This is a genomic window from Paractinoplanes aksuensis (assembly GCF_024137025.1).
Lineage (GTDB): Bacteria > Actinomycetota > Actinomycetes > Mycobacteriales > Micromonosporaceae > Actinoplanes > Actinoplanes aksuensis.
Map to the genome: position 1 here is coordinate 115,344 of NZ_JAMYJR010000042.1, position 43,376 is coordinate 158,719.

At 70.6% G+C, this 43,376-nt stretch carries 43 protein-coding genes and 1 pseudogene (1 of these 44 only partly in view); 25 read left to right on the forward strand and 19 right to left on the reverse strand.

The window, feature by feature from the left end:
* Positions 1 to 170, reverse strand: the start of a protein-coding gene (locus tag M1L60_RS37195; protein ID WP_253242264.1) for a RidA family protein. The gene continues 238 nt to the left of window position 1, outside the view; 170 of the gene's 408 nt are visible here — the first part of the coding sequence; the start codon lies at positions 168 to 170; the stop codon falls past the left edge of the window.
* 267 nt (positions 171 to 437) lie between these two features.
* Here M1L60_RS37195 and M1L60_RS37200 point away from each other — a divergent pair, with 267 nt between their 5' ends.
* From M1L60_RS37200 to M1L60_RS37210, 3 genes are all read left to right on the forward strand, one after another.
* On the forward strand, positions 438 to 3,053 hold the full coding sequence (locus tag M1L60_RS37200) for a hypothetical protein (protein WP_253242265.1): 2,616 nt from the start codon (positions 438 to 440) through the stop codon (positions 3,051 to 3,053).
* Positions 3,054 to 3,130: 77 nt separating this feature from the next.
* Positions 3,131 to 4,435: a hypothetical protein gene (locus tag M1L60_RS37205; RefSeq protein WP_253242266.1), complete on the forward strand. Its 1,305-nt coding sequence runs from the start codon at positions 3,131 to 3,133 to the stop codon at positions 4,433 to 4,435.
* Between the two features lie 537 nt (positions 4,436 to 4,972).
* Positions 4,973 to 5,527 carry an NADPH-dependent F420 reductase gene (locus M1L60_RS37210; protein WP_253242267.1) on the forward strand — a complete coding sequence of 185 codons (555 nt, stop codon included), beginning with the start codon at positions 4,973 to 4,975 and terminating at the stop codon, positions 5,525 to 5,527.
* Here the strand turns inward: M1L60_RS37210 and M1L60_RS37215 are convergent.
* Positions 5,497 to 6,471: a LysR substrate-binding domain-containing protein gene (locus M1L60_RS37215; RefSeq protein WP_308208593.1), complete on the reverse strand. Its 975-nt coding sequence runs from the start codon at positions 6,469 to 6,471 to the stop codon at positions 5,497 to 5,499. The two genes, M1L60_RS37210 and M1L60_RS37215, sit on opposite strands and share 31 nt — an antisense overlap.
* Before the next feature lie 420 nt (positions 6,472 to 6,891).
* Here M1L60_RS37215 and M1L60_RS37220 point away from each other — a divergent pair, with 420 nt between their 5' ends.
* Together M1L60_RS37220 and M1L60_RS37225 are read left to right on the forward strand one after the other, a co-directional pair.
* On the forward strand, positions 6,892 to 9,393 hold the full coding sequence (locus M1L60_RS37220) for a hypothetical protein (protein ID WP_253242269.1): 2,502 nt from the start codon (positions 6,892 to 6,894) through the stop codon (positions 9,391 to 9,393).
* Between the two features lie 33 nt (positions 9,394 to 9,426).
* Complete coding sequence (locus tag M1L60_RS37225) at positions 9,427 to 9,879, forward strand: hypothetical protein (RefSeq protein WP_253242270.1); 453 nt, start codon at positions 9,427 to 9,429, stop codon at positions 9,877 to 9,879.
* Between the two features lie 195 nt (positions 9,880 to 10,074).
* Here M1L60_RS37225 and M1L60_RS37230 read toward each other — a convergent pair whose 3' ends face one another.
* From M1L60_RS37230 to M1L60_RS37245, 4 genes are all read right to left on the reverse strand, one after another.
* Positions 10,075 to 10,686 (reverse strand): TIM barrel protein, encoded by a 612-nt coding sequence (locus M1L60_RS37230; protein WP_256517966.1) that lies wholly within the window; start codon positions 10,684 to 10,686, stop codon positions 10,075 to 10,077.
* Positions 10,687 to 10,719: 33 nt separating this feature from the next.
* Positions 10,720 to 11,001, reverse strand: a complete 282-nt coding sequence (locus M1L60_RS37235; RefSeq protein ID WP_253242272.1) for a hypothetical protein — start codon at positions 10,999 to 11,001, stop codon at positions 10,720 to 10,722.
* A gap of 107 nt (positions 11,002 to 11,108) precedes the next feature.
* The gene (cspE, locus tag M1L60_RS37240; RefSeq protein WP_238453676.1) at positions 11,109 to 11,312 is read right to left on the reverse strand and encodes a transcription antiterminator/RNA stability regulator CspE; all 204 of its coding nucleotides are present in this window, start codon (positions 11,310 to 11,312) and stop codon (positions 11,109 to 11,111) included.
* A gap of 234 nt (positions 11,313 to 11,546) precedes the next feature.
* Positions 11,547 to 12,248: an ATP-binding protein gene (locus M1L60_RS37245; protein WP_253242273.1), complete on the reverse strand. Its 702-nt coding sequence runs from the start codon at positions 12,246 to 12,248 to the stop codon at positions 11,547 to 11,549.
* A gap of 274 nt (positions 12,249 to 12,522) precedes the next feature.
* Between M1L60_RS37245 and M1L60_RS37250 the strand changes: the two genes are divergently transcribed.
* Positions 12,523 to 13,500, forward strand: a complete 978-nt coding sequence (locus M1L60_RS37250) for an alpha/beta fold hydrolase (RefSeq protein WP_308208594.1) — start codon at positions 12,523 to 12,525, stop codon at positions 13,498 to 13,500.
* A 63-nt stretch (positions 13,501 to 13,563) separates the two neighbouring features.
* Entirely contained in the window at positions 13,564 to 13,785 is a 222-nt protein-coding gene (locus tag M1L60_RS37255) for a hypothetical protein (RefSeq protein ID WP_253242275.1), read from the forward strand.
* A gap of 470 nt (positions 13,786 to 14,255) precedes the next feature.
* On the opposite strand, the gene M1L60_RS37260 is transcribed toward M1L60_RS37255, so the two are convergent.
* Both M1L60_RS37260 and M1L60_RS37265 read right to left on the reverse strand, forming a co-directional pair.
* Positions 14,256 to 15,185, reverse strand: coding sequence for a fatty acid desaturase family protein (locus M1L60_RS37260; RefSeq protein WP_308208595.1), 930 nt, complete (start codon positions 15,183 to 15,185; stop codon positions 14,256 to 14,258).
* A 295-nt stretch (positions 15,186 to 15,480) separates the two neighbouring features.
* Positions 15,481 to 15,657: a hypothetical protein gene (locus tag M1L60_RS37265; RefSeq protein ID WP_253242276.1), complete on the reverse strand. Its 177-nt coding sequence runs from the start codon at positions 15,655 to 15,657 to the stop codon at positions 15,481 to 15,483.
* Between the two features lie 210 nt (positions 15,658 to 15,867).
* Between M1L60_RS37265 and M1L60_RS37270 the strand changes: the two genes are divergently transcribed.
* The gene (locus M1L60_RS37270; protein WP_253242277.1) at positions 15,868 to 17,331 is read left to right on the forward strand and encodes a protein adenylyltransferase SelO; all 1,464 of its coding nucleotides are present in this window, start codon (positions 15,868 to 15,870) and stop codon (positions 17,329 to 17,331) included.
* A 63-nt stretch (positions 17,332 to 17,394) separates the two neighbouring features.
* Complete coding sequence (locus M1L60_RS37275) at positions 17,395 to 19,674, forward strand: putative bifunctional diguanylate cyclase/phosphodiesterase (protein WP_253242278.1); 2,280 nt, start codon at positions 17,395 to 17,397, stop codon at positions 19,672 to 19,674.
* Positions 19,675 to 19,714: 40 nt separating this feature from the next.
* Here the strand turns inward: M1L60_RS37275 and M1L60_RS37280 are convergent, their stop codons facing one another.
* Positions 19,715 to 19,996 (reverse strand): hypothetical protein, encoded by a 282-nt coding sequence (locus M1L60_RS37280; protein WP_253242279.1) that lies wholly within the window; start codon positions 19,994 to 19,996, stop codon positions 19,715 to 19,717.
* A gap of 51 nt (positions 19,997 to 20,047) precedes the next feature.
* The gene (locus tag M1L60_RS37285) at positions 20,048 to 20,527 is read right to left on the reverse strand and encodes an Lrp/AsnC family transcriptional regulator (protein WP_253242280.1); all 480 of its coding nucleotides are present in this window, start codon (positions 20,525 to 20,527) and stop codon (positions 20,048 to 20,050) included.
* A gap of 109 nt (positions 20,528 to 20,636) precedes the next feature.
* On the opposite strand from M1L60_RS37285, the gene M1L60_RS37290 reads away from it, so the two are divergent.
* Positions 20,637 to 22,952, forward strand: a complete 2,316-nt coding sequence (locus M1L60_RS37290) for a thiamine pyrophosphate-binding protein (protein WP_253242281.1) — start codon at positions 20,637 to 20,639, stop codon at positions 22,950 to 22,952.
* A 140-nt stretch (positions 22,953 to 23,092) separates the two neighbouring features.
* The gene (locus M1L60_RS37295) at positions 23,093 to 23,923 is read left to right on the forward strand and encodes an aldo/keto reductase (protein ID WP_253242282.1); all 831 of its coding nucleotides are present in this window, start codon (positions 23,093 to 23,095) and stop codon (positions 23,921 to 23,923) included.
* A 6-nt stretch (positions 23,924 to 23,929) separates the two neighbouring features.
* Here M1L60_RS37295 and M1L60_RS37300 read toward each other — a convergent pair whose 3' ends face one another.
* Positions 23,930 to 24,589, reverse strand: coding sequence for a GOLPH3/VPS74 family protein (locus tag M1L60_RS37300; protein ID WP_253242283.1), 660 nt, complete (start codon positions 24,587 to 24,589; stop codon positions 23,930 to 23,932).
* A complete protein-coding gene (locus M1L60_RS37305) occupies positions 24,589 to 25,497 on the reverse strand; it encodes an alpha/beta hydrolase (RefSeq protein WP_253242284.1) in 909 nt (302 codons plus the stop codon). Before M1L60_RS37305 ends, M1L60_RS37300 begins: the two co-directional genes overlap by 1 nt.
* Before the next feature lie 158 nt (positions 25,498 to 25,655).
* Between M1L60_RS37305 and M1L60_RS47365 the strand changes: the two genes are divergently transcribed.
* The gene (locus M1L60_RS47365; RefSeq protein WP_256517971.1) at positions 25,656 to 25,787 is read left to right on the forward strand and encodes a hypothetical protein; all 132 of its coding nucleotides are present in this window, start codon (positions 25,656 to 25,658) and stop codon (positions 25,785 to 25,787) included.
* Positions 25,788 to 25,843: 56 nt separating this feature from the next.
* Here the strand turns inward: M1L60_RS47365 and M1L60_RS37310 are convergent, their stop codons facing one another.
* Positions 25,844 to 26,140 (reverse strand): GNAT family N-acetyltransferase, encoded by a 297-nt coding sequence (locus M1L60_RS37310; protein ID WP_253242285.1) that lies wholly within the window; start codon positions 26,138 to 26,140, stop codon positions 25,844 to 25,846.
* 73 nt (positions 26,141 to 26,213) lie between these two features.
* Here M1L60_RS37310 and M1L60_RS37315 point away from each other — a divergent pair, with 73 nt between their 5' ends.
* The 7 genes and pseudogenes from M1L60_RS37315 to M1L60_RS37340 all read left to right on the forward strand — a co-directional run bounded on the left by M1L60_RS37315 (position 26,214) and on the right by M1L60_RS37340 (position 33,745).
* A complete protein-coding gene (locus tag M1L60_RS37315) occupies positions 26,214 to 26,837 on the forward strand; it encodes a GDSL-type esterase/lipase family protein (RefSeq protein ID WP_253242286.1) in 624 nt (207 codons plus the stop codon).
* 79 nt (positions 26,838 to 26,916) lie between these two features.
* Positions 26,917 to 27,459 (forward strand): hypothetical protein, encoded by a 543-nt coding sequence (locus M1L60_RS37320; protein WP_253242287.1) that lies wholly within the window; start codon positions 26,917 to 26,919, stop codon positions 27,457 to 27,459.
* A 32-nt stretch (positions 27,460 to 27,491) separates the two neighbouring features.
* Entirely contained in the window at positions 27,492 to 27,875 is a 384-nt protein-coding gene (locus M1L60_RS37325) for a hypothetical protein (RefSeq protein ID WP_253242288.1), read from the forward strand.
* 85 nt (positions 27,876 to 27,960) lie between these two features.
* Positions 27,961 to 28,137 (forward strand): annotated as a pseudogene (locus tag M1L60_RS48400) (hypothetical protein); the annotation flags it as partial.
* Between the two features lie 16 nt (positions 28,138 to 28,153).
* Entirely contained in the window at positions 28,154 to 30,100 is a 1,947-nt protein-coding gene (gene secD, locus M1L60_RS37330; RefSeq protein WP_253242289.1) for a protein translocase subunit SecD, read from the forward strand.
* Positions 30,101 to 30,117: 17 nt separating this feature from the next.
* Entirely contained in the window at positions 30,118 to 32,226 is a 2,109-nt protein-coding gene (locus tag M1L60_RS37335) for an esterase-like activity of phytase family protein (RefSeq protein ID WP_253242290.1), read from the forward strand.
* Positions 32,227 to 32,296: 70 nt separating this feature from the next.
* Positions 32,297 to 33,745: an alpha/beta hydrolase gene (locus M1L60_RS37340; RefSeq protein WP_253242291.1), complete on the forward strand. Its 1,449-nt coding sequence runs from the start codon at positions 32,297 to 32,299 to the stop codon at positions 33,743 to 33,745.
* On the opposite strand, the gene M1L60_RS37345 is transcribed toward M1L60_RS37340, so the two are convergent.
* Entirely contained in the window at positions 33,740 to 35,284 is a 1,545-nt protein-coding gene (locus M1L60_RS37345) for an alpha/beta hydrolase (RefSeq protein WP_253242292.1), read from the reverse strand. The genes M1L60_RS37340 and M1L60_RS37345 overlap by 6 nt on opposite strands.
* Positions 35,285 to 35,399: 115 nt before the next feature.
* On the opposite strand from M1L60_RS37345, the gene M1L60_RS37350 reads away from it, so the two are divergent.
* Positions 35,400 to 36,104: a cellulose binding domain-containing protein gene (locus M1L60_RS37350; RefSeq protein WP_253242293.1), complete on the forward strand. Its 705-nt coding sequence runs from the start codon at positions 35,400 to 35,402 to the stop codon at positions 36,102 to 36,104.
* Here the strand turns inward: M1L60_RS37350 and M1L60_RS37355 are convergent.
* Positions 36,082 to 36,828, reverse strand: a complete 747-nt coding sequence (locus M1L60_RS37355) for an NIPSNAP family protein (protein ID WP_253242294.1) — start codon at positions 36,826 to 36,828, stop codon at positions 36,082 to 36,084. The two genes, M1L60_RS37350 and M1L60_RS37355, sit on opposite strands and share 23 nt — an antisense overlap.
* Positions 36,829 to 36,906: 78 nt before the next feature.
* Between M1L60_RS37355 and M1L60_RS37360 the strand changes: the two genes are divergently transcribed.
* Positions 36,907 to 37,380, forward strand: a complete 474-nt coding sequence (locus M1L60_RS37360; RefSeq protein WP_253242295.1) for an Rrf2 family transcriptional regulator — start codon at positions 36,907 to 36,909, stop codon at positions 37,378 to 37,380.
* Positions 37,381 to 37,444: 64 nt separating this feature from the next.
* Here the strand turns inward: M1L60_RS37360 and M1L60_RS37365 are convergent, their stop codons facing one another.
* Entirely contained in the window at positions 37,445 to 37,825 is a 381-nt protein-coding gene (locus tag M1L60_RS37365) for an STAS domain-containing protein (protein ID WP_253242296.1), read from the reverse strand.
* Between the two features lie 311 nt (positions 37,826 to 38,136).
* Here M1L60_RS37365 and M1L60_RS37370 point away from each other — a divergent pair, with 311 nt between their 5' ends.
* Positions 38,137 to 39,735 (forward strand): helix-turn-helix transcriptional regulator, encoded by a 1,599-nt coding sequence (locus M1L60_RS37370; RefSeq protein WP_253242297.1) that lies wholly within the window; start codon positions 38,137 to 38,139, stop codon positions 39,733 to 39,735.
* Here M1L60_RS37370 and M1L60_RS37375 read toward each other — a convergent pair.
* From M1L60_RS37375 to M1L60_RS37385, 3 genes are all read right to left on the reverse strand, one after another.
* Positions 39,710 to 40,333 (reverse strand): MerR family transcriptional regulator, encoded by a 624-nt coding sequence (locus tag M1L60_RS37375; protein WP_253242298.1) that lies wholly within the window; start codon positions 40,331 to 40,333, stop codon positions 39,710 to 39,712. The two genes, M1L60_RS37370 and M1L60_RS37375, sit on opposite strands and share 26 nt — an antisense overlap.
* Before the next feature lie 71 nt (positions 40,334 to 40,404).
* On the reverse strand, positions 40,405 to 41,052 hold the full coding sequence (locus M1L60_RS37380) for a GPP34 family phosphoprotein (RefSeq protein ID WP_253242299.1): 648 nt from the start codon (positions 41,050 to 41,052) through the stop codon (positions 40,405 to 40,407).
* A 56-nt stretch (positions 41,053 to 41,108) separates the two neighbouring features.
* On the reverse strand, positions 41,109 to 41,849 hold the full coding sequence (locus M1L60_RS37385; RefSeq protein WP_253242300.1) for a MerR family transcriptional regulator: 741 nt from the start codon (positions 41,847 to 41,849) through the stop codon (positions 41,109 to 41,111).
* A gap of 151 nt (positions 41,850 to 42,000) precedes the next feature.
* Here M1L60_RS37385 and M1L60_RS37390 point away from each other — a divergent pair, with 151 nt between their 5' ends.
* The 3 genes from M1L60_RS37390 to M1L60_RS37400 form a co-directional block, all read left to right on the forward strand.
* Positions 42,001 to 42,144: a hypothetical protein gene (locus tag M1L60_RS37390; protein ID WP_253242301.1), complete on the forward strand. Its 144-nt coding sequence runs from the start codon at positions 42,001 to 42,003 to the stop codon at positions 42,142 to 42,144.
* Between the two features lie 32 nt (positions 42,145 to 42,176).
* Positions 42,177 to 42,623, forward strand: a complete 447-nt coding sequence (locus M1L60_RS37395) for a PASTA domain-containing protein (protein WP_253242302.1) — start codon at positions 42,177 to 42,179, stop codon at positions 42,621 to 42,623.
* Positions 42,624 to 43,090: 467 nt separating this feature from the next.
* Positions 43,091 to 43,376 (forward strand): hypothetical protein (locus M1L60_RS37400; protein ID WP_253242303.1); only part of this gene is annotated, 286 nt, incomplete at its 3' end.

Below are 43,376 nucleotides of genomic sequence, written 5' to 3' on the forward strand. Positions count from 1 at the left end.
CGCAGCGCGGCCTCGACCTGACCGGCCAGATCGGGCGCGGCCGGCTTGAAGTCGGGGGTGACGCCGGCCTGCCCGGCCAGCAGGACCACCCGCGACCCGGTCCCCACGGCGACCGGTGAGTAGTCGGTCTGCTGGAGCATGCCGTCGGGGTGCAGGAACTCCACGCTCATCTCGATCTCCCTGTCGTCCGGGTGCCGGCCATGCCGTTCAGTTCAGCCCGTGTTCCAGGAACACAGTCAAGGCTCTCCGGCTCCGGCGTCGACCATCTCCAGCAATCGGAACGGGTCCGGCCCGGTCCCCCCGCTTCCGCCGCATCGTCCAGGCGAAATATGCGTTGGCGGTACGCATATTTCTCCACTGTGCTCGCTGCGGGGTAGAGGGACCGAAGTCGTTCGTGGTATTCCTTCGGCTCACCGACGAGAACCACGGGGGAACACTTGAAACGTTGGGGTGCCGCACTGGCGTGCGGCCTGATTCTGGCGTCCGGGCTCAGCAGCAGCGCGTACGCGGCCGAGCCGGCTGTCGCTGCGGCGGCCGAGCCCACCACCACCTGCGCGCCTCTGGTCGAGGGGCAGTTCGGCCCACTGTCGGACGAGCAGATCGGCTCGGGCACGATCGCCCGGGGTGAGACGCGCTGCCACGCGGTCGAGCTCAGCGCCGGCCGTCACTTCATCCAGTTCACCGGCTTCACCGCGTTGCGCTCGGCAACCCTGCAGAACGCGCAGGGCGCCGCGGTCTGCACGGCTCCGCCGGGCTACCAGTGGGAGTGCGACGTCCCGGCCGCGGGGGACTACACCGTCGTGGTGCAGAACCTGCGCGGTCCCACGCCGGTCGACTACAAGGTCGCGGTGACCGCCGAGGACCCCGCCCGCTGCACCACGCGCGTCGGCACGAAGTGGAACGCAGCCTCCGTGAGCTTCCCCGCGGCCGGCGTGGAAGTGCAGTGCGTGCGCTTCACCGGAAAGGCCGGCGAGCGGATCCTGGCCTACAGCAGTTCGGGCCGGATCGCCGTCCGCGATGCTGTTGGTGATCTGGTCTGCAGCGTGCCGACCGAGCGCAACGGGCCGTGCGAGCTAACCGCCGACGGCATCTACCGCGCGATCTCGGTGGCCGAGCCGAGCCGGACGACCAGCGAGATCCAGGTCCGGTCGCTGAGTCCGGTCAAGGGTTGCCCCACGGCCCGGCCGGGCCGGTTCGGCGCCGCGCCGCGTCCGGTCAGCGCCACCCGCTGCCGCACGCTTGAGGTCACCGAGCCGGGTACGTATTTCGTGGGCGCGGTCGACGCCGCCGGCGCGGCCCAGACCTTCGTGGTCATGGCCGCCGACGGCAGCCTGCCCTGCAGCACCAGCGGCTATCCCTACAACGACGGCGACACGTGCACGTTCACCACGGCGGGCACCTACACCCTGATCATCGACAGCCTGCGCTCCACGGTCTGGGACAAGCCGTTCGCGGCCACCTTCGTACCGGCCACGGCTTCCGGGTGCAAAACCCTTTCCGCGTACGGCTTGGACCAGCCGGGCCAGCGCGGCCGGTTCCGGACGGTCGGCCAGGTCGACTGCTACCAGTTCGAGATCCCGGACGGCATGGAGACGCACCTGGTGTACCCGGCCGGGGCCACCGGCGCGGCCAGCCCGCTGCCGCGGGTCTACGGTGACGACGGTTCGCTTCTCTGCTCGTCACTCGACTGCCCGCTGAGCGGCTCGACGACGTATCGGCTGTTGCTGACCGCCCCCGCCGGCGCGACCGGCGACTACGTGTTCGCCTTCCGGCGCAACGCGATCAGCGAGAGCTGCCGGCCGTGGACGGCGGACGTGGTCGCCCGCTTCGGCCCGGGCCGGTTCACGAACTGTTTCACCTTCACGGCCGACAAGACCGGCGAGATGGACATCGCGATCGAGCGGCTGTCCGGCTCCAACTCGGTCAACGCCGAGGTCCTCTATGGCGGCGGACCGTTCTGCGAGCCGGGTGCGGCGAGCACGTTCACCTGTCCGTTGGAGCTCAGCCACACGACCACGCTCGTGCTGAGCGGCCAGCCGTCGGCGGCCCGCTACCGCATCACCAAGACCGAACGCGGGGTGACGCCGCCCGACCCGACCGATCCACCGCCGCCGGCCACCTGCGGACCGGTGACACCGTTGACCGAGAGCCGCTTCGGGCCGCTGTCGGCCGACCAGATCGCCACGACCACCGTCCCGCCCGGCAAGCTCGGCTGCCACCCGATCCGGCTCACCGCCGGGTGGCACGCGCTGCGGATCGACGGGGCGGCGCCGCTGCCCAGCTTCGGCTTCGTCCGCGCCGCCGACGACCGTACGGTCTGCCTGTTGCAGCGGGGCCGGTTGTTCACCTGCAAGATCGACGAGACTGGTGATTACACGATCCAGCTCAGCAACGCGTCCGGTACGACTGATTTCACCTACCGTCTCGTGGCCACCCTGCGTGACGCGGCCGATTGCACCACCGAGATCAGTACGGCGTGGACCGCGCCCACGGTGCGGCTGCCGCAGAGCGACCCGCTCGAGTCACACTGCGTACGGTTCGAGGCCTCGCCCGGTGAGAAAGTGATCGGGTTCGCCGAGAACGGCAGCGTCGACATCGACCGCGCGGACGGCACACCGATCTGCGGCTTCCCGTGGCGCAGCACCAACCCGCCGTGTGAGCTGACCGCCGGCGGCACCTATCTGGCGTTGAGTCACGGGGCTGCGGGCAAGGACTCCGACGAGATCCAGATCCGGTCGGTCACCGCGCCGGTGGGCTGCCCGGTCGTCGCGCTCGGCACACCGTCGACCGACCCGCTCAGCGATGTCCGCTGCCGGCGGGTGACGATCCCGGCCGCCGGACCGTACGAGGTGCGGGCGGTCGGCGAGTCCGGGGAGCTGCGGTCGATCGTGGCGCTGACCGAGCAGGGCACCCCGACCTGCGGCACGGGCGGGCCGATCGCCGGTACCCAGTGCACGTTCCCGGCCGCGGGCACGTACACGTTGGTGGCCGACGGGCACACCGCCGCCATCCGGGGCGGCGCCTTCTCGGTGACGGTGTCCGCCGTCGAGTAAGCCGGTGAGACGGAGGCCGGCTCGCGGGTGCGAGCCGGCCTCTCTTTTTGTCGGTGGGTCTCACTACCATCCGCCGCATGAGTTCAGCTGTCGTCGATTCCGCCCTCGAGATTCTCGATCGTTTCGCCGTCGAGGATGCTTCGACCGCGTCGCCCGACGAGCACACCGCCTGGGCCGAGGCGCTGATCGACAGCGGGGACGAGGCCGCTGCGGCCGAGCAGCTGATCGCCCTGCTGCGGGCCGGCTCGGTGCCTAATACGCTGCCCGGGGTGGCCGCCCGCCTGTCCGATGAGCGGGCGCGGTCCGTGCTGGCCGCCGCGATCGACAACGGCCGGGTCACGACGGCGCTCACCGCTCGGGCCCACCTGGCCGGTGGGTTCGCCCGTCTCGCCTCGGGATCGGACGACGCCGAGGCCGCTCTGCTGCGGGCGGTGCTCGCGGTCGAGGAGTTCGAGGATCAACCGGAGTACGGCCCTCATCGCGAGCGGATGCACCGGATCGCCGCGGTCTTTGCCGCGCTGTCCGAGGCGCATCCCGGCGAACCCGAGCGGCTGGATCGGTGGGCGGCAATTCTCGGCGAGGCCGACCGTCCCCGGTTGGCCGCCGCGGCCGGGCTGCTCGGCCCGCTCGGTCTGGCCGAGATCGACCGGCGCTGCGGCGACCCGGTCACCGACGCTCGGCTGCCAGCTGTTCTCGACGCTTTGGATTCCGCGAACCTGCGCCCCTACGAGCCTTCCATACAGGTCGCGGTCTTGCTGCACGGCGTGTTCGTGCTGGCCGGCCCGGCCCTGCGAGCCGAGCTCCTCGACACGCGCGCCGCGATGCTCCGGGCGAGGCTGTCCACCCGCAACCCGCAGCATGTCGACATCGGCCTCGCGGCCGGGCTGATCGAGACGGGCCGGGCGGGCGAGGGTGCGGCTCTGTTGCGCGCCCTGTCGGCGGGTCCCGACCGGCGATACGGCTTCTCCGCGGAACTGCTGATCACCGCGGCCGCGCGGGCCGGCCTGCCCGAGCACGACCCCGACCTCTTCGCCGAGGTCTTCGGCCTGGTCGCGTCGTTGTCGGCGTACCCGCCACCGCTGAGTCCCGCTCCCGCCGTCCGTCTCGGTCCCGGCGGCCGCGCGACGGCCGCGCGGCTGATCGACCGGTCCCAGCCCAACCGCAACCCCGGGCGCTTGTCGGGTTGGCTGGCCGAGGCCGCGGCCCGCACCGGCGACTTCGACACCCTCGGCATCCTGCTCGAGAAGGCAACCGACGAGCCCCGAGCCTCGTTCGTCGCGCGCCACCTCGCGGCCGCCCGGGCCCGCCACGGCGACCGGCCCGGCGCCGACACCCTGGCCGAGGCCTGCGGCCTGCCACCGACCTCACCGGCGGCCGCCTGAGCCCTGCGCCGCCTCCGGGCCGTGTCGTGGGGTTCCGAGGGAACGGCTGCTCGGACACACCTCCCGACGCCGATCTCGTTACGGCCGGGTACGTCGTTGCACCCCGCTCAGCGCGGCCGACCGGCAGAGCGGTGCCTGTTGGAACTCGGGTGAGTCGGCAGGATTCACCGCTGTTGCGGTAGTGCGGCCTGGTGACGTCGTTGGCCGAGAGTCGCTTGCCGCCGGTCGGGATCCTCACGGCCACCGTCCCGACCTGCGGCGCGCGGTGTGCCTTCCCGGCGGCGGGCATGTGCATGCCGGTTGTCGACGGCAGCACTGCCGGCATCGACGGGCGGCGCTTGCTCAGCGATGGCGTTCGCCATCGGCGATCCGGTGAACGGAGGCCGGCTCGTGGTCGCGAGCCAGCCTCCGTCGATAGGCGAAACCTATCGTCCGGCGCTTGTTTTTGTCTTGGACGTCCCTGTGACAGCCGCCCTAGGGTCCTTCTCGTTGTGCGTCGGGTTTCACTCCGGCGCGAATGAGCACAGGGGGAGAACCATGAACATCACGGTGATCGGACGAGGCAACATCGGCGGCGGACTGGCCGGCCTGTGGGAGCGGGCCGGGCACAAGGTGGAACGGCTCGGGCGTGAGGGTGGCGATGCCGGCACGGCCGATGCGGTGCTGCTCGCTGTCCCCGGCGACGCCGTGCAGTCGGCTCTGGCCTCAGTGACTGGGCTGTCGGGCCAGACGGTGCTGGATGCCACCAACCTTTACGGCGACGTGAAGCCGCCGGCCGGGTTCCCCTCGAACGCCGAATACGTCAGGTCGGTGACCGGCGGCCCGACCGCGAAGGTGTTCAACACCAACATCGCCGCCCTGTACCAGCAGATCGCCGACACCCGCGTCCGGCCGAGCAACCTGTGGTCCGGCGACGAACAGGCCCGGCGTCTCGTCGAGCAGCTCAGCCACGACGCCGGCTACGAGGCGGTCCGGCTGGGGGACCTGAGCATGGCCGCGACCCAGGAAAGCCTCGCCCACGCCGTCGTCGCGATCGCCCAGGGCGGGCTCGGCCCGTTCGTCTACCGGCTGGCCACACCCGACCAGCTATGAGCGGCATAGCGGCGAACGGCGGCGATCAGCTCGGCGACGACGGGTGACGCACCGCTCGTGGGCCACAACAGCGAGAACTCCGCGAGCATGGGCGGGTCGCCGATGTCGCGGTGGGTGACACCGGGGCCGGCCATCGCCGCGTGCGCGGCGAACGACGCCGGGGCCAGCCCGACCTCGCGTCCACCGGCGAGCCGCGACAGCATGGCATGGATCGGGGGGTCGTCGAAGGCCCGGAGCCGCGGAGTGAACCCGGCCCGATGGCAAGCGGCGACGATGCCGTCGTAGTACGCCGGGGCCAGGCGCCGCGGAAACAGCAGCAAGGTCTCGTCCCGCAGCTCCACCAGCGGAATCAGTGTCGCAGCGGCGAGGCGGTGACGGGTGCCGAGAATCGCGGAGACGCGTTCGGTACGGACGACCTCGCCGGCCACCCCGTCCGGGACCGCCGGGGCCAGGGCGAGACCGAGGTCCAGGTCACCGGCGTGCAGCCGTTCGGGGATCTCGGCGCTGAACAGCTCGCGAGCGTCGACGGTCAGGTCGGGATGGTCCTCCTGGATCGCTTCCAGCAGCCCGGTGAGCGTGCCGAAACTCGCGACCGGCGTGTAACCCAGCCGGATCGTCGTGGTTCGCCCCGACCCTGACCGGCGGGTGCGCTCCACGGCCAGCTCCAGCGCGGCCAACGCGCCCGGCGCCTCGTGGGCCAGCGTCCGCCCGGCCGCGGTGAGCCGCACCCGCCGGCTGGACCGGACGAAGAGCGGGGTGCCGAGAGCCACTTCGAGCCTGCGAATCTGATGGCTCAGCGACGGCTGAGAGATGTAGAGCCGCGCCGCCGCCCGGCCGAAGTGCAGTTCCTCGGCCACAGCCATGAAGTAGCGAAACGCCCGTGGGCTGATATCGACTGCCAAAGCTCCTCCCCGGTACGGGACCGACAAGACACCATGCGACACCCTGTCCCAAGAACATGGTCAAGCGGTTCGGTCCCAGCAGCCGGGCAGGTGCCCAGGGATCGCAGCGGCGGCCTGACACCGGCGGGGTCGGTCGATCGGCCGGTGCCGATCGCCGTTCAGGCAAGGTGAGGCCGGAGCCCGTTTTCGGAGCCGGGAGTTTGGCATCCTGCCACGATGGAGTTCTGGGACCGGCTGCGGCGGGTATTCGAGTCACACCCCGTCCCCGGGCAGTCGCCCGAACAGATGTTGTCCAACGAACTGACCGACGTCGTCCGGGCCCGATATCTGAAGGACATGTTCGAGCTGGCTGTCGAGAACAGCCTGATCAACACCGCCGCTGACCTCCGCGGGTCGCGGCTGACGCCGAATTACGTACGGGACAAGGTCCACACGGAACGTCGAGCCGACGCGTCCCCACAGTTGGACGAGATCGACGAAGCCCTCGAACGCCTGGCCGCCGCCAGGTCGGCCCGTCGTGATCTGGGTGGCCTGATCTACTTCTGGGCGTTCAGGGCGGGCTGGCGGCGATTGGTGACGGGAATCGCGATGCTTGTCTGGGTGGCCTCGTTCGCGCTGGCGAGCCCAGGCCGGCACGGCGTCGATTGGGCCAACCCGGCCGGTCTCTGGGTGGCGCTGGCCCTGGCACTGGTGGTTCTCACCGTCGGCACTGCCCAGAGTTTCGTTCGTATCTCGCTTCCGGTGTACCTGCTCCAGGTTGCTGCACTGTCAGCCTTTCCCGCGGTTCTCACCTTATCGGCGGTCAGGATCTCCGCGGTGACCCAGAAGCAGTCCGCTCTGACGGCGTTCATCGTCGTGTTGATCGCCATCGCCTCCGCTGCTGCTGCCGCCGAGGCGCTCTGGCCGCGCCACGACCGTTTCGGTGCGGATCGGGTCCGTGGCATCCCGGTTCGGCGGATCGTGATCATCGCACCGATCGCGGGAGCGGGTATCCCGCTCATCGTGCTGCTGACGGTCCTGAACCTGGGCACCGGCCTCAAGCGACTCGATATCGCCGAGCCCGACCCCGTTCTGGCCGTGCTGGCGGTTTTCATCCTCTTCCTCAACACCGTGATCAGCCAAGCCGGAGATCGGGTGATACCGATGGCCGAAGCACAAGCCACATTCGACGGCGTGCGGACCGCGGTGCTGGAACGTCTACAGAGTCAGGTCATCGAGACGTACATCCGCCAGTTGATCAGCGACAACGAACCGTCCTACTCGACCGAGCTGAAGGTCGGCCGGCCGGAAGGGCTCAGCCAGTCGTTCGATCCGCTGTACGAGATCCCCACCTCCGCTACCGAGCGGCTGCGCGGTCTGATCGACGTGATACCCGGTGGCAGCATCGGTGTGGCCGGTCCGCGCGGGGTGGGCAAGTCGACCGTGCTGGGCTCGTTCTGCGCCCATCAGCGCAAGGAACCGGGTCTGCGGGTGCTGGTGTCGGCGCCGGTCGAGTACTCCCCGCGCGAGTTCCTGCTCCACCTGTACGCGCAGATCTGCCGCGCCGTCATCATCCGGGCCGGTGGCCGCGTCACACCACCCGACCCGATCGGCGCCCTCGTCGCCACCCGATCGAAACTCGCGTCCTTCGTCGTCGCCGCGGTCGTCGGTATCGGTGGTCTCCTGATCTTCGCGTTCTCGGCTTTCGGCTACGTCGTCAATACGGGTCAGGCCCTCGGCGTCGTTCTGCTCACAGTGGCCGGGTCGCTTGCCGCCCAGACCTGGTCCCGCCACCCCAGCCGTAGACCGTCCGCTCGGGCCGACGAAGTGTCAGTGGTGGAAGCCGAGGCGCGCGACCGGCTGTACGAGATCCAGTTTCAGCAGAGCATCTCGGGCGAGTGGACCGGCGCGATCAAACTGCCGACCGGCATGGAATCCAGCCACAAGCGGGCCGGCGGCTTCGTGCGGCAGCCCAAGAACCTGCCCGAGATCGTGGACGAGGTGCGGCAGTTCCTCCGGTTGATCGCCACCGAGCAGTCGGGGAATCCTCGAGCGCGGCTGATTATCGGGATCGACGAGCTGGACAAGATCGAGAACGACACCCGGGCGCAGCAGTTCCTCAACGACATCAAAAGCATCTTCGGCGTGCCTGGTTGTCATTTCCTGGTGTCGGTCTCGGAGGACGCGATGGCCTCTTTCGAGCGGCGCGGACTGCCGTTCCGGGACGTGTTCGACAGCGCCTTCGACGAGATCATCAGCATCGACTACCTGAGCTTCCACGAGAGCTCCGATCTGCTGAGCCGGCGAACGACCGAGATTCCTGTTCCGTTCAAGGGCTTGAGCTTCTGCGTCTCCGGCGGCCTGCCGCGCGACCTGATCCGGACCACCCGCACGATGGTCGACCTGGCCGGGGTCGAAACGGAGTCGCCGGAACTGATCAGCGTGACCCGGCGGTTGATCAACCGCGAACTGCACGGCAAGGCGGGAGCGGTGACCGCTGCCGTTCGTAAGATCGACGCTGAGCCGGTCACTTCCCGGCTGATTCTGTGGTGCGACGATATCGCCGATCGCGTATCCGATCGGGCGCTGTTCCAGTCGGCCGTCGACGAACTGGCCCGGCTGAGTCTGAGCTCGCCTCTGGGCGCCTCCGACGATGCGAGCCGTATCGCGCTACGCCGCCTCGCCCGCGAGATCGCCTGCTATGCCTTCTACTGCGCGACACTCGTCGAGTTCTTCACCAGCGACGGTCGCACCACACCGCGGTGGCGAAAGGCATTGACCTCGAACGACAAACGGGGATTCGACGAACTGGCGCGTATCCGACGAGCCATGGCGCTCAATCCCATGGTCGGCTGGGAGCGCATCGGGCGGTTCCGCGGCTACTGGAAAATGGCCGCGATCGCCGCGCCCAGCAACCTCGTCGGCGTGCCGGCTCTGTCCGACGGCCCGGCCGTCGTCCCGGCCACCCGAGTATCGACGAACTGAGTCCGCCGAACGGCGGCCTGCGATCATGCCAGGGTGGCTCACGACATCGTGTTCTTCCTCGCCGCTGACGACAAGACCGCCGCAGCGACGTATCGCGGTGGGCCGGGCAGGGGGCGCGAGTCGGTGAGCTGCCGGTTCTTGGAGCCGGACACGGCGATCGCCGAGTGGGACATGTACTTCGAGGAGCGGTCGGCCGAGGCGCCGACGGATGAGCAGTTGATGCGGTGGGCGTGGCCGGAGTGGGTCACCCAGCCCATGAACGACGGGGTGGAGATCTTCGCTGTGCCGGCGCGGGTGACCCGGGCCCTGGCCGCCGCCGGTCCGGCCGAACTCGAGGAACTCGCCGACCGCTGGACTGCACGGCTCCGAGCCGCCGACGGGGACGAGATGACCGACGACGATCTGCTGGTGGTTCTGCGGGGAGTCGCCCGGCTCGCGGTGGCCGCGGTGAGCACCGGCGGCGGCCTCTACAGCTGGAGCTACTGACCGGGCGACCCGGTCCGGTTGCGAATGTGGGCACCGAGGCGACTGAATCGAGATCGCCGATCACCCGGCCCTGCGGAAGCTGTGGGGTGACCGCCCCGACCAGGTGCGCGACGCGGCGGCGGAAGTGGTCGTGGGTCAAGCCGTCCGATCACTGCCGGACGCCGGCACTACGGGCCTGAACGGACCCGAATGAGGTCAGGCCGCGGCTGCGGCCGATCGGATGGTGGCTAATGACGCCATGGTCTCGATGGTGGGGAAGTACTCGAGCCCGATCGGTCCGTCGTAGCCGCTGTGCCGCAACGTCGCCAGGACGGCCGGCCAATCGAGCGCACCGCTGCCGGGCTCGCCCCGGCCCGGTGAGTCCGCGATCTGTACGTAATCGACGGACTCGGTGAATATCTCGACCAGGCGTTCCAGGTTCTGGGCGCGTTTGGCGCCGGGGAAGCCGATGCCGGAACCGACCACGATGCGAGGGGAGCCGAGCAGCCGGGCGTTCTCGATTCCCCGGGCCAGGCCGTCGTAGTACGCCGTCAGGTCGGTGCCGGGCAGGGTGAAGTTGGTGCGCGGTTCGGCCAGCACCGACGTCAGCGTCAGGCCGGTGTCGGCCAGTGCCTTGGCGAGCGCGGGCACGTCGCGGTCGAACGTGCCCCACATCTCGACGGCGTCGAAGCCGGCGGCGGCCGCGGCCCGGATGCGTCGTTCATCGACCCTGACAAGGGCCTGTTCCAGGCTCCGCCGGTCTGATGCGGTTCGCCACCCACACCGGTGGGGCCGGTGTCGTCTCGGACGCCGGTCTGCATCCGACATGAGGCCGAGCTGAGACCGGTCGTCATCCCGCGGTCAGAAGGGGGCGGGCCCGGGCCCGGTCAGCGACATCAACAGCTGGGTGGCGAGCAATTTGCGGATCCGGCTGACGCTCACCGTCCCCACCCGCTCGTAGGGCAGCTCCAGGTGGAGACCCTCGGCTGCGTTGCGCAGGTCGGCGGTGATCTCGTCCGGGCGGAAGGTGCCGCCCCAGCCGTTGAGTTCGCCGCGCCGGTTGGTGCTGAGGGAGGCCATGCCGGTGATACGCGCGCCGCTGGCCAGAACCAGCTTCGCCGGGCCCGAATAGGTGGCTGTCATGTCATCAGTCCTTCCGGATGGAGCCGAAAGTGCCTCGAACGGCTGACCGGTCGAAATGCCGGACGGCGACCCGCTGAAGGAGCCGGGCGCCGTCTCGGGATCGCGGATCAGAGCGGGCGGATGTTCTCCGCCTGCGGGCCCTTCTGGCCCTGGGTGATGTCGAACTCCACCTTCTGGTTCTCGTCGAGGCTGCGGAAGCCGCTCGCCGAGATGGCGGAGAAGTGGGCGAAGACGTCGGCGCCGCCGTCGTCGGGGGTGATGAAGCCGAAACCCTTGTCGGCGTTGAACCACTTCACGGTGCCTGTAGTCATGTCTGCTCCTTCGCAGGCCGAGGAGACCGCACTGCGCGGAATCCAGCGCCGCGGCGTTGATCACCCGCGCCGGAACGACACGAAAAACGAAAAGCGCCTCGATGGGTGTCAGATAACCCATCAGGCGCCAGAAACGTCTACGGAAATCAAAACTGCAACACCTCGACGCTATCACACAATTGGTGGCCGGCCCCACGATCGAGCCCGTCGTCCCTCGGACGAGGCGATGGCCGGTCAGCGGCTCAGCGCCGACCACACCACCTTGCCTGAGCTCAGCGGGGTCGATCCCCAGGCGGTGGAGACCGCGTCGACCAGATGCAGGCCCCGGCCGTCGCCGGCCGGCCCGGCGCGACGGGTCCCGGCCGGGGCGGAGGAGCCGTCGAAGACGGCGATGCGCAGGTGGCACGGTCGTAGCCGCACCTGCATGGTCATCATGGTGTGCGCGTGGACGGTGGCGTTGGTGACCAGTTCGCTGGCCACCAGCATCGCCGGGTCGGCCAGGTCCGCTTCGTCCCACCGCCGGCAGGCGTCGGTGACCACGGTCCGGGCCCGGCGCGCGGCGTCGGCGACCGGAAGCAGGATCTCGGAGACGGTCGGCACGTTCGCCAACGCCGCCGACCGGGCGGCGCGGACGCTGCCGAACACCAACCTCGGATCGAGCACGGCTGGACCCAGCGATCGCGTCAGTCCGGCGGGGGCGCAGACCACCACCAGCACATCAGGCCACAGCACGGCCTCGGCCATGATTCTGGTGAAGACAGCTGCCGTGTCCCGGCCGGTCATCGTCATCGTGGACAGATCGATCAGCACTTCGGCCCGATGCCGCCGGAGAATCTTGATTGTCGCGTCGTGCAGCAGTTCGGAGCCGGCCATGGTCAACGTGCCGCAGACCGTCAAAGTCGGTAGCCCGTCCTCGACGCTGTAGCTCCAGATCAACGGAATTTCTTCAACAGCAGGAATGATTGTCGCCTCCGCAGGTGCACCTGTGCGGAGTCACAAGCTGACGATGTTGGTGATCCCACGGCCGGGATCAGACACCTCCGAGGCCCGATGAATTCCCCTGACCGTCCCCGGCAAACGTGGACGGCCGGCGCAGCGGGTGGGTGGCCGCCCGATCCCGGAGTACTGTTGCGATCAGCGTTACAAATCTTCTCGAAGTCGGCAGTCGCCGCCAGTCCGAGATTTTCGCTCGTGCCTGTCCCGCACTGACGTGCCGGTCGATGAGGCATATGTCTCCTGCGTTCGCCGGAGTCCTCGCTATTTCACCAGGAGCACGATTATCACAAGCATCAGGCGTTCGGACGCCGGTATTCGCATCGGCGGCCGCGTTCTGGCCTGTACGACGGCTGGATCCGGAGAACCGCTGCTGTTACTGCACGGACTGGGTGGCACCCGCCACACGTGGGACCGCATGATCGAAACTCTCGCCGCGACCCACACCGTTATTGCTCCGGATCTTCCCGGTCACGGAGACTCCGACCGGCCGGCGGGGGACTACTCGCTCGGCGCCCACGCCGCTGTCCTCCGTGATCTGCTGGTCGCGCTGGGGCACTCTTCGGCCACAGTCATCGGTCACAGTCTGGGCGGCGGTATCGCTCTGCAGTTCGCGTACCAGTTCCCGGACAGGGTGAACCGTCTGGTGCTGATCAGCAGCGGCGGTCTCGGGCCGCAGCTGAGCCCGATGCTTCGGGGCGCTACCCTGCCCGGCGCGGGGACGGTCGTGGCCGCCCTGGCCCGTGTGCCGCAACCAGTGACCCGGCGCGTGCTACCGCTGCTGCTGGCCATGGCGCCCCGGTTGCTGGCCCGGCCGGACGCCGACGCGGTGGCCGAGGGCCTGCACCTGCTCACCGATGCTCAGCGCCGGCGATCGTTCGTGCGTACCGCCCGGGCCGTCATCACCTGGCGTGGGCAGGCCATCAACGCGACCGAGCAGCTGCGACAGCTCACCGGCCTGCCGGTCCTGCTGGCCTGGGGCAGTGACGACAAGACGATTCCGCCGCACCACCACCGGGCCGTGGCCGGGCTGCTCACCGACCCGCACCTGGTCGAGATCGCCGGGGCCGGCCATTACCCGCACGAGACCGCGGCCGACCGGCTGCTGCCGCCGCTCGAGGAGTTCCTGGCGACCAGCACGCCGTTCCGGTACACCGAGGCCCGGTGGCGCGAGCTCCTCGCGCCGGTCGGCTGATCTCACAACCCACGACTTCCCGATCGGAATCCCCACATGAATCACGCTCGGTCTGTTCCTTCGATGCTGTTTCTCGCTCCGCCCGCCGTCGGCGGGCGCCCGCCGGAACTGATTTCGGCCGGCCGGCGGCATGCTGGTGAGGCTTCGCTGAATCCGTTCGCGATCCCGTCGTCCACCGGCCCCGACCAGCGGCGGCGCGGCGCGGTCGCGGCCGCCCGACAGTTCGGCGGTGACGGGTTCGACGGATCTCAGCGGTCGCGCCCCGGGCTGCGGCGCGTCAGCTGAGCCGACGCAATTTATTTGCCCACGAAATAGATATGGCACGTGCGGAAAATTGGCGATTCCGTTTTCCGTGCTAGTTTGAGCCGGTTCCAGTTTTTATTCCGGGGATCGCCGCGAGCCTGGTGGGTGTCCGCATTTCGTACGCCCGAAATTCAGCGGTTCGAGTTCGGCGTCGAGTGGACATTCGAGCTCCGCGGACGGCTTCGGTGCGGCCCGGCGTCTGGTTGCAGACAGCCGGGCGAGGTGGCGGCCGACTGCCCTCGGTTGACGATCCGCGGTCCCGCGTGATCTCCCGGGGCAGCCGGCCGTCTCCGTCGGACAAGGCCGGCCTTCGCTGTCCAGCACGGGCGGTGGCGTGCGCAGGCCCGCGGCATCTGCGTCGACGAGGCCTTCGCTTTCCTGCGGAATTACGCCCGCAGCCACAACCAGCGGCTGACCGAGGTCGACCACGCCGTCGTGGCCGACCCGACCGCTCAGCGGTCGTAGCCGGCCCGAGCCGGTTCGCCGGCTCGGAGCGGGGCTCCGACCTCGTGCAGATGGCGCAGGGCCTGGCGGTACGACTCGATCAGGCTGGTCTGCACGTAGGGGATGCCGGCCCGGGCGCAGTACGCCTCGACGACGGGCTGAGCCTTGCGCAGGTTGGGCGTCGGCATGGCCGGGAACAGATGGTGCTCGATCTGGTAGTTGAGACCGCCCAGGGCCAGGTCGACCAGCCGGCCCCCGGTGACGTTGCGGGAGGTCACCACCTGCTTGCGCAGGAAGTCCTCGTCGCCGGTGGGGTGTGGCATGCCTTTGTGGTTCGGGGCGAACGTCATTCCCAGGTAGACGCCGAACACCGCGTGGTGCACGGCGAAGAAGGCGAGAGCCTGCAGCGGCGTCAGCATCACGAGCAGGGCGGAGACGTAGGCGACGAGATGCCCGGCCATCAGGGCGGCTTCGAGTCCCCGGCGCTTCAGGCCGGGCCGCCGGAGCGCTTTGACGCTCGAGATGCGCAGGTCGATGCTGAGCAGGGTCAGCAGCGGGAAGAACAATCCGGCCTGGTGACGGGTGATGAAGCCCTTGAGGCCGCGCCGGCCCCAGGCCGACTCGGTGGCCCAGATCAGCACCTCGGGCTGTACGTCCGGGTCGAGGTCGTCGTGGTTGGGGTTGTTGTGATGGCGGGTGTGCTTGTCGTTCCACCAGCCGTAACTCATGCCGACCCCGATGTTGGCGATGGCCCGGCCCACCCGTTCGCTGGGTCTCTTCGTACGGAAGACCTGACGGTGGGCCACATCGTGCGCGAGCAGGGCGAGCTGGGAGAACACCACGCCCAGGGCCACCGCGACCGCGAGTGTCCACCACGAGGAGCCGATCAGGAAGAACGCCGCCCAGCCGGCGGCCAGCAGCGCGGCGACGACACTCATGCGTACGGCGTAGTAGGCGGGACGCCGTTCCAGCAGACCGGCTTCGGCGATGCTGCGGTTCAGGGCCGCGAATTCGCTGCCGGCCGCCTTCGGTCGCTTCGAGATGGGGGCAACGGATGTACTGATGATACGACTCCTCAAGACCCCGCGCAGGACCGGAAGCCGGTCACCGTGCGGAGGGGTGGGAACAACGGGAGCAGGGGCCGCGGGAGTCCGGGCGACCACTGTCCGACCGGAGTACCCGCGGACCGGCCGGGCAAACCGGTGTCGTCCCTCACCTTCCGGGCGATGTCCCCTAGGAATCAGTGTCCGCGGCGACCAGGTCGTCCACGTCGAGCTTCAACGTCGCCAGCAGGCCGGCGTGGCGGGCCGGGTCGATCCGGTCCGGAAGTTCACGCTGCACCCACTCGGCCCGGGCGTGCTGGTCGCGTTTCTGCAGGGCGGTGACGATGAGGGATTTGGCAATGGTCATGATGACTTCTCTCAAGCCCGGCCGACGTGCCCGGTGCTTCGATATGGCGCGATGTGCCGCGCGGCGCGGAATGGTGCGAGCAGCCGATCAGGTCGTACGCGTCCAGTGCCCCGAGTCTAGGCCGTCGGTCAGCGACGGCGGCCACCGTGGTGGTGGCGGATCGGCAGGCCACCGTCACCACCCGCTCCGCCGAGGGGTGACACTGGATGGATGAAGGGCATCTCGCAGTTCACCGTCACCCTGGATCATCGCTTCGCGCGTGAGCTGCCGGAGATGGCCGTCGCCGGGCAGGCCGCCCCCGTCCCCGACCCCCGGGTGCTCGTCCTCGACGAGGCGCTGGCGGCTCAGCTGGGCCTGGACGCGGCCGGGTTGCGCACGGCCGAGGGCGTGGGGCTGCTGGTCGGCACCACTGTCCCCGAGGACGCCCGGCCGGTGGCGCAGGCCTACGCCGGGCACCAGTTCGGCGGGTACAGCCCGCGGCTCGGCGACGGCCGGGCCCTGCTGCTGGGCGAACTGGTCGACGTCGACGGCCGGGTGCGCGACCTGCATCTCAAGGGCTCCGGACGGACGCCGTTCGCGCGTGGCGGTGACGGTCTGGCCGCGGTGGGCCCGATGCTGCGTGAGTTCATCGTCAGCAACTCGATGCACGCCCTCGGCATCCCCACGACCCGTTCGCTGGCCGTGGTGGCGACCGGGCGCACAGTGCTGCGCGAGACCCCGCAGCCCGGCGCCGTGCTCGCCCGGGTGGCCGCCGGCCACCTGCGGGTCGGCAGCTTCCAGTACGCCCGGGCCACGGACGACCCGGATCTGCTGCGCCGCCTGGCCGACCACGCGATCAGCCGGCATCACCCGGCGGCCGCCGGCGTCGCCCAGCCCTACCTCGCACTGTTCGAGGCGGTGGTGGCGGCCCAGGCCGCGCTGATCGCCCGGTGGATGCTGGTCGGCTTCGTGCACGGGGTGATGAACACCGACAACATGACGATCTCCGGCGAGACCATCGACTACGGGCCGTGCGCGTTCATGGAGGCCTTCGACCCGGCCACCGTCTACAGCTCGATCGACCACGCCGGCCGCTACGCCTACGGCAACCAGCCGCTGGTGGCCGAGTGGAACCTGGCCCGCCTCGCCGAGTCGCTCCTTCCCCTGCTGCACGACGACGAGCAGCAGGCGGTCGCCCTGGCCGTGGCCGCCCTGGGCCGGTTCCGCCCCCGCTACGAGGCCGCGTGGACAGCCGGGATGCGGGCCAAGCTCGGCCTGCCCGCCGACGGGAACGAGGAGATCGTGGCGGCGCTGATCGGGGAGCTACCCGGCCTGCTGCAGGCCGACCACGTCGACCACACGACGTTCTACCGGGCTCTGGCCACGGCCGCGCGAGGCGACATCGGCCCGGTGCGGAGCCACTTCGTCGAGGAGGCCGCGCCGGAGGACTGGGTGACGCGCTGGCAGACCCTGGGGCCGGATCCGGACGCCATGGACCGCGTCAACCCGCTCTACATCCCCCGCAACCACCTCGTCGAGGAGGCGCTGGCCGCCGCGACCGACGGCGACCTCGGCCCGGTGGAACGCCTGCTGGAGGTGGTGACCGCGCCCTACGACGAGCAAGCCGGTCGGGAGCGGTACGCCGCTGCGGCCCCCGTCGACTTCGGCGCCTACCGCACCTTTCGTGGCACTTGAGACCCGGATGGCCGTCTCAGGTGGCCATCCGGGCGGCCGAAAAGGTCAGTGATGCTGACCTGGATGCGAACCGGTCGGGCGGGCGCCCTGTGCGTGCTCGTCTGTGCTGTTCTGCTGCTGGTCCAGCAAGTCTGGTTCTTCGGCGGCTGGGGCGACGCCGAGGTCCGCACGCTGGTCACGGACGCCACCTATGTCCCGCTGGCGCTCGCGTTCACCGTGCTGGCGGCCCGGGTGGCCGGCTCGCGCCGGCAGGAACCACGAACCCGGCGGGCCTGGCGGGTCATCACCGTCGCCTGCGTCTGCCAGTTGGCCGCCCACTGCGCCTGGTTCGTCCAGTCCCACTTTCTCGGCACCACCGCCTACCCCTCGGCCGCCGACTACTGCTTCCTGCTGTTCTCGCCGTTCATGTTCGCCGGTCTGCTGATGCTCCCGGGTCAGCACCGTCGCCGCCGTGACCGGCAGAAGCTGGCGCTCGACGCGCTGATCGTCGGCGCCGGCGGGTTCATCGCCATCTGGTACCTGCTGCTCGGGCCGATCCTCAACGCGCCCGGCCTCACCTCGTGGCAACGGGCGTTCACGGCGGCCCTGCCGGTCGGCGACCTGCTGCTCGTGCTGGCCATGTCGACCGCCATGCTGCGGCGTCACCAGCCGGAGGTGCCGGCTCCGGTGCGGCTGCTGGCCGGCTCGATCGCCCTCACCGTGACGGCCGATGTGTCGTACAGCTGGATCCAGCTCAACGGCGGGTTCACCGGCGGCTCCTGGCCGGACCTGCTGTGGCTGGCCGGCTGTTTCCTGCTGGTGCTGGCGGCCGATCAGCAGTACCGGCAGCCCCGGCATCCGGCCCCGAGGCGGCGCGATCGCAGTGCCGTCCTCGTTCTGCCCTACGCGGCCAGCATCGCCGCCTACGTCCTGCTCGCCGTGCAGTCGGCGCATCTGCCGATCAATCCGTACGGTGGAATGATCCTGGGTTCGGCCGTGCTCACGCTGCTCGTGATGGCGCGTCAGTCCCATGCGCTGCGCGACAACCGGGAGATGGCGGTCACCGACGGGCTGACCGGCCTGGCCAACCGCATCCTGGTCACCGAGCGCCTGGACCAGCTGGCCCGACAGCCGATCCGGCCCGGTCAGCACACCGCGATCCTGCTCGTCGACCTGGACCGGTTCAAGCCCATCAACGACACCTTCGGCCACGAGGCGGGCGACGCCGTGCTGATCGCGGCGGCCGACTCCATGCGTCGCGTGATCCGGGACGGTGATCTGGCCGGACGGCTCGGCGGCGACGAGTTCGCCGTGCTCCTGCAGCGCCTGCCGACCCGGGAGGCCGCCGGTGCGGCCGCCACCCGGTTGTTGGAAGCCCTGCGCCAGCCGGTGATCTTCGGTGAGCACCTGCTCATGGTCGAGGCGAGCATCGGCGTCGCGATCCGCGACGACCGGGACGCCTCCGGCGAGACGCTCCTGCAACAGGCCGACACCGCCCTGTACGCGGCCAAGCGCGCAGGCCGAGGCCGGTTCGAGTACTACTCGGACGTGATGGACACCAAGGCGCGCGAGGCCGAGCTGCGCCGGGCGGTGGCCGACGACGAACTGGTGGTCTTCTTCCAGCCCGCGGTCGACCTGGCCACCGGTGAACTGCGCGGGGTCGAGGCGCTGGTCCGCTGGAACCATCCCGTGCGCGGCCTGCTGGGCCCGGGCGAGTTCATCGATCTGGCCGAGGAGACCGGAGCGGTGGTGCCGCTGGGCGCCTGGGTGCTGCGGGCCGCCTGCCGGGAGGTGGCCGGCTGGCGCGCCGATCTTCCGGACGCCGACCCGCTGCGGCTGGCGGTCAACCTGTCGCCGAAGCAGGTCGCGCAAGCCGACCTGGTCAGGACCGTCGAGTCCGTGCTGGCCGAGACGGGGTTCCCGCCCGCCCGGCTCACCCTGGAGATCACCGAGAGCGTCATCCTGCAGCCCGACCCGCTCACCATCGGCCGTCTGCAGGACCTGCGGGATTTCGGCATCCAGCTGGCGGTCGACGACTTCGGCACCGGGTACTCGGCTCTGAGCTACCTACGCCGCCTGCCGGTCACCGTGCTCAAGATCGACCGCTCGTTCGTCACGGGCATCGCCGACGACGCGGAGGCCCGCTCGGTGTGCGAGGCCGTGGTCCACCTGGGCGAGGCCTTCAAGATGCACGTCGTGGCCGAGGGCATCGAGACCGCCGACCAGGCGGCCGCCCTGATCGACATGGGCTGCTCGATCGGCCAGGGCTTCTTCTTCCACCGCCCGCTCCCGCCGGCCGAGGCCGGATCCCTGATCCGCCGGCAGTACCTGTCACGTCCGGACCCGTCATCGCGTTCCGGCTGAATTAGGTCCGATGTGGAGCGTCGTACCGAATGTGAGAGTCTTAGCCGGCTTTGAGCAGTCCCCGGACACTGTCCGGGTCGCTGTCGGCGCCGAACCACCATCGCCAGTCCAGCCCGGAGAACGTCTTCTCGGCCATCGCCATGGCGTCGTCGAGCGAATGGTCGCCCACACGGAGCACCCCGTTGAAGAGGCTGCCGCCCAGCCCGCTGTGATAGAGCACCAGTTCGTCGTCGACGCCGTAGGAGCCGTCGCCCCAGGTGAGCCAATACGCTCGCATGTCGGCCATCTGCGAGTTCAGCTCAGTCAGTGAGAAGTCGCTCATGACAGTGTTGACGACCGGCACCGGGCAAGGTTCACCGGCGGTGTTGGGCTGTCAGTTGCGGGCGGCCTCGCTGCGGCTCCAGGCGTACATCACGATGAGGGTCTTGGTGCCGGAGGCCTTGCCGGTGCGCCGAATCCGGTTGACGACCCGCTGCAGGTGGTCGACGTCGCGGACGCGCAATCGGACCAGGACGTCGGGGTCGCCGGCCAGCGTGAAGAAATCCTGGATCTCGTCCATGTCGCGCAGGGCCGTTTCCAGTACGCCGGTTTCGGTGTCGCCGGTGAGGCGGATCTCGACGAACGCGGTGAGGTCGCCGGCGGCGCGGTCGTCGATCACCGTGACGTAGCGCTGGATGACGCCGTGGCGTTCGAGGCGTTCCAGGCGGCGGCTGACCGAGGCCGGGGACAGGTTCACCGCCCGGGCCAGCTCACTGGCCGGGGTGCGGGCGCTGTCGCGCAGCAGGTCGAGCAACCGCCGGTCGACGTCGTCGAGCACGGCCCGGGGCGAGGCGGTGGAATCGTACGTACTCACGAAAGAATTATGCGGTTCGGGCGGGCCCGGGTGACAGATCATTGCGTCTCGCCCGCGGATCGGGCCGAACCATTGCGAGCTTCCGGGCCGCGGTCCAGGGTATCCGGACATGACAGTCACCGAGCGGCCGCTGATCAGCACATCGCCCGACGAGGCGCTCCTGCGCGTGGTGGCCGACCGGGTGCGGTGGCTGGCGACCTCGATCGTGGACGCGGCCAACCACGGGCGGCCGAACGCCGGCGGCATCAAGGTCGGCGGTCACCAGGCCTCGAGCGCGTCGATGGTGGACATCATGGTGTCGCTGTGGTTCGCCGAGCTGACCCGCGACGACCGCGTCTCGGTCAAGCCGCACGCCTCGCCGGTCCTGCACGCCGTCAACTACCTGCTGGGCGACCTCGACCGGAAGTATCTGAGCACGTTGCGGGCCAAGGGCGGCCTGCAGTCGTACCCGAGCCGCCTGAAGGACCCCGGCACCGTCGACTTCTCGACCGGCTCGGTCGGGATCGGCGCGACCGCGGCCGTGTGGGCGGCCGTCTCGCACCGCTACCTGGCCGGTCATTTCCCCGCGGCGCCGTCGGCCGGGCGTTTCATCAGCCTGCTCGGTGACGCCGAACTCGACGAGGGCGCCATCTGGGAGGCCGTGGCCGACCCCGCGGTGGCCCGGCTGGGCGAGATCCTTTGGGTGGTCGACCTGAACCGCCAGTCGCTGGACCGCGTCGTGCCCGACATCCAGATCGACCGGCTGGCCGGCATGTTCGGCGCGGCCGGCTGGCAGGTGATCACCCTCAAGTGGGGCCGGACGATCGGCGCGCTGTTCGACCGGCCGGGCGGCGCCGAGCTGCGGGCCCGCCTCGAGGCGATGCCGAACGAGGAATACCAGCGGATGCTGCGCGTCGACGCCGACCGGATCGCCGACCGGATCGTGGGGGACAACGGATCGGATCAACTGCATTCCCTCGTACGGTCGATTCCCGCGACGGATCTGGCCGAGGCGGTCCGGGATCTCGGCGGACACGACATCGGCCTGCTGCTGGAGACCTACGCCGAGGTGGACGACACCCGGCCCACGGTCGTGTTCGCCTACACCGTCAAGGGCCGCGGCCTGCCCATCGAGGGACACCCGAACAACCACTCGGCGCTGCTCACCGACGCCCAGATGACGGCCCTGGCCGAGTCGGCCGGCGCGGACCGCGACGACCCCTGGCGTACGTTCGACGCGGGTTCCCCGGCCGCGCAGTTGTGCACGCGAAGGGCCGCAGACCTGAAGCGCTCCTCGGCGCCGATGCGCGCTGCGGACCCTCTGCCGTCCTCATTGAGCCGTACGCACCGGTCGGCCGTCTCGACGCAGGCCGCGCTGGGCAAGTTCCTGGGCGACCTGGCCCGCGAAGCCCCGGCCGTGGCGTCCCGCGTGGTCACGTGCAGCCCCGACGTCGCCTCCTCGACCAACCTCGGCGGATGGATCAACAAGACCGGCGTCTGGTCGGTCGCCGACCGGCCGGACTGGTTCGCCGACGACCCCGAACGGGTGCTGAAGTGGGCCGAGACGCCGACCGGTCAGCACATCGAGCTCGGCATCGCCGAGGTCAACCTGGTCGGCCTGCTGGGCGAGCTCGGCGCAACCTGGTCCCGCTGGGGCGAGCGGCTGATCCCGATCGCCACGCTGTACGACCCGTTCCTGAGCCGGGCCCTCGAACCCTGGTCGTACGGCATCTACGCGGGTGGCCAGTCCATCATCATCGGCACCCCGTCCGGCGTCACACTGGCCCCGGAGGGCGGCGCCCACCAGTCGATCACGACCCCGTCCATCGGCCTCGAACAGCCCGGCTGCGTGGCCTGGGAACCGGCCTTCGCCCAGGACCTCGAATGGTGCCTGCTCGAGGCGATGGGCCGGGTCGGCGTGCCCGGCGGCACCTCGGCCTACTTCCGGCTGTCGACCCGGCCGATCGACCCGGCCCTGGCCGCCGTGCCCGACGACGAGATGCTGCGCGAACGCCGGCGGCGCCAGGTGATCGCCGGCGGCTACCGGCTGACCGCCCACGCGCCCGGCACCGAGCAGGTCACCCTGGTCGGCGTCGGCGCGATCATGCCCGAGGTCATCGCCGCGGCCGACCGCCTGACCGCGCTCGGGGTGACGGCCGGCGTGGTCTGCCTGACCAGCCCCGACCTGGTCTTCCAGTCGGCCCAGGGCCGGGGCAGCGACATCGCCCAGGTGCTGTTCCCCGTTTCACAGCCGGAACCCCTGGTCACCGTCCTCGACGGGCACCCGCACACGCTCGCCTTCCTGGCCGGCGTACGCGGCGACCGCACCCGCAACCTCGGCGTCACCGAGTTCGGCCAGTCCTCCGACCTCGCCGACGCCCACCACCTGCACGGCATCGACACCGTCTCCATCGTCGACGCCGCGCTGACCCTCACCGGCCGGTGAACGCCGCGGCCGCTTGCCCGGCCGGCTCTCCGGCCCAGGCCGTCCGAGCGTCCGGACCAGGAGAGGAAGCGCGCGCGACCCGTAGACGGTTGGTAGCGTTCAGGCGGCAGGTGCTGGTCTCAAGGGCGGGGAAAGACGACATGGCAACGGGTGAACTGACGCAGGACGGGCGGGCGCGGGTGCTCGCCGACGGCACCGAGATTCCGCTGCTCGCGCTCGGTGTGTGGCAGGTGCCGGAGGGGCCCGTGTGCGAGAACGCGGTGCGCTGGGCGCTCGAGGCGGGCTACCGCCACATCGACACCGCGCAGGCGTACGGCAACGAGGCCAGTGTCGGGCGGGCCCTGCGTGACAGCGGTGTCGCCCGCGAGGACGTCTACATCACGACGAAGTTCTACCCGGGTTCGCGTGACCCCGAAGCCGAGGCCCAGCGCAGCCTCGAGCGCCTGGGTGTGGAGTCCGTCGACCTGTACATCGTGCACTGGCCGCAGGGCGGGCCGACCTGGGCCTGGGACGGCATGCAGCGCGCGCACGAGAACGGGTATGCGCGCTCGATCGGCGTCTCCAACTTCAACGCGGCCGAGGTCGACGCGCTGCTCAAGGTGGCCGAGGTGGCCCCGGTCGTCAACCAGGTGCAGTTCAGCCCGTTCGAGTTCCGGCGCGACCTGCTGGCGGCCTGCGAGGCGCGGGGCGTGGCCCTGGAGGCCTACAGCCCGCTGGGCACGGGCCGGCACCTGCGGGACGAGCGGGTGGCCGAGATCGCCGAGCGGCTGGACCGTACGCCCGCTCAGGTGTTGATCCGCTGGGCCCTGCAGCGCGGGCTCATCGTGCTGCCCAAGTCGACCCACCGCGAGCGGATCGAGCAGAACGCGCAGGTCTTCGACTTCGAGCTGACCTCGGCCGACGTGGCCGCGCTGGACGGCCTGGACGGCACCGGCGGCACGGACCAGGCCCTGGAACAGCCGTGGTGGTGAGCCCCGTCACTTGCTGACGACGGCCGCGGCGATGGTGCGGGCGATCGCTTCGGCCGCGGCCGTGGCGCCCCCGCTCTCGTAGTCGAATTTCTTGGCCCGGGCGATGAGGGAGGCGTCCCGAGGTATGCCCGGGCCGAACTGGGCGAGCGTTCCGCTGCCCGCCACCAGGGCGGCCAGCGCGGCGAGGCGGGGCGGCGGGTCCACCCCGTCGACCAGCACTTCCCGTACGGCGGCGAGCAGGTCCTCCCGGCGGCCGGTGCCCGCGTCCTCGAGCACCTCGACCTCGAGGACGCCGAGGGTCGTTCGCCGGGACCGCCGGATGTCGCCGCGCCGGACGAGCCGGTCGAGCAACTCACCGTGCAGGTCCGGCCCGATCGCGGCGAGCGCGGTGTCGATGCCCCGGGGCCCGGCGGCCAGGAACTCCCAGGCCAGCCGCAGGATGTCGTCCGCCGGTGGCTGCTGCGCGACGGCCTCGACCCGTTTGGCGCCGGCCTGGCCCGGAACGAGCCGGAGGTGCCCGCTCAGCCCGAGGTCGGCCAGCACCGCCCCCGCGAGGGCGTCCGAGAGGGTGCTCTGGTCGGCCCTGACATCGGTGGTCTGCGGGCCGGAATCGGGCTGGAACAGGAGCAGCAGCAGGTCCTCGGCCAGGATCGGCGGGTCCGGCATCAAAGGTGGTTGCCGTAGAAGGCGGCGAGCCGGTCGACGGCGGCGTCGACGTACTCGGGGACGTCGTACATCTCGTAGTGACGCGCGCCCGGCACGACCATCCGGTCGACCGGGTCGGGGGCGAGTTTCCACAGCCGCTCGGCCGACGTGTCGAAGCCCGTGCCCTCGAGGTGCTCGGCCACGATGAGCTGCAACGGTTGCGTCAGCAGCTGGTCGACCAGGTGGAACGCGTCGTAGCCGAGCAGCAGCGAGTCGCCCCGGGAGAGGCGGCGGTTGGTCGAGTGCTCGTTGCGGCCGCGTTCGGTGCGGTAGTAGGTGATGGCTTGGAGCAGGTCGACGTCGGTCACGCCGGCCGCCTCGGCCTCGGCCATGGTGTCGGGCAGCCAGTTGTCGCGGGTCAGCACGCCCGTGCGGGCCTCCTCGAGGCGGGCCTCGGCCAGTGCGTCGAGCGCGGCCACCGGGCCGTCGGCCTGGAAGCCGCGGAACGAGGCGCCGATCTCACCGGGATCGACCACGCCGACCGCCCGGATGCGGTGGTCGGTGCGCGCGGTGTGGATGGCGTACCCGCCACCCGCACAGATGCCGAGGACGCCGATCCGGTGGGGGTCGATGCCGGGCACGGTGCTGAGGGTGTCGATGGCGTACGAGATGTCCTCACCCCGGCGGTACGGGTCCTCCAGATCGCGCGGTTCGCCGCCGCTCTGCCCCTGGTGGCCGGGGTCGAAGACGAGCGCGGCAATGCCCCGCGCGGCCAGGCGGGAGGCGTAGTTGGCGCCGATCTGCTCCTTGACGCTGCTGCCCGGCGTCGACAGCACGACCGCCCGCAGCGGCGCCGACGCGTCGAGGTCGTGGGGCAGGTGCAGCTCGGCGGCGAGCTCGAACGGCCCGCGAGGAATGAACAGTCGCACGTACCTATGGAACACCGTGTGGTGGGAACAGGGTCAACCCCCGATACAACCTTGGTCGTAGGCCGGCCCCCGCGAGATCCGACCGTGTGCGGATGTGGGGAGGGGCGGCCGGGCCGAAGAATCGAGCATGTCCAACACCGCCGTCCCTGGGAGTGATCGTGACCGTCGCCTCGAACGACCGGGAACCCGTCGCCTGGGCCTGGCCCGCCGTCTTCGCCCTGCTCACCCTTCTGCCGGTCGGCGGCGTCGCCTTCGCCGTGGCGTGGGCGTGGAGCCAGTACGCAGGCTAGGCGTTCAGGTACTTGCCGAGACCGTCCGGGTCGGGGTCCAGCCCAGGACTGACGTCTCAGTCGGTGACCTTGCTGCGGGACTGGTACACCAGGTCCCGGTAGTCGGGGTGCCGGGCGATCCACCCCGCGAAGAACGGGCAGATCGCCAGCACCCGCAGGTTCGCCGCGCGCGCCTCGTCGAGGGCGGCTCGGGCCAGCGCCGCCCCCACGCCCCGGCCCTCGTACTTCGGCGGCACCTCGGTGTGCACGAACGCGATCAGCTCCGCGGTACGAAGGTATTCCGCGACACCCGCGATCTCGGACTGTCCTTCTACCCGAGCTTCGTACCGTTTCGACTCAGGAACGTCTCTCACGTCGACTGCCATGGGTGAAGTCAAGACCCTGTTCCCGGAACAGGGTCAACCTGCTCATCGGTTGAACACTGACGTGACACTCAAGTTTGCGATCTTCGGCGACTCGATCGCCTACGGTCAGGGCGCCTCCGCCGCCGCCGACACGGTGGCTCAGCGTCTGTCGGCCGATCTGACCGCCCACGGCCTGCCCCACGAGGTGCGGGTCTTCGCCGTTCCCGGAGCTCAGAGCCGCGACCTGGCGGCTCAGGTGCAGCGGGCGCTGGTCTGGCCGCCGCAGCTCGCTCTGATCATCGTCGGCGCCAACGACCTGACCCGGATGGTGCCGCCGGCGCAGGCCGCCGCCCGGCTGGCCGAGGCCGTCCGGCGGCTGCGGGCAGCCGGCGCCGAGGTGGTCGTCGCGCCCGCGCCCGACCTGAGCGTGGTGCCGTGGGTGCCGCCGCAGATGCGGGCGGTCGTGCGGGCCGGGAGCCAGCTGCTGCACGACGCGCAGAGCCGGGTCGCGCGGGCCGAGGGAGCCCGGGTGGCCGACATCGGGATGACCTCGGTGGCGGGCTTCGCCGTCGACCCGGGCCTGTTCAGCGCCGACCGGTTCCATCCGTCCAGCGCCGGGTACGCCGTCATCGCCGCGGCCCTGGCCGGCCCGGTCCGGGAGGCGGCGGCGGTGGCCCGGTCGTCGCCGGGCGTTGCGACAGAATGACCTTATGTTTCATCGTGCTCGCATCAGTGTCGTGCCCTGGGCCGGGTTGCGCAGTGGTGCGCGGCCTACCGCGGCTGACGTGCCGGGTCTGCTGACGGCGTTGGCGGCGTGGCCGGACGACGAGAAGAAGCGCGCGGTGATCCGGGCCGAGCTCGAGGAGCACCTCGCCCCGGACGGGCTGGTCTTCGAGGTGACCCCGTTCGCGGTGCCGTTCCTGCTGGACCTGGCCGAACAGCAGAAACGGCCGGACCTGGCGTTCGTGGCGCAGCTGATTCTGGAGCCGATCGCCTACGGCGACCCGTACGCCGGTGAGATCGCGCTCGGCAATACCGGCCTGCTGCGGCAGGTGGCCCGGGAGCTCGTGCCGGCCGTGGAGTTCCTCTACCGTCAGGCGGCGTCGCCGGAGCCGAGGTTCCGCGCGCAGGCGGTCGCGCTGCTGGCGCCGATCGACGGCCGGTCGGCCCGGTTCTCCGCCGAGCCGGACGGCGATCGGGAGCTGCTGGGGATGCTGGCCGGCGCCGAACCGGACGAGCGGGTCCGAGCGAGCATGATCGAAGCGCAGCGGCGACTGGGCGTACCGGGAACGCACGCGCCGGGGTATCTCTGGCCGGCGATTCTTTGAGGTAGTGGCGCCGCCACCGTAGCGTGCATGGCATGTCCGCCGAGCGCACAGCATGGTGGCGCCGGTGGGCGGGCCTGCCGGTCGTCGTCGCGCTGCTGTTCGCGGGCGCGGTGGTGGGCGCGAATCCGCGGGCATCCCAGCTGGTCCCGGCGCCGTCGGTGCTCCAGGCCGTCGTCATGGCGCCGGCGCCCTCGCTGGGGCAGCGACCGGATCTGCAGACCGTCGACCGCGGCGGGCACGGCCACTCCACACCGGACCCCACCGGGTCGGCGTGGCTGGCTCAGCGGGCCGTCACCAGCACCATCGTCTGGTGGCACCTGCGCCGCGACAACGACGGTCATCGGGCGCAGACGGGGCGGGAGGTCTATCAGGGCCGGGGACCGCCAGGACGGCGTGCAGCAGACGCCTTGTCCTGAGTCCGGCTCCACCCTGCCCTAGGAGAAACTCATCGTGTCGCGCGCTACTGCCGTGCGCGCATTTCTGGCCCTGGTCGTGCTCGTCGTGTCCGGGTGGCTCGTCGCCACCCGGCCGGCGCGGCTCGGGCTTGATCTGCGCGGCGGAACCCAGATCGTTCTCGAGACCCGGGACGGCGATCAGGCCCGGGCCGACGCCGCCACCACGGGGCAAGTCATGGAGGTGTTGCGCCGGCGGGTCGACCAGCTCGGCGTGAGCGAACCGACGCTGGTCCGGTCCGGTGAGCGGCGGATCATCCTGGAACTGCCGGGGGGTCACCGACCCGCGGGAGGCGGCCGAGGTCATCGGGCGTACGGCCCAGTTGTCCTTCCGGCCGGTGCTGGCCCCCGACGGGTCGGCCAAGACGGTGCCCGACGAGAACGGCAGTCCGGTGCGGCTGGGACCGCCGGCCCTGTCCGGCGGGCAGATCAACGGTGCTCAGGCGGTTGTCGAGCCGGCGGCGGGCTGGCAGGTCGCCGTCGACTTCACCGGCGACGGCGCCCAGGCCTGGCAACGCCTGACCGCTCAGGCCGCCTGCTCCCCGCCGGGTGACCCGGGGCGCCGGGTGGCGATCCTGCTCGACGACGAGGTGGTCTCGTCGCCGCAGGTCAGCCCGGAGGCGGCGTGCGACGTCGGGTTCGCCGGGCCGGCCATGCGCATCACCGGCTCCTTCACCGCCGACGAGGCCCGCGACCTGGCCCTGCTGATCCGGGCCGGGGCGTTGCCGGTCCCGGTCGACGTCATCCAGCAACAGGTGGTCGGGCCCACTCTGGGCAGCCAGGCCATCAACGACTCGGCCTGGGCCGCCGTGCTCGGGGCGCTGGCCACGATCCTGTTCATCATCGCCGTGTATCGCCTGGTCGGACTGCTGGCGGCGGTGGCCCTGGGGGCGTACGGGTTGATCTCGTACGCGGCCCTGCTGGCGGTCGGGGCCACGCTGACCCTGCCCGGGCTGGCCGGTTTCGTGCTGGCCATCGGGATGGCGGTCGACGCGAACGTGCTGGTCTTCGAGCGGGCCCGGGAGGAGTACGCCGTGAAGCCGTCGCTGCGGACGGCCATCCGGGACGGCTTCGGCCGGGCCTGGTCGGCCATCGCGGACTCCAACGTCACCACCCTGGTCGCCGCGGCGCTGCTGATCCTGCTGGCCACCGGCCCGGTCCGCGGCTTCGGTATCACGCTGGGCATCGGCGTGCTGGTCTCCATGTTCACCGCGCTGGTGCTGACCCGGCTGCCGGTCGAGGCCCTGTTGCGGCGACGGTGGCTGACCGTCCGGCCCCGGTGGAGCGGCCTGGCTCACCAGGGCTGGGTCCGGCGGACCCTGGTCGCCCGTAACCCGGACCTGATGGGTCGCCGCCGGTGGTGGCTGGTCGTCTCGGCGGCGGCGGTGCTGCTCGCCCTGGCCGGTGTGGCCACCCGCGGCGTCGACCTGGGGGTGGAGTTCGTCGGCGGCCGGACGGTCGAATACACGACCAGCCAACCGGTGACGGCCGAGGCGGCCCGGGAAGCGGCGGCGGCCGTCGGCCTGGACCGGGGGATCGTCAGCCAGGTCGGTGACGGCAATATTTCCGTACGGGCGGGAGCGTTCGACGACGACACGGAGCAACGGCTCCGGGCGGCCCTGGCCGAGCGCGGGGGCGGCGAGGTGGAACGGCTCCGCGACGACCAGGTCGGGCCCAGCCTCGGCGCCGAGCTGCGCGACAAGGCGCTGCTGGCGCTGGGTATCGCCCTGACGGCGCAGCTGGCCTACCTGTCGTTGCGGTTCCCGTGGCGCTGGGGCGCGGCGGCGGTGCTGGCCATGGTGCACGACGTGGTCATCCTCATCGGGGCCTTCGCCTGGCTCGGCAAGCCCGTCGACGGGGTGTTCCTGGCCGCCCTGCTGACCGTCGTCGGCTATTCGGTCAACGACTCGGTGGTGGTGTTCGACCGGATCCGGGAACTGGTCCGGGGCCGGCGCGGCACCCCGTTCGCCGCCCTGGCCAACACGGCCTGCCTGCAGACCGTGCCGCGGACGGTCAACACCGGGCTCGGGGCGGTGTTCATCCTGGTCGCCCTGGCCGTCCTGGGCGGGTCGTCGCTGGGCGACTTCGCGATCGCCCTGCTGATCGGCATCCTGGTCGGCACGTACTCGTCGGTCTTCCTGGCCACGCCCCTGGCCATCACCTTCCGGAAAGGGGGAAAGCCGTCCTGATCTCGGCGCTCGCGGTGGTGCCCGGCGAGGCCGCCGCGGCGGGCCGGCAGAAGTCGTGCGGGCCGGACGCCTCGCTGCTCGGGTTCTCCGACGCGCTCGACAAGACCAACTTCCGGGGCACCCAGGTGGCCGGGCTGTCCGCGCTCGCGCCGGCCCGGGGCGACCGGGCCCTCGCGCTGGTCGACAACATCGGGGCCACCCCGGCCCGGATCTACGACGTCGACCTGGCCCGGAAGGCCGTCCGTGGGGTCACGTTCCTGACCAGGCCGGACGGGACGGCGTACACCGGAACTGATTTCGACGGTGAGGGGCTGGTGCTCGAGCGGTCCGGGCGGACCGTGCTGGCCAGTTCCGAGCGGGAGCCGTCGATCCGGCGGTTCCGGCTCACCGACGGCCGCGAGATCGCCTCGCTGCCGGTGCCGGCGCGGTTCCGGGTGACGCCGGCCGGTCAGGCCGCGGTGAACCAGACGTTCGAGGCGCTGGCCGCCACCCCGGACCACCGGGTGCTCTACGCCGGCCTGGAGGGTCCGCTGGCCGGCGACGGTGACGGGCACCGGATCATCCGGTACGAGAAGGACCGGCCGGTCGCCCAGCACGCGTACCGCACCGACCCCGCCCTGGGCCTGGTCGAGCTGGTCGCGTTCGGCGACGACCAGCTGCTCGCGGTCGAGCGCGGCTTCACCGCGGGCGTCGGGAACACCGTACGCATTTATCGGGTCTCGGCCACCGGTGCGCCCGACGTGACCGGCGTCGAGTCGCTGACCACGCTGACCGACCCCCGCGCCTGGCTCGGCAAGCAGCTGCTGGTCGACCTCGTGAACTGCCCGCCCGCGGGCGCGACGGCGAAGCAGCCGCAGCCCAACCCGCTGCTGGACAACATCGAGGGCGCGGCGCTCGGCGACTGGCTGCCCGGCGGTCGTCGCGTGCTGCACCTGATCTCCGACGACAACGGCAGCGCCACCCAGATCACCCGGCTCTACACGCTGGCCGTCACCATCCGTCCGGAGGCGACGCTGCGGGGCCGCGCGATCCTGTCCGCGACGGCCTACCAGCCGGGTCCGGTCTCCGGCGCCCAGCTGGACCCGGCCCCGGTCAACGGCATCACCGCGCCGTTCCCGGGTCAGCCGATCCCCGGCTTCTCGGCCGTGATCCCGGACGGCCGCCAGCTGCTCGCCATGCCGGACAACGGTTTCGGCGCCAAGAACAACTCGGCCGACTTCCTGCTCCGCGCGTACCCCATCGCCCCGGACTACCGCACGCACAAGGTGACCGTCCGCGGCTTCATCAGCTTCCGCGACCCGGACCGCAAGGTGCCGTTCCCGATCGTCAACGCGGGCACCAAGGACCGCCTGTTGACCGGGGCCGACTTCGACATCGAGTCGCTGGCCCGCGACTACCGGGGCGACCTGTGGCTGGGCGAGGAGTTCGGCCCGTACCTGGTCCGCACCGACCGCACCGGCAAAGTGCTGCAGGCGCCGATCCCGCTGCCGGACGGCGGCAAGTCGCCGCAGTCGCCGGATCTGGCGTCGGGGGAGACCCCGACCGTGCCGGGCAGCCGCGGCTTCGAGGCGATGGCGGTCAGCCGGGACGGGAAGACGCTTTACCCGATCCTGGAGGGCGCCCGCACCGACGACGCCGACCAGCGCCGCCGGATCGTGTACGAGTTCGACGTCCGGGCCAACCGCTACACGGGTCGCACCTGGACGTTCCGCGTCGACGACCCGTCGCTGGTGGTCGGGGACGCCGCGGTGCTGGACGGCGGCCGGCTGCTGCTGATCGAGCGGGACAACGCGATGGGCCCGCAGTCCGTGGTCAAGCGCCTGGTCGTCACCGACCTCGACCAGGCCGACGCCAACCGTGTCCTGCCGCGGCGCACCGCCGTCGACCTGATGCGCATCGCCGACCCGTCCGGTGTGTCCACCCCGGCCCGCCCGAACGAGTACGGTGTCGGTCCGCTGTTCTCGTTCCCGTTGCAGTCGGTCGAGTCGGTGCTGCCGCTGGCCGGCGACAAGGTGCTGGTCGCCAACGACAACAACTTCCCGGGCAACGACGGCCGCATCCCGGGCCGGGCCGACGACACCGAACTGATCGTCATCGACGTGCCGGGCCTCAGGCTGCCGGGTTGACCCTGTTGTCGTGACATGGTTTCCACTGACTCGTCGGTAAGCCCAGTGCATTGACGAGTGAGGGAAACACATGCGCAAAGCCCTGTCCGTAACCCTCGCCGTGGCCGTCGCCGCAGTGACGACGGCCGCGGCGACCTCCCGCCCGTCCCCGTTGAAGTGGGGACCGTGTCCGGCCGAGGTCTTGTCGCCGGCCCTGCGATGCACCACGGTCCAGGTGCCGCTCGACTACGCCCGGCCGGACGGCCGGCAGATCGACATCGCGGTGTCCCGGGTGGTCAGCAAGAAACCCTCGGAGCGCCGGGGTGTGCTGCTGACCAACCCGGGCGGTCCCGGTGGCGAGGGGTTGAGCTATCCGGGCCTCATCATCAACCCCGCGATCCCGGAGCCGCTGCCGCAGATCGTCCAGGACCGGTACGACATCATCGGGTTCGATCCGCGCGGGGTCGGCCGCAGCGCGCCGGTGACGTGCGACGTGACCCCGGCCCAGATCGCCCGGCGCAATCTCCCGTACCCGGAAACCGCAGTTGACGTGCGGAAAGACGCGCGGATCGCGCAGGCCATCGCGCGGCAGTGCGCCACGTCGGAGACGGCCTCGCTGCTGCCGCACATCACCACGGCCAACACCGCGCGCGACATGGACCGGATCCGGCAGGCGCTGGGCGAGCCGAAGATCTCCTATTGGGGTACGTCGTACGGCACCTACCTGGGGGCCGTCTACACGACGCTGTTCCCGCAGCGCAGCGACCGCTTCGTCCTCGACAGCAACCTCGGCCCGAAGGGTTTCGACCACCAGGCCTTCCAGCGCACGGCCGTCGGGATGGAAGACCGTTTCCCGGACTTCGCGAAGTTCGCCGCGGCCAACCCGCAGTACGGCCTGGGCGCCACCCCGAAGCAGGTCCGCGCGAAGTTCTTCGAGCTGGCGACGCGGCTGGCCCAGAAGCCGGTGCAGGGCGTCGACGGCTCGCTGTTCCGGGGCATCACCTTCGACCACCTCTACAGCGACCTGGGTCTGACGACGCTGGCCGCGACGTGGCAGGCGCTCGACACGAACCGGCCGCTGCCGCCCGAGCCGCCGGCGGCCAACCTCGACAACCTGATCTCGAGCCGGCATCACGTGCTGTGCGGGGACTCGCGCTGGCCGACGGCGGTCCGCCGCTATCAGCGGGATGTCGCCGCCTACCGCCACGCGTACCCGCTGCTCGGCGCGGCCTCGGCCAACATCACCCCGTGCGCGTACTGGCCGGCCCCGATCGAGCGCCCGGTGCGCATCAGCGATCGGGGACCGGCCAACGTCCTCATGGTGCAGAACCTGCGGGACCCCGGAACCCCGATGGTCGGCGCGAGGGAACTGAGGCAGGCGTTCGGGAACCGGGCCCGCATGGTCACGGCCGACCAGGGCGGTCACGGCGCCTACGTGCTGCTCGCGCGGAACACGTGCGCGAACGACACGGTCACCACGTTCCTGGCCACGGGACAACGGCCGCAGCACGACCGGGCCTGTCCGGCCGAGGGGTCATAGGGTGCAGGTCGCTCCCTTCGCGGGCACTTCGAGGTCGATGAGGTAGGCGGCAGCCGCCTCGTTGACACAGGGATTCGTGCCGGCCGTGACGATGGTGTGGCCCTCGCCGCGCACCGTGAGGAGCGCGCTGCCCAGCGTCTCGGCCAGCCGGATCCCGCCCGCGTGCGGGGTGGTGGGATCGCCGGTGATCGATACGACGAGCGTGGCGGGCAGACCCTGAACATCCACGGCGTACGGGAAACCGAGGGTGGGCGGGGCCGGCCAGTGCTCGCACCCGTCGCGGGCCCCGGTCAGCTCGACCCCCGGATCCATGAACGGCGCCGCCTGGAAGATGGCCGCGCGGAGCTCGTTGCCCTGCTCCTCGGTCAGCCGCTGTTCGTCCATGCAGTTGATGGCGTAGTTGGCCTCACCGAAGTTGGTCCAGGCGCCCTTCGCGTCCCGGCCGCCGAAGTCGAAACCGAGCTGGGCCAGTTCGTCGCCGCGATTCTGGCGCAGCTGGGCCAGCCCCTTGACGATGCGGGGCCAGGCGGCCGAGGTGTACAACCCGGAGATCACGCCGCCGACCGCGCCGTCGAAGTCGAGCTCACCGCCCAGCGCCGGGATCGGCTTCTCGTGCAGGGGCTGCACGAGCTTCTGGAACTCGGCCGTGGCCGTCTTCGGGTCCCGCCCGATCGGGCAACTGGCCTGCTGCGCGCAGAACGCGGCCATGCGCTCGAACGCCGCCTGGAATCCGGTGTACGCGCCGACGCGCCGTTCGACGGTGGCCTGGCGGGAGTCGATGGCCCCATCGAGCAGCATCGCGCGGACGTTCTGCGGGAACTGCTCGGCGTAGACCGCGCCGAGCCGGGTGCCGTAGCTCTGGCCCAGGAAGGTGAGCTTCTCGTCGCCGAGGACGACGCGCAGCACGTCCATGTCGCGGGCCACGTCCCGGGTGCCCAGGCCGGCCAGCGCCTCCGGGCCGCCCGAGTCCTTGGCGCACCGCTCGACGACGGCCCGGGTGTCGTTCTCGGTCCACTCCACGGTCGTACCCTGGGTGGTCAGCGGCACGGCGTTCCGATCGGCCTCGGCGTCGGTGAAGCAGTCGACCGCGGGCCGGGTGGCGCCCACACCCCGCGGATCGAACCCGACCAGGTCGAACCGCTCCAGGAGCGGGCTCTTCGCCTCGTCCAGCCCGAGCACGGTGGTGGCCGCGCCGAACACCCCGGAACCGCCGGGGCCGCCTGGGTTGGTGACCAGCGAGCCGACCTTCGCACCGCGCGCGGCGTGCCGGGCAACGGCGATCTCGACCGTACGTCCGCCGGGTTCGGCGTAGTTCAGGGGCGCCTCCATACGGGCGCATTCCAGGCCGTCGACCAGGGCCATGATGGTGTCCTCGGTCGCCGTCGAGGTGTAGTCGTCGCACTTCTCCCACTGCAGCGTCTGCTGGTGGAACCGTTCGAGGCCGGCGGACGGGGCCGGGGCCGGCGACTCCGAGGTGCATGCGGCCAGCGTCAGGACGAGCACGGTGGCGGTGAGGCCTCTTCTAGTCAGCACAGACATGCCGTTCAGCTCATCAGCCGGGCGGCGGTGCGATCAGTCCCGTCACGTCACCGCTTTCGATGACGTGGCGTCACTGGCCCTTCAGATCATTGAGGTTCCTCGATATAAGGGAGCGATGAGACTCAGAATTGGCGCGGCGATCTTGTTCCTGGTGGCGCTCGTCGGTGGACCGGCCGGCGCGGCGGCAGCGTCTGAGCCGACGCCGACGCCGACGTGCCCGCCGGCCTTGCCGCTGAGCGGGTCGGTCGCCGCGGCGACCACCGAGAGCCTGACGATCAGCTACTGGATTCTCTTCACGCCGCCCTGCGGCTACAACCCGCCCGTCACCGTGACCCTCTTCGACTCGTCCGAGGACGCTCGCCAGTGGATCGATCCGGTGGCCGAGGCGGTGTCCGGGCCCGAGCGCAACGGGGCGATCACCGTCGCCGGGCTGACTGCGGGCACCCAGTACTGGTACCGGTTCAGCGCCGACGGCAAGCGTGATCCGTACCTGATCGGGTCCGGGCGGACCGCCGCGGCGCAGGCGTGTGCGGCCACGGTGACGATCGGCAGCGCGTGGACCGGCGGCTTCGTAGCCACTGTTTCCGTACGCAATACCGGGTCCGAGCCGCTGGCCGGCTGGCACGTCTCCTGGCGCTGGGCCGGCGACGAACGCATCGAGTCGGTGTGGAACGGAGTGGCCCAGAGCGGCGCCGACGGCGTGACGATCAGCAACGCCTCCTGGAACGGCGCGCTGCCCGTCGGTGGCTCGACCACGTTCGGCCTGCTCGCCGCCTCGGGCGCGCCGCCCGTCGCCCTCACCCCGACCTGCGCCGGCTGACCGGCCGGGGGTGTCTCGAGGCCGCCGTCGGTTGCAGCAGGTCGATTCCGGTGACGACCCCGGCCTGGTCGAGTCGTTCGACCACGTCGCGCCAGCCGGGGTCGTCCCGGAGCCGGTCGGTGGCCGAGCGCCACTGTGTTTCGTCCTCGAAAACCGTCAGAGCCACGATGTGCCGGCCCGGCTGCACCGGTAGCCGAGGGAACGTGTTCTCCGCGGGCTCTGTGCGCCACATCGCGACCGGTGCGCCCAGGGCCTGCTCGAGAATTTTGTGGCCCCCTCCGCACAGCAGCGCCTCGGCCTCGTCGACCACCTTCGACCAGACGTGGACCACCGCCCACGGGTCACTGTCGGTGGGGCCGGTTCCGCCCGCACCGGCCGGCGGCCGAGGAGAGTGCGGGGGCTCGGTCGGTCGCAGCAGCAGCACATCGTCGCTGTCGAGCATGGTGGCGTTGGCCGCGTCCCGGTGGGCCCGCCAGGCCGGCCCGAAATAGAACGCCTCCAGCGCCTCCTGCCGCCGTGTCATCGACGCGAAGCCCCGGAACCACACGAACCGGTCGGGGCTCCGCCGATCACGGAACTGCCCGCCGAGCCGCATGCCGGCCTGTTCCTGGCCGTCGACGAGCCAACCCTGAAACACCCGCTGCAGCTCGTCGAAGCCCTGTGGGCGCAGCTGGTAGCGGCGCAGCTCGACGATCGGGCAGTCGGCGAAATCCGTGACCGGCATCCTGTCCCCGTCCGTAACAATTTTTGTTACCCATTATGGTGAGGGCGACGGAGTCCACAACCCCCGGACGGAGTTTCCATGGCCGGCAACAGCCGCTTGACGGTGGCCGTGCACGCGTTGTGCTGGCTGGCCCTGGCCGAGCGGCACGGCCACACCGGGCTGTCCAGCGATCAGATCGCGGCCAGCCTGGAGAGCAACCCCGTCGCGGTGCGGCGGGCGCTGGGCCCGCTCCGCACGGCGGGTCTGGTCACCGCCGGTAAGGGGCCGGGCGGTGGATGGTCCCTGCGGGTGGAGGCCGCCCGGATATCGCTCGCTGACGTGTATGCGGCGGTCGAGCCGGGCGCGGTGTTCGCTCTGCATCCCCACCCGCCGCGGCCGGACTGCCCGGTGGGCCACGGCATCGCGCCCGTCCTGGAAGACGTCTACGAGAACGTGGGGCAGGCGGTGATCGGCGAACTGGCCCGGCACACGATCGCGGGCGTGCTCGACACGCTGCTGGAACAGCACCCGCTGCCGATGCCGTGGGCCGGGGTCCCCGTGCCCCGGCCTTAGGGCCACTCAGCGCCCGGTCGTCGCCAGCGCCCTGGACATCGCCCGGTCGCTGCCGGCGCCCTGCTCAGCGCCCGGTTGCTGCCAGCGCCCTGGACATCGCCCGGGGAACGGTCGGGTACGTCGTGAAGGCCGAGTCCATCCGCCGCGTGTGCAGGACCCGGCGTACGAGGTCGGGCGACGCGACGAGCAGCAGGTCGCCCCCGCGCCGACGGGCCGCGGACCGGCCGGCGAGCAGCATGTTCAGCGCGACCCGGTGGACGGCCGACGTGCGGCTGAGGTCCACGATGACCCAGGAGTGGGCGCCGGCCGCCTCGGCCAGGACGGTCCGCAGGTCAGTGATGGTGTCCGGACCGAGATCGCCGATCACCCGAACCACGGACGCGGCGGTCGTGGCCTGCCACGACACACGAGCGACCCGTCCAGCCGCCTCGGAAACAGTTGTCATGGTGGCACCACCTCACTGTTCGCGTCCGCAACAGCGCTCCGCGTGGCACCAACCCTGTTCCGGCTACATGACGAGTTGTACACGACTTCATGACAGATACATGACGACGGTCATGACTGTCGGCGGTGGTCGTGGTCGGCCCGGCCGTGATCTCGTCCGCATGGACCGGCCGGTCTTGCCGTCGGGTCCGGTCAGGACGATATCTGGGCCGTGGGCGATGTCGCCGCGGCGCGGGGTTGACCCTGTGGCGAGGACACACTCTTCAATCGGTGGTGCGGGTGAGTGCGAACTCTGAGGTGAGGAGGCGGCACATGACCATGTCGGCCGACGTCGTCGCGTCCGATCTGGTGGGGCGGGTGGGTGAGCTGGCCCGCCTGACCGCCTTCCTGGACGAGGCCGCCCGGGCGGGGGCCGCCCTGCTGCTCGCCGGCGAGCCGGGTGTCGGCAAGACGGCCCTGCTGGACGCGGCCACCGACCGGGCGGCCGCGCGGGGCATCCGGGTGATCCGGGGCGGCGGTGTCGAGTACGAGTCGGAGATCAGCTTCTCGGGTCTGCACCAGCTCGTCGGCCCGCTCCGGGCCGAACTGGCCCGGCTGCCCGAGCCGGCCCGGGGCGTCCTCGAGGTCGCGCTCGGTTTCGGCGCCGGGCCCACCCCGGCCGACATGGCGATCCTCAACGCGGCCCACGCGCTGTTCGTCGCGGCCGCCCGCGAGCAGCCCCTGCTTCTGGTGGTCGATGACGTTCACGTGCTCGACCGGGCCAGCTGGTGCGTGATCAGCTTCCTGGCCCGGCGCACCTGCGGTCACCGCCTCGGCGTGCTCGCGGCCGTGCGGACCGGGATCGCCGAGCTGCCGTACCGCCTGCGGCTGCCCGAGCTGCCGCTGGCCCCGCTGCCCGACCCGGACGCGATCAGCCTGCTGTCGCGCCGGTTCACCACCCTCCCACGCCGGGTGCTCGTGGAGGTGGCCCGTCAGGCCCAGGGGAATCCGCTCGCCCTGCTGGAGTTCGGCGCCCTGGCCTCGGCCGCCCACCGCCCGCTGGCCGGCCACTTCGAACTCTCCCGCCAACTGAGGCGGGAGCTGGGCACACCGCAGCGGCGCCGATCCCTGACGGCGGCGGCCGCGGCCGGGGACGCCTGCGCCATCCATTGCCGGATGCTCTTCGAGTGGGCCGCGAGCCGCGGGCTCGGCCGCCTCGAAAGCTGGGCCCACCTGGCGCTGACCCGGGCCGCGCTCGGCTGTTCGGACTTCGAGTCGGCCTACACGCACGCGTCGGCGATCACCCGGCCCGGCGAGTTGCCGCCGTTCCATCCGGAAGCACTGTGGACCGCATTCGATCTGGTCGAGGCGGCGCTCAATTCGGGGCGGCCGCAGGAGGCGCGCCGGCACGCGGCGGCGTTGCGCGAGGCCGGGGTCGCCCGCATCTCACCCCGTCTGGCCCTGGCCACGAAGGCGGTGACCGCGATGACCGCGTCCCCGCCCGAGGCGACGCGGCTGTTCGCCGAAGCCCTGGCGCTGCCCGGCATCGAGCAGTGGCCGTTCGAGGTCGCCCGGACCCGGCTCGCGTACGGCGAGCACCTTCGCCGCCGGACCCGGCGAGCCGAGGCCCGTACACAGCTGGCCGCCGCCCGCGAGCTTTTCGAGCGCCTCGGCGCCACGCCGTGGGCGGCCCGGGCCGGCGCCGAGCTGCGGGCCACCGGGACGAGGCGGACCGGCGAGTCCCTGACGCCGCAGGAACTCGAGGTGGCCGAGCTGGCCGCGGCCGGCCTGCCCACGAAAGAGATCGCGGCCCGGCTGGTGATCTCACCGCGTACGGTGTCGGCGCACTTGTACCGGGTCTTCCCCAAGCTGGGCATCAGATCGCGGGCCGCGTTGCGCGACGCCCTCACCGGGCAGGAGCGGACGCCGTGAGCTGCTGCCGGGCGAGGTCGCCGGCGCGGACCAGGACGTCGAGCTGGGCCGGGTTGTAGAGCTCGACCACCGCGTCGACCAAGGTCTGCCGGGTGAGGTGCGGGCTCGCGGCCAGCCGGGTGGCCGGGTCGCTCAGCCACGGGTGGTCGGCGAGATGGCGTACGAGGGAAGGGGTGAGCTTTTCGGCCAGGCGCTGCCGGGACTCCTCGTCGGCGTCGGCGGACAGGGCGTCGAACTCCGGGTCCACGGGGCCGGCCTCGTCGGACCGGTTCGGCTCAACGAATGCGCCGTCACGCAGGATGACGGCGATGCCGGAGCGCATCTTGCGCAGGCGCTGAAGTTCCGCCGTGAGATCGGCGTCGACCTGACGCAACAGCATGTGGTCCTCGGCGGCGTCCACCCGGATCCGCGCGAGCGGCACGCCCAGGTCGACAAGTCGCCGGATCCGCAGCAGGCGAACGAAATCCTGGACGCCGTACTGTTTGTAGCCGTTGCCGCGGCGTTCCGGCTCCTCGAGCAGACCGAGCCGGTGGTAGTGCCGGATGGTGTTCACCGTGGTGCCGGCCAGGTCGGCGAGCTCCCGGGTGCTCCAGGCCACGTCGGATCCTCCTGAACCACGGCGGTTTCCGGCCATCCGACACCCTGTTCCGACCACAGGGTCAAGCTGGTTCAGCACCGGTCGCGGCTTTGCAGCACTGCGGCCGCGACGATCATGTTGCCGGCGAGGGCCGCGGCGACCGACCGGGCGAGCGCCTCGGCCACGGCCCGGGCGCCCCAGACGTCGTTCTCGAGCCGTTCGGCCCGCGCGACGACCGCGGGCGTCCAGGGGATCTCGGGGTCGAGCCGCCGCAGCATCCCGCTCGCGGAAATCAGAGCCGCGAGCGCAGCGATACGTTGCGGCGCCTCGGCTTTGCCGTCGACCAGCATTTCCCGTACGCCGGAAAGCAGCCGGCCTCGCCGCCGTGCTCCCGGCTCCGCGAGCGCGTCGGGGTTGATATTCACGTCGCCGCGCCGCATGAGCCGTTGCCGCACCGGGCCGAGCAACGTCGGCCCGATCTCGGCCAGCGCGGCCTGGACGCCGCGCGGCCGGGAACGCAGAAACTCCCAGGCCGAACGCAGGATGTCGTCGGCCGGCGGGCGTTCCGCGACCGCTTCCACGCGGGTCGAGCCGCCCCGGCCGGGCAGGGTGCGCACGTGCTCGCCCAGGCTGAGGTCGGCCAGCACCGCGCCGGCCAGAGCCTCCGGCCCGGGACGGAACTGATGCAGGACGAGCAGGACGTCCTCGGCCAAGGTAGGAGGACCGATTCGGGGGGTCATCGGGCATTCCCTTCGACAGGTTTGGCCCCAGTGAAGACCGTGTCCTGTGTACAGGGTCAAGCGTTCCGTCGACCCTCGGCCCGCAATTGCTCGCGGGCCAGCCTCTTGGCCCGCTGAATGACGTCGAGCTGAGCCTCGTTGTGCAGCTCTCTCAACGCGTCGAGGAACGTCTGCTCGGTGACCGCCCGGCCTTTCGACACACGCGCCATCGGATCGTCGTTCATCCAGGGAAAATCCCGCAGAGTACGGGCATAGGACGGCGCATATTTCTCAGCCAGGTTCTGCCGCGTCGCCTCATCGGCATCGGCCGGCAGCGCATCGAAATCGTCGCTGACCCCGTCCTCGTCGTTCTCCACCGCCTGCCGGATGTCGGCCAGAGCCCGCTCGTCGAAGACCTGCGCATACATGTGCACCATCGACCGATCAGTCTCGGACATGCGCTCAGCGACCGACTCGAAACCCACCGGAGTGTCGGCAGGCGCGTTCTCACTCAGCAGGACGGCGATGCTCTGCCGAGCCTTCTCGAGCCGCTCGATGGTCGCCGCGTGATCGATGTCGACCCCGCGCAACGCCTCACCATCAGCGCTCGCGTCCAGCTCCTTGATCCGAGCCAACGGCACACCCAATTCGACCAGCCGCCGAATACGCAACAAACGCACAAGATCCGGCGTCTCATACTGCTTGTACCCGTTGTAACGACGGTCAGGCTCGTCAAGCAACCCCAGCCGGTGATAATGCCGAATCGTATTCACCGTGGTCCCGGCGAGACGCGCAAGCTCGCTAGTGCTCCAGGCCACGTCGCAGCCCTCCCCGGGGCGATCCACAGCCGCAGGCGACTCGAAAAACGAGCCTAACAGCCGCCCGCCGACCCACCTGTGCGTTCTCCGTCACGGTCGCCTCCCTCCATCCACTGTTCTGCCGACGCAGTTCCCGGTGGGGGAGTCGGTCATGGGCGGTCCGGACGATCGAATTCGGGGCGCTCGTCTGTGGAACGTCTCGGCACGCCGCCGGGCCGACGAGGATTTTCGACTGATCACCATCGGCCAGGCCGTCACCCGGCAGCGGATGTCCGGCCGACCTGTATTCGGCTGATCGGCAGGAGTGCGGAACGTTAGCCTGCGGCGATGCGTACCAGGACCCTGACCGCGATCACGTTCGGCCTTGTCGTTGCTGTGGCGGGCTGCTCGAGCGATACCCCCGGCAGCACTACCGCGGCACCCGGAACGACTGCCGCCACCACCCCGAGTGTCGCCCCGGTCGAGGCCACAGAGACAGCTCAGCCCGGTCCGACGGTGTCGGCCAAGCCGTCCGCGGCTGCCACCAGGAAAGCAGCCGCCGCCCCCGCAAAGGTGAAGGTGCCCAACGGCGTCGGCCTGGACTACCAGTCGGCGCAGGACCTGTGGCGCGCGGCGGGACTGCACGTCGCCCCGGCCATCGACGCCACCGGCGCCAACCGACTCCCCGTGATCGACGCGAACTGGGTGGTCCTCTCCCAGAACCTGAAAGCCGGCACCAAGGTCAACGCCGACTCGTTCATCACCGCCAAGGTGAAGAAGTACACCGACAACTGATCCGCCTTGCGCCGACCACTAACGTAGATGCGTCATCCGGTCAACGCTTGGAACTCGATCACCTCCCACTCCTGGGACCCGAGAATCGCGTAGGCGGTAAAACCAACATCGGCTCCGTCAGTTGATCAAACCCCTGTTCGGATGAGCTCGACCTGTTGGGAAGTCGTTGATCCGAAGGGTTTCAGACTGGGCGACAGTCTCGACGTTGCGCTCGTAGGCCACACAACCGATTTGCAAGAATGAGTCGGCGTGAATGCGGCATTCATCCTCCCGTCATTCCTCACAGCTTTCGCCGCGACGTATTGCCCCCGTAGGGGGTCGAGCCACTACGGTGTTCGGAAAGAAAGAAATGAATGTATCCGGTCGCCCGTGATTCACGGTTCGTCCACGAAGAACGGCACCCGTCTTGCCCACGGATGCCGTTCATGATCCCTTGCCCGCGACCCTCAGTCGAAGGTGGTTTCTCGATGACCGTAGCAAAAGAAAAGCCGAGCGCGCGACCTGATCAAAGGGCGGCGCCGATGGCTGCCCGAAGTCGGTCGACTGCAACTCAGAATTCGGCGTGGTCTGCGCGTGGGCTGCTGCTCGTCATCGAGGGCATGTTGGCCGGCATCGGCGGGGTGTTTGTGGCGACGGCTTCGATTCTGGCTACTGCTATCGCCGCATCGTGTGGGCGAATTCAGGCGGTCGAAGCATTTGCCTCTACGAGTTCGGCGAATATCTCGGAGGGCTTCTTCCAATCGAAGATCTTAC

Bases quoted from the DNA above. Each gene is read 5' to 3' on its own strand.
- M1L60_RS37205 (WP_253242266.1), top strand. From the start codon at position 3,131: ATGAGTTCAGCTGTCGTCGATTCCGCCCTCGAGATTCTCGATCGTTTC.
- M1L60_RS37210 (WP_253242267.1), top strand. From the start codon at position 4,973: ATGAACATCACGGTGATCGGACGAGGCAACATCGGCGGCGGACTGGCC.
- M1L60_RS37230 (WP_256517966.1), bottom strand. From the start codon at position 10,686: ATGTCGGATGCAGACCGGCGTCCGAGACGACACCGGCCCCACCGGTGT.
- M1L60_RS37235 (WP_253242272.1), bottom strand. From the start codon at position 11,001: ATGACAGCCACCTATTCGGGCCCGGCGAAGCTGGTTCTGGCCAGCGGC.
- cspE (WP_238453676.1), bottom strand. From the start codon at position 11,312: ATGACTACAGGCACCGTGAAGTGGTTCAACGCCGACAAGGGTTTCGGC.
- M1L60_RS37255 (WP_253242275.1), top strand. From the start codon at position 13,564: ATGCTGTTTCTCGCTCCGCCCGCCGTCGGCGGGCGCCCGCCGGAACTG.
- M1L60_RS37260 (WP_308208595.1), bottom strand. From the start codon at position 15,185: ATGAGTGTCGTCGCCGCGCTGCTGGCCGCCGGCTGGGCGGCGTTCTTC.
- M1L60_RS37265 (WP_253242276.1), bottom strand. From the start codon at position 15,657: ATGACCATTGCCAAATCCCTCATCGTCACCGCCCTGCAGAAACGCGAC.
- M1L60_RS37270 (WP_253242277.1), top strand. From the start codon at position 15,868: ATGAAGGGCATCTCGCAGTTCACCGTCACCCTGGATCATCGCTTCGCG.
- M1L60_RS37275 (WP_253242278.1), top strand. From the start codon at position 17,395: ATGCGAACCGGTCGGGCGGGCGCCCTGTGCGTGCTCGTCTGTGCTGTT.
- M1L60_RS37280 (WP_253242279.1), bottom strand. From the start codon at position 19,996: ATGAGCGACTTCTCACTGACTGAGCTGAACTCGCAGATGGCCGACATG.
- M1L60_RS37290 (WP_253242281.1), top strand. From the start codon at position 20,637: ATGACAGTCACCGAGCGGCCGCTGATCAGCACATCGCCCGACGAGGCG.
- M1L60_RS37295 (WP_253242282.1), top strand. From the start codon at position 23,093: ATGGCAACGGGTGAACTGACGCAGGACGGGCGGGCGCGGGTGCTCGCC.
- M1L60_RS37300 (WP_253242283.1), bottom strand. From the start codon at position 24,589: ATGCCGGACCCGCCGATCCTGGCCGAGGACCTGCTGCTGCTCCTGTTC.
- M1L60_RS37325 (WP_253242288.1), top strand. From the start codon at position 27,492: ATGTCCGCCGAGCGCACAGCATGGTGGCGCCGGTGGGCGGGCCTGCCG.
- M1L60_RS37340 (WP_253242291.1), top strand. From the start codon at position 32,297: ATGCGCAAAGCCCTGTCCGTAACCCTCGCCGTGGCCGTCGCCGCAGTG.
- M1L60_RS37345 (WP_253242292.1), bottom strand. From the start codon at position 35,284: ATGTCTGTGCTGACTAGAAGAGGCCTCACCGCCACCGTGCTCGTCCTG.
- M1L60_RS37350 (WP_253242293.1), top strand. From the start codon at position 35,400: ATGAGACTCAGAATTGGCGCGGCGATCTTGTTCCTGGTGGCGCTCGTC.
- M1L60_RS37355 (WP_253242294.1), bottom strand. From the start codon at position 36,828: ATGCCGGTCACGGATTTCGCCGACTGCCCGATCGTCGAGCTGCGCCGC.
- M1L60_RS37360 (WP_253242295.1), top strand. From the start codon at position 36,907: ATGGCCGGCAACAGCCGCTTGACGGTGGCCGTGCACGCGTTGTGCTGG.
- M1L60_RS37365 (WP_253242296.1), bottom strand. From the start codon at position 37,825: ATGACAACTGTTTCCGAGGCGGCTGGACGGGTCGCTCGTGTGTCGTGG.
- M1L60_RS37370 (WP_253242297.1), top strand. From the start codon at position 38,137: ATGACCATGTCGGCCGACGTCGTCGCGTCCGATCTGGTGGGGCGGGTG.
- M1L60_RS37380 (WP_253242299.1), bottom strand. From the start codon at position 41,052: ATGACCCCCCGAATCGGTCCTCCTACCTTGGCCGAGGACGTCCTGCTC.
- M1L60_RS37390 (WP_253242301.1), top strand. From the start codon at position 42,001: ATGGGCGGTCCGGACGATCGAATTCGGGGCGCTCGTCTGTGGAACGTC.
- M1L60_RS37395 (WP_253242302.1), top strand. From the start codon at position 42,177: ATGCGTACCAGGACCCTGACCGCGATCACGTTCGGCCTTGTCGTTGCT.